Genomic DNA, 57,671 nt, shown 5'->3' on the forward strand with positions numbered 1-57,671 from the left:
AAGTCATAATTAATAATTGATGATTCAATTTCGTGTTCTCCTTTATAAGTTGTTAAAATGATTGTCGTAAATTTGTCTGAAATGTTTAGTTTATAAGAGGAAGCTACTTTAAAATCATCTTTTGTAGAATAATATGTGTATGGTGGTTTTCCATCTTTGTTGGTTGATTCATATTCAATTTCATTATCTATTTCAGGATAGATTTTTTTAATTTGCAATACTTTTAGTTGCTCGGCATTGTAAAAATCTGTAGATTTAAAATTATCGAAATTTGTTGAGTCAATTAACGGAACTTTTCTTTCTTTTATTTTGTTAATAATCTTTTTAAGAGAGTATACATTTTCTAATACAATTTTTTTTGGTTGATTATGGTCTGAATCAGTTTTTTTTTCAATTTTTTCAACTTTTCCATTCCAGCAACTAATTAATGTTAGTGTAATTAATAAAATTGTAATTTTCAATGTTTTCATCATTTTTTTTAGCTTGTTGCCAACGTGTTTGTATATGGCTCGTAGCGTGCAAATTAGCGATTACTTTTCGGTTAAGCACGAGCCGAATTTTTTAATTTTCTTATTACCTTTCTTTTCAATAAGCCAAATTAAAAAATTTGGCGGACTAGCAAATATGCCTTAACTTCGATTAAGTAACTATCTAGCTATGAGTTATATACGTTGTTGTGCAACGTATTATTTCGCTATATTTTTTTTCATTCGTTCATTAAATGTTCTGTACATACGCTTTGCATTATAGTCAATTTCATCAATAATACAAGTTCCACTACCCATTAGTAAAATTCGTACTTTTTTGTTGTTATATATTTTTTCTTCATCACTGAAAGTTGGACGATAACCAACAGAATGTTCTAAAAATATTAATTTATTTTTTTCATAAAACATATCAGCCATTTCAACCATCCGCATTAACAGCCTTGTTTGTTCTTCAATTTCAAAGTCGAGTGTTTCCGCATACTTATAATTCAATATTATTGATGCAAGAGTATTTAATTCAGAATTTGTTTTCTTTTTTAAATTATTCAGTATTTCATTTTCGGTCAAGTTTGAAACCTGATAGTTGAGAAGTTCATTAATTTGAATATTCGCAAGTTCACTTTCATATTCTGTATATTCAGCATCACGATTTTGCGCCAAAAGTGAATTCGAAATCAGAAGTAATAATATTATGAATATGGTTTTTTTCATATGTTGCACAACGGTCTTGTGTATGATTAGTTGCGTGGTTTGGCAACTAATTTAGCAAAAATTGACCGAACCCGAGAAAATTCCATCGGAATTTTCGCACGTAAGCTCAAAAAAGCAATTAATTATACACGGTGTTGTAAGTAGTTATTTTCTTTTATTCAATTCAGATGTCATTATTTTATATAATTCCTCAAATTTAATTTTCAACCCATTTGTTGATATTTGAATAGGTGAACCAAACTTTTTAAAATTAGTTTCAACGTTTTTTCTTGTTAGAATATTTTTTTGTTTGTCGATAAAATCATTCGGGTTATTCACAATTACTCGTATAAAATTTTGATTTACGACTTTACTTTTTTCAATACTTTCAATATTCTCCCATTTTATAAGTCCAGAATTTATGGAAGAAGAGTTGTCATATATTCCTTCATCATTAATTTTTATTCCGTATTTATTTTCAAAGAGTTTTTTTGTAATTAATATTCCCATTCCTCCAAAGAAGATTATGGAAAGAAATCCAATTGATTTTCGAAAAATATTATTATTTAGTATCTCAACATTAACAATTGGCGCATAATATGCAATCCATATTCCTAAAAATACGAAGATTAGAGATAGTCCAATTAATCCAATTATTTTAATTTTACTTATTTCTATTATTTTTTCTTCCATTTTCGTTTTTGGGTTTAATTACTTACAACGGTTTTGTATATGGCTCGTAGCGTGTAAATTAGAAAATTATTTTCGGCTGAGCACAAGCCAGATTTTTAAATTTTACTATTTTATCTTTTTTCTTGGAAATCGTCAAATTTAAAAATTTGGCGACTTTCCAAATATGCCCTAACATCGTTTAGGCAAATAATTAGCTATGAGCTATATACGGTGTTAGGGGTAGTTATTTCTGTGCTTTCTTTGAATTTATTAGCTCAATTAATTTAGTCAATGATGACTTAATTTTACTCGACTGACTTTTTTTTAGCATTAATTCCGCTTTATTTTTCATTCCGCTATAATTTGCGTTTGGATAAAGCTCAATCAATTCTGTAAAATAGGTGTCAATACCTTCTGCAAGTTTGGTTTTTCCTTCTTCGGTAAACGCATCTTCGTTATTAATTTCGTCTAAATAAATCAAATAGTTGCTTATTAACGTACCTACATTAGAGTTGATATTATTTTTAACTCTTGAAGAATTTGGGTCGTCTGCATTCTCTCTTATTTGGTCATTACCTAATTTAAAATACTTTAATTGTAACCCTAATCCAAATTTAAAAACTGCTAACATCTCTTTATCGTAAAGATATTTATCCTTGCGGTCAGTTGCATTGTAAATTTGGTTCATATCTTTCCATTCATTGAAAAAGGAAGTTGCAACTTCATTACGATGTTTAATTCCTAATTCTTCATCATCTAATACAACTTTATAATTTTGGTGATCCGTTAGCTTTTCTACTATTAATCTTGTTTCTGGGTTGTCAAAAGTTGGTTTCTTTTCATCGTCTTTGTAACCAAATCTCAATTCGAGAACTGCTTTGTCATAATCTGCTGTGTTCCAATATCTTTTGTCAAGTGGGAATTCGTGTTCTTCTGTCTTGCAATTTGTTAATGATAGGCAAATGATTGCTAAAAATGCGTACTTAATTAGTTTCATTAATTATAATTTTTGGATTTTCAAATTTGGTCAAAATATTTAGTAAACTGTCAACTTCCTTTTCGTAGCGTTTTTGTTCGCTCAATACATAACTATGAAAAGTGTTATAATCGTATTCTTTTTGATATGCTCTTTCTTCTCTTCTCGTATTATCAATTATTCCTTCAACTTTGTTTTCGTCAAAAGTATTAAGATTTGATAATTTTTCTTTGGCTTTTCTGGTAAAAAGCTCTGTTATCTTAAAATGGTATTTTTCGTGGCTCAAAAGTTCCTTGCTGTAAGTTTGTTTATTATAAACGAAAGAACGAGAAGGATGAAATAGTGATTTTACGGTTACTGAGTTATCATCAATTTCACTTTCAATAGTTGTATTTATATAGGCAAACCTCTCGTTTCCATATAATGATTTTTTGAAAAACTCCAAGCCTCTAAAATTCTCAAATGTAATTTGGTCATATTTATCAAAAGTCATAGGTTTTTCGTAATTCAGATAATTTGTGTGGCTGATTATTGCAAATCCAATCAAGCACAAAATTAAAATCGCAAAACTATATTTTATAAATTTCAAAAACTTCTTTAAAGGCAATCGGTTTCCTCTTTTATTTTCTTTAATTAAGAGAAATAATTGGTAAAATACTGGCGAGAAATAAAGCAATAAAATCAATATTGCCACTAAATTTTCATTCATTCACGGAATTTTTTTTTCTAATTACCCCTAACGTGTTTGTGTATGGTTAGTTGCGTGGTTTAGCGAGTAAGTTAACAAATAATCGCGACATAGAAAATCCGAAGGGATTTTCGTACGTAAGCTCTACAAAGCAATTAACTATACACGGTGTTAGCCACAGTATTTTTTTACATTGTCGTTTTTCCATCGTAATATATGTAATGTAAAGCTCTTAATGCATTTATACAATGATTTCCCCAATGAGAAGTAAATCCAAATTTCAATTGCCAAAGTCCGTCTTCAATAGATTCATCTGTTCTGATTTGGTCTATTTTATATAATTCTTCTTTTAAATCTGCATAAATGTCTCCAATATCATCTACAAGCCAACCTTGTGTCGGTTCATTTTCTTTTTCGTAAGTTGGGTCAAAAACTTCCCAATAAAAACAATCTTTTCCAAGTGAGGAAATCAAATTTGCGTTTTTCATTTCGATTCGCTTTTCAGTCGCAATTTTAAATTCCGTTTTTTCACTTGAGTGAATTAATTCGACCGATTTTAGAGAAATTCCAGCGTTATATAATTCAGTCAGTTTTTTGTGCAATTCAGGATAAAATTCTTTTTCCTTTATTTCTTTATTTTCTATTAATTCAATAAATCCACGAGCGACTTTTAGGAAATCTTGAGTTTCTTTTGATTCAAGTAATGATTGTATTTCTTTAGTCAAATTTTGCATTCGTGGCATATTGTGGCTAACGTGATTGTATATGGAAAGTAGCGTAAAAACAAGCACAATCTTTTCGGTTTGGAACAAGCCAAAACTTTTGCGTTTTGTTTTTAACTTTACTTTTCAAAAGCCAAATCAAAAGATTTGGCGACTTACCAAATATACCAAAATTATCAATTTAGAAATAACATAGCTATTTTTTATATACGTTGTTGGTTACTTTAGCGACACGTCTTGTTGAGAACGTTCTGCTTAGCGATCCCATTTTATCGTTCCTGCTTCAAACGGCAAACACGTTGGTAACAATAGCTCCGAAAACGAAATCAGAGTATTTTATCATCAAACTCACTGAAGCTTATACAACAAGAATTATAAAATTAAATTAGCCTGAAATATTACCTTTAAAACGAATTTTAATGCAGGTTAAATGCGTAACGATTCAGAAAAATAGAGTAGTGCTGAGAAATTTTTATCCGCAACAGTTTATCCATTTCAATTTATCCGCCTGAGTAAGTTTGTCAGTTAACTTTAAATTTCATTTAGAATTCTCAATTTTCTTTCCGCTCAGATTAGCCATCCAGATTATCGTTTCTGCTTTTGCCTGGTGTTTGATAAGCTTCAGTGAGTTTGATGATAAAATACTCTGATTTCGTTTTCGGAGCTATTGTTACCAACGTGTTTCTTTAGTTTGTATTAAATAACTTTATATAGAAAGAGAGGAGAACTATAACGTGTTTTAGATTAGTGATCCCTTACACGTACGAGTCCTCTCATTCTATAAAGTTGCAAAGAACCATTTGGAATACCAGGCGTATAAGATCCCGATAAAGGAAGTAGTTTTTGCAACCTATTTAATCACTCTAATTGTAAAAATATGAAAAATTACAAAGAAGTAGTCGGAATTGATGTATCAAAAAAAACAATAGATGCGTATTGCTACCATGGTCAAGTACACAAAGAGTTTGTGAATGATATTGTTGGTTATAAAAGCCTTATAAAATGGGTTTTTAAGGTTTGTAAAGAAGATACTGTTTTTTACTGTTTTGAGAATACAGGATATTATTCTTTAAAGTTAGCACTTTATTTATCTAGTCAAAACATCGTTTATGTAGAAGAGAGTCCGTTGAAAATTAAGCGTTCATCTGGGATAGTAAAAGAAAAAACAGATGTATTAGACGCTTGCTTAATCGCTCGTTATGCATGGTTATATCGCGAAGAATTAAAGCCAAGTACAGTAAAGAGTACGTCTCATTTAGAGTTAGGAAGATTGCTAGCCTTAAGAGATCAAATAGTGCGGAATAATGCAGGTCTAAAAGGAACATTAAAAGAGATGAAAGTCCTTTTGAGTAGTCCAACAACAGATGCTGGATGTATCAGTCTAAAACGAAGTATTGAATACCTAACAAAGCAAGTTACATGCATAGAAAAGCGGATAAAAGAGATTATGTCTGAAGACACTTCTATGCAGAAAAATTATGAATTACTAACCAGCCTTAAAGGTTTTGGTTTAGTCGTAGCAAGTCAGTTAATCTACCATACGGGAAACTTTACACGTTTCGATAATTGGCGAGCCTTTTCCAGTTATTGCGGAACGGCTCCCTTCGAGCATCGTTCAGGAACTAGTATTCATCGCAGAAAGCAATGTCATTATTTGGGAGACAGGAAAATGAAAAGCTTATTGAGTATGGCCAGTGTATCGGCAATCCAACACGATAGTGAATTACGGTTATATTATAACAAAAAATTAGCCGAAGGAAAAGATAAAATGTTAGCAGTAAATAATGTTAGAAATAAACTAATAGCTCGAGCATTTGCTGTAGTTAAGCGAGGGACACCTTATGTGGTTCTTCAGCAACACGCAGCATAATAAAAACTGGTTTTTATTAGGATTTGATCTTGGAATACGTATAAGATTAGTTGCGTTGTTTAAGCACCTAATTTAGCAAATACAAACTGAATAGAAAATCCGCAAGGATTTTCGTAAGTAGGCTTGCACTAGCAATTAATTTTATACGGTGTTGGCAAATCGTATTTTATATTCAATAGACAATTTCTGTTACGATTAACCGCTTTATGAAATAGTCATTTAAGTTAACTTTAGTTTCTAACATTCGGTCTGCAATAAGTCTTGGGTCAATTGTTCCAGCTGCATCTCGCATTTCAAGATATCCAGTTAAAAAACGAGATTTGTTCTCAATTGAATTCAATGCTCTAGTATAGCTTCCAACATAATTTATACCAATCCAATTTTTTCGAGATTCGATGATAGAATCTTCATAAATCGGTTCTCTGTATCGGAATGAAGATTCAGAAGTACTGTAGCCGAAAGTTCCGTCTGGCATTAAGTATTTACGTTTAATTTTTAACATTGGAACGTCGCTAAGACTCAAAGTCAGTTTTTCAGGGTCACGTTCAATCCAAATCGAGTCAGGAACGCTATAAATTTCCAATCTTAAATCACTATCTTTTAGATATTCTCGACTGCTTTTTGAAATCTTTTTCCAATATTCAGTTTCTCCTTTTGATAATTCGGTCAAAAATTGTTTGTAAGCGTTTTTCGTGTCCAAATTCGGATACAATCTTTTTAGAAAATCCGATTCAAAGTCGTTCACGAGATAGGTTAGAGTTTCGCTGTTTTCTTTTCCCAAAATTTTTTCAAATTCCGCTATATCTTTTTCGTTTGAACAACTAAAAGTCAGAAGTAAAATTATGGTTAGATAGATGAATTTCATTGTTCGGTTATATGTTTGCCAACTGGTTATATCAACTCAAATATAGTCGTTTATAACTATAATTTGCCGGATAACAACACTTTTTTGTTTTCATAACCGGATTCTTTTAATCTTAAAACCGCCATATCTAACGGACTTTTAATGCGCAGCAGATCTTTCTTGGTCACGTGCGTATAAATCATAGTTGTTTCAGGTTTACTGTGTCCCAATAATGTTTGGATATATCGTAAATCCACCCCATCTTCTAACATATGTGTTGCATACGAATGTCTTAAAGTGTGAGGCGTTACCCTTTTTAAAATTTGAGCTTGCTTGCAAGATTTCTTTAAAAAAGCTCTTATGCTAGTTGGGCTGTATTTTCCTGCTTCATTACCTTCTATTAAATAATAATCAGGTCGGTAAGTTTGTAAATAATTATAGAGTAGAGGCATAACACTTTCAGCTAACATCACAGTTCTATCTTTTCTTCCTTTTCCTGCCTTAATAAAAACTTGTTTTCTAAGTACATCAATATGTTTTACCTCCATATTTATTAGCTCTCCAATCCGCAAACCCGAAGAATAGATAATAGCCAAAATAAAACGATGTTTTAAATTTTTTGTTACCTGTAAAATTCTAATGACTTCCTCTTGCGCAAGGACCGTAGGTAATTGCCTACTTTTTTTAGGACGTAAATTTTCTAGCTCTTCGATACCCTCTATTGCAAAAAGTGCAGCAAAATGTTTTAATGCACCTATGCATTGCCGGTGTGAGCTTACTGAATAAGATTGTTTGGTAATTACATTTTCTAAAAAATGTTGAAAGTCAGCCTGACTTATATCTTGGATCTCTTTTCTGGTAAAAGCAACAAATTTTAATAAAAAACCGTAATAAGATTTTACCGTACTTTCACTAAATCTTTTTCCGCGTAAATAAGAAACATATTTTTTTAATATTTTTATTTGATAGGGGTTTAGATCCTTCTTACTGACCGAAATAAACTTTGATTTTTCTTTTCGCTTTTGCGGATTTAATTCTTTAACTCCTTTCAGTTTTTCGTAATCTACAAAATAACCACCTTCATTAAAATGCTTAAACAAGAAGAATTGATTGTCTCTAGAGTGGTCTACATAATATGATCTATGGGTAGAAGACCATCTTACCTTCGGAATTTTTTTAGTATGAGCTTTTAACCGTATATCAAAAACAGAAAACCTAATTCCTATTTTTAAAATATTATTGTGTATAAAAGTATCTAATATTATAAAAGCCATAATAATTTTGTTTAAAAAATAACCTTTCAATTTAACTAAAAAAAAGAACATAAACTAAAAAAGTGCTTCCTGAATTAGGAAGCACTTTTAAAAAATGGGTAGAGTAGGTATTATAAGTAAGACAACAATTTTAAAACTTTAAAGTTTAGAACTTGTTTTTTTAAGCTTATTTATCTTTTATTATTTGATCTTTTTTATACCAACCTAACGTTTCAACTTTAATCGAAGGGTTATTCGTCTCTACAATGTTTTTAAATTTTTTAATATCGCTCATTCCGTTTTTTCCACTATAGTGATAAGGATAAACTACTTTTGGTTTAAAGTCCAAAACCGCATCTGCAGCAGGCTCTACGGGCATCGTGTATGGTAAGTTCATACAAACGAAGGCTTTTGTGATTCCTTCTAAATTTCTCATTTCAGTAATATCCTCTGTATCTCCAGAAATGTAAATTTTTTCATCTTCCCAAGTAATTATATAGCCATTTCCTCTACCTTTAGGATGAAATTCTAAAGCTTCTTTTCTTAAATTATACATAGGCATAGCTTCAATAAGCAATCCGTTTATTTTCTTACTATCTCCATTTTCCATCACCATAAGGTTTGGTTGTAAAGCTTCAGGGAGTTGTACTGCTACAGCTTTAGGTGCGATGATTTTGGCCTTACCATTATATATTTCTTTTAAAGTAGTAAGATCAAAATGATCAGCGTGTATATCAGTAATCAATATATGAGTAGGGCTTTCTTGTCCTTTAAAAGCTTTAGCTCCTCCTACAGGATCAATAAACAAAACTTGTTCTCCCATAGTTAGTACCATAGTGGCATGAGAAATAGGTATTATTTTTAAACTCTCCTTAGCAGTTTCATTTACAGCCACTGGCTCACTAATTTCAATTTTTTCTTTTTTTTCCGCATCGTTTTTACAACTTAAAAATGTAAATACAAGACAGATCGATAGGGCATATATTTTTTTCATAAAGTCTAATTTTAATTGTTTTCTGTTCTAATAAAATCTGATACAAAATAAGATAAAGCTTTCGCTATAAGCGGATTTCTACTAGCGTCCGCTTCACAAATATGTAAATAATGTACATGTTGTTTTTTTGCTAGGTTGATAAAGCTTCTAATCTCATTTACAGAAAATCCTGACGGAGTTCTGGCGCTGCTATCAAAATCCTGAATGGCATCACAATCCAATTCAAAACCAAAGCTGTTCTTGACAAAATCTGTTGCTTTTTTGAATTTAATTAATTGATCTATAGTCGTTAAATGTAAATATTCTTCAAATAAACTATAGCTAATACTTTTATCATTATCCATTAAATCAAAAATATATTGCGGAGTGTAATTTTGGTGTAATCCCACAATAGCATAACGATCTAAGTACTCTTCTTGTTTAGCATAACTAAAACCATTTCCGCTATGACGGTAATTGGTTTCGCGTAAATCTGTATGCGCATCGATATTAATCACGTGTATTTTTTTATCTAAGGCTTTTGCGGTTCCCATAATATTCCCATAACTATTGTTATGGCCGCCACCAATGATAACCGGGATTTTATCTAAGGAAATGATTTTTTCTACCAAATGGGTAACCATAAGGTCAATTTCAGATACCAGAGATCCGAGTTGACTTGCTTCTTTTATTTGGGTTGCTTTATCGTGTAAAGCTTCTGTATCTAGACTTCCTAAAACGATACAATTATTATCATTAAATTGATTGTGCTGTATGTTTAAAAAAGCTTCTAAAAAGGGCTCCCAAGTTTTAGAAGTACCAGGTTGCCCAAGATTTGCTCGAACTCCAATATCTTCTGGAATACCAAAGATCACATATTTTTCAGAAAGATTTTCTAAATCCTCAAAAGAAGATACATACGTGATGCTTTCTCCCAATTTGGTTTCGCCTTCTCTGGAGTTGATATACGCTTTCGCGGAATTTTTGGTAAGAAAATTAAAAAATTTCATACTTAAGTTAGTTTAGGGGTTGTCCTTCTAAAAATACATTTTCAATATGATTACTACCAAATGAATAAGGTAAAAATCCGTAAGACGGAATTTCTTTGGTAAGGATCAAATTCGCTTTCTTTCCTTTGGTGATAGAACCGTGCGTTTCAGAAATTCCCATCGCATAGGCTGCATTTACCGTAGCGGCATTAATAGCTTCTTCTGGGGTCATTCTCATTTTAATACAAGCTAAAGAAACCACCAAGTTCATATTTCCGCTTGGTGTACTTCCTGGATTATAATCGGTTGCTAAAGCTAAAGGTAAACCAGCATCAATCATTTCTCTAGCCGGAGTGTATGGTATGCTTAAAAATAAAGAGCAGGAGGGAAGTGCTACTGGCATAGTTTCACTACCCTTCAATGCTTCAATATCTTCTGTATTCATCACTTCAAGGTGATCTACGCTTAACGCGGAATTTTCTACTCCAGCTTTTATACCGCCAATTGCATTAAATTGATTTACGTGTATTTTGGCAGGCATTCCGTATTTTTTACCAGCTTCCATCACACGAATGGTGTCTTCTACCGTAAAATAACCCTTTTCACAAAAGGCATCAACATAATCTGCCAATTGCTCTTCGGCTATTTTAGGAATCATCACATTGACAATTTCATCAATGTAAGCTTCTCTATTATCTTTATATTCTTTTGGTAAAGCGTGAGCTCCCAAAAAAGTAGCTTTTATGGTGATAGGAAATTCTTCTTTTAATCGCTTAATAACCCGAAGCATCTTTAATTCCGCTTCAAGCGTTAATCCGTACCCCGACTTAATTTCAATGGCTCCAGTTCCTAACTGAATAACCTCTTTTAAACGTTTTACCGTTTGTTCATACAAACTATCTTCCTCGGTTTGCTGCAATTTTTGAGCGCTATTTACTATTCCGCCACCTTTATTAGCAATTTCTTCATAAGTTAATCCGTTAATGCGATCTACAAACTCCTGTTCTCTATTTCCTGCATAGACTAAATGAGTATGAGAATCTACCCAGCTCGGCAAAATCATTTTTCCAGTAGCATCGATCTTAGAATCGACTTCGAGTGTAGGAAGAGAATCCATAGATCCAAAATCGGCTATGCATTCATTTTCAATTAATAACCAAGCATTTTTTATGCTAGGTAACTCTTTCATCTCTATTCCTTGTAATTTGCTAATAGTGTGTTCTCTAACTTGAACAAGTTCTTTTATATTGGTAATAAGTGTTTTCATACGATAAAGATATAAAAAGCTAATAAAAAATGATTTTAAATCTTTCGTATTCTCAATGAAACAAGGGTAAATAGTGTAAACTTATAGTGTTTTTAAATATGTATAGATTATATTTATTACAGTATAAAAAATTATAAGAAAAAATTAAATAAAAAATTGAACTAAGCCTGTATTTTTGTATCAGAAAAATTAATTAATCTATAAAAATTTAAAATATGTCTATTGTAGGAAAAAAATTCCCAAATTTAAAAGTAAACGCAATGAATGAAATGGGCGATACTTTTCAAATTAATGTTTTAGAAGAAGCTCAAAAGAATAACAAGAAAGTAATTCTTTTTTGGTACCCAAAAGACTTTACATACGTTTGTCCTACAGAGCTTCACGCTTTTCAAGAAGCTTTACCAGAATTCGAAAAAAAGAATACTATTGTAATTGGAGCATCTTGTGATACAGCAGAAGTACATTTTGCTTGGTTAAATACTTCTAAAGATAATGGAGGTATCGAAGGTGTAACTTACCCAATTTTAGCAGATTCTAATAGAAACTTAAGTTCTAGATTAGGTATTTTAGACGCAACAGATGAACGTTACGACGATGAGACTGGAGATATCACTATAGAAGGAGATAATGTATCTTACAGAGCTACTTACTTAATCGATGAAGAAGGAACTGTATTTCACGAAGGTGTAAACCATATGCCAGTAGGTAGAAATGTAAATGAATATTTAAGAATGATCGATGCTTACACTCACGTACAAAAGCACGGTGAAGTTTGTCCTGCAAACTGGGAAGAAGGAAAAGATGCTATGAAAGCAAATAGAGAAGGAGTAGCTTCTTATTTAGCTAACTAATCTTTCAATTATAAAGATTATATATATTGCAAAGAAAACCTGGCGGGTTCGCTCGTCAGGTTCATTAAAAAAAATCATTTTAGTATTTAGTTTTATATAACTAAATATTAAGTTCGCTAAAGCGGAATAAAAAAATTGCTATGTTAAAAGAATTAGAACAAGATAATTTAAGTGAAATAGTTTCAGATAACGATACAGTTATAGTACAATATATGGCTGGATGGTGTGGAAACTGTCGCTTAATGAAGCCTAAATTTAAAAAGTTAGCTTCTGAAAATGAAAATGCACTGTTTATTTTAGTAGATGCAGAGAAATTTCCTGAATCAAGAAAATTAGCAAACGTAGATAACTTACCTACATTCGCTACTTTTAAAGGAGGATCTTTTGTAAAACAAGTGCAAACAAATAAATTAGAATCATTAAAAGAGATTGTAGATGAAGTTACCAGTAATTAGACACCTGCAAAAAAATAACGAGCAAGAGAAACTAGAACACACCGTTGATGTTTTAGAATCTTTTACAGAACACCGCTCGGTAACCGATGAAGATATGGATGTTATTGGGGAATTAATCACCAATATTTGCGGAGCCATTGAAGTGCATAAAATGGTCGCCGATGGTGTACCAGAAAGAGATGCCGCTAACAACTTTGTCAAAAAAGTAATGGGATCTATCGATAAATAACAACTCTATAATTTAATATAGAATGTGAGGCTACTTTTATGTAGCCTTTTTTTGTAGATTTATTTTAAGGTCTTAAGATTATAGTTACTTTTAGCTTTTAGAAGTATGAAAAAGAAAAATAATTTTATCATTAGTAGACTCAAAGGAGGAGTTTATGCTGTAAAAGGTGCATTTTTATTATTAAAAACAGAACCTAGCGTGCAAGTGCAAGCAATAATCGCAATATGTATGATCTTTGCTGGCTGTTATTTTAATATCTCAAAAGAAGAATGGATACTACAAACTTTAGCTATAGGTTTGGTTATGAGTTTAGAAGGTGCAAATACAGCTATTGAAGAAATAGCTGATTTTATTCATCCCGATTTTCACCAAAAAATAGGTTTAATTAAAGATTTTGCCGCTGGAGCTGTTTTTTTTGCCGCTTTAGTAGCTGTAATTATTGGGATACTAATTTATTACCCTTACATTGTTAATATTAATCTATAAACCCTAATATTTACAGCCTAAAATTTAGAATCATATTTGTATTTTTGCGGCTTATTAAGAACATAAATGGCGAAGAAAAAAACAAAAGCAAAAAAAAATAAAAAAGCCCCTTCTAAGTTTCCAAAAGTAATTATTACAAGGAAGCACAAAGTACTTTTAGGTAGCTTTTTAATGCTTTTGGGTATAGCACTTACAATTGCGTTTATATCATTTCTTTTTAATTGGAAATATGACCAAGATACCATTGGATATTTTACCGATAGAAACATAGAAACTAAAAACTGGCTGAGTAAATTTGGAGCAGAAATAAGCCACTTTTTTATTTATAAAGGCTTTGGGATCGCTTCTTTTAGTCTTGCCATTCTCACTTCTCTCACAGGAATTTATTTATTTTTTAATCTCAATTCTAAGTCTCTTAAAAACTTTTGGTTTTGGGGAATTTTAGTGATGATATGGTTTTCAACGCTATTGGGTTTTTTCGCTACAAAAAATGCCTTGTTGGGCGGAGTTATAGGTTACGAAACAAATGACTTTTTACAAGATTACTTAGGATTTACAGGAACTCTTTTAGTGCTTATTTTTGTAATGATTGCTTATTTAGTAATTAGACTTAACATCACCCCAGAGTTGGTTGCCAGCTATTTTGAACGTACCAAAAAGGAAGTTTCTCAAGACTTTGAAGATTCTAAAGCCAAAGAAGAAGAAATACTTCAAGATTTTTTAAAGAAAGAACAAGAAGAGCAAACCCAACAAACCCATAACGTTCAAGATAACGCTTCCGCGGAAGCGAAAGATGTAAAAGCCGAAACAGAAGAAACTTTACAAGAATCAACGCCCGCGCCTAAACCTGAACCTAAATCAGAAAAAATAGTGATTGAAGGTAATGAAGAAGAAGGAGACGTTTCGATGGAAGTTGAAACCACGGTTGAAGAAGAAGAAGAGGTAGATACATTAAGTAAAAAATTGGTCAAAGATTTTGGAGAATTCGACCCTACTTTAGAACTTCAAAATTATAGATTCCCTACCATAGAATTATTAAAAGATTACAATGCAGGCGGCGGTGGGATCACCATTAATCAAGAAGAACTAGAAGAGAACAAAAATAATATTGTCAATACGCTTAAAAACTATAAGATTGAAATTGCTCAAATTAAAGCAACTGTAGGACCTACGGTTACCTTATATGAGATTGTACCAGAAGCAGGAGTTCGTATTTCTAAAATTAAAAACTTAGAAGATGATATTGCATTATCACTTTCGGCTTTAGGAATAAGGATTATTGCTCCAATTCCTGGAAAAGGAACTATTGGTATTGAGGTTCCTAATAAGAACTCTACGATTGTAAGTATGAGGTCGGTGGTGGCTTCAGCTAAATTTCAAAATGCCGAAATGCAACTTCCGGTGGCTTTAGGGAAAACCATTTCTAATGAAACTTATGTAGTTGATTTGGCTAAAATGCCTCACTTGTTAATGGCAGGAGCAACGGGTCAAGGAAAATCGGTTGGGTTAAATGCGGTATTAACATCATTACTGTACCAAAAACATCCTGCAGAGGTAAAGTTTGTATTGGTAGATCCTAAAAAAGTAGAACTTACCTTATTCAATAAAATTGAAAGACATTATTTAGCCAAACTTCCAAATTCTGAAGAGGCGATTATTACGGATAATACCAAAGTAATTAACACGCTTAACTCACTCTGTATTGAGATGGATAGCCGTTACGACTTGTTAAAAGACGCCATGGTTAGAAATATTAAAGAGTATAACGAGAAGTTTAAAGCTAGAAAATTAAATCCGGAAAACGGACATAAATATCTTCCATACATTGTATTAGTGGTGGATGAATTCGCCGATTTAATTATGACTGCAGGGAAAGAAGTAGAAACTCCTATTGCCAGATTGGCGCAGTTAGCACGTGCGATTGGAATTCACTTAATTATAGCTACACAGCGACCATCGGTAAATGTAATTACAGGTATGATTAAAGCCAACTTTCCTGCAAGAATCGCTTTTAGGGTAACCAGTAAAATAGATTCTAGAACTATATTAGATACGGGAGGAGCCGATCAATTAATTGGTAAAGGAGATATGTTGTACACACAAGGAAATAATTTGGTGCGTTTACAATGTGCTTTTGTAGATACTCCAGAGGTAGAAAAAATCGTAGATTTTATTGGTGCACAAAAAGCTTATCCAGATGCTCATTTACTGCCAGAATATGAAGGCGAAGAAAGTGGCACAGGACTTGATATAGATGTTAGCGAAAGAGATAAACTGTTTCGTGAAGCTGCCGAAATTTTGGTTACTGCTCAGCAAGGATCTGCTTCTTTATTACAAAGAAAATTGAAAGTAGGTTATAATAGAGCGGGTAGAATAATAGACCAGATGGAAGCTGCAGGAATTGTAGGTCCTTTTGAAGGAAGTAAAGCCAGACAAGTTTTAATAACCGATTTGGTTGCTTTAGATGAATTTTTAAATAACGAATAATAAGTATAATGAAAAAGATTGTTTTACTAGTTTTAGCCATAGGATTATCAGGTTTAGTGCAAGCTCAAAATTCTGCGAAAGCTGAAAAATTATTAACTGAAGTTTCTCAAAAAGTTAAATCTTACGATAATATTGTAGTGGATTTTAAATATGTTTTAGAAAACACGGCAGAAAATATTAAGCAAGAAACAAGAGGAGATGTAAGTCTTAAAGGAGAACTTTACCGCCTTAATTTGATGGGAATAACTCGTGTTTTCGATGGAAAAAAATTATATACAATCGTTCCCGAGGATGAAGAAATTACGATTTCTACTTACAACCCTAATGACGATCAAGGTATTACTCCATCAAAAATGCTAACCTTTTATGAAGATGGTTATACCTATAAATGGGATACTACACAAGATATAAAAGGTAGAAAAATACAGTATATAAAATTAAACCCAATTGATTCTGAAGCTGAGATAAAAGAAATTTTATTAGGAATAGATGTGCAGACTAAGCATATTTATAACTTAATTCAAAAACAAGATAACGGTACCAAAGTGACTATTAAAGTGAATAGTTTCAAAACCAACGAACCTCTTTCTAATAATTTATTTTCTTTTGATGAAAGTAAATATGCTGGATATTACATCAATAGACTCGACTAATTGAAAATAATAGATCGTTACATATTTAAGAGTTATCTAAAAACTTTCTTAGCAGTTTTTACGATTTTAATGTTCATTTTTTTACTCCAAACCATCTGGTTATACATATCAGAGCTTGCGGGTAAAGATTTGGACTTTTTAATTATAGCTCGCTTTCTGTTTTATTTTGCTCCCAATTTAATTCCATTAGTGTTACCATTAACTATTTTGGTAACTTCTATTATGACGTTTGGTAGCTTTGCAGAAAACTATGAGTTTGCAGCTATGAAATCTTCTGGGATTTCTTTACAGCGCGCTATGCGAAGTCTTATTATATTTATTTCTTTTTTAAGTATTACGGCTTTTTTCTTTGCAAACAACGTAATTCCGTGGGCAGAATTTAAATCTATTAATTTAAGAAAGAATATCTCTAAGTTAAAACCTGCAATGGCTATTGTAGAAGGAGCTTTTAATGAAATAGGAGATGTAAATATTAAAGTGAAGGACAAATCTGGTGATAATGATCAGTTTCTTAAGGATGTCATTATTCATAAGAAAAATCCTAATATGAGAGGGAATTTCACTGTCATTAAAGCCAAAGATGGTGAACTGGTAGGAGATAAAGATTCAGATATATTATCACTTATTCTTTTTGATGGTAATTATTATGATGAAGTTCAGCCTAATGACTATGAAGCCAGAAGAAAAAAACCTTTTGTAAAAAGTTACTTTGATGAATACAAGATCAATATAGATTTATCGAGCTTTAATGAAGTAGACTTGAGCGAAGAAAAATATAACTATTCTTACAAAATGTTAGATAGTAAAGAACTTCGTGTAGCGATAGATTCTTTGTCAGAAGACCTTAATCAAGATAAAAAAAGCTTTTCAGATAATATTTTAAATAGGAGTGGAGTTGAAAAAATTGGCATAGCTCCTAAAAAGTTGAACGATACTATAGCATCCAAAAAAATAGCTATAAAAAGTGTTCAAGGAGATAAACCTGAAAAGTACAATATTAAAAATTTAGAAGAATTATATGACTCTTACACATTTCTAGATCAACAACAACACTTAAATATTGCTATAGGATCTGTGCGAGGAACCTTATCAAATATTAAAGGAAAAAGATCTATACTTAGAAAAAAAGGAGAAACCATTAATAAAACCGAAATTCAATTACACAACAAGTATGCTTTAGCGCTCGCTTGCTTTATTTTATTTTTTGTGGGAGCACCTTTAGGAGCTATTATTCGTAAAGGAGGATTAGGTTTACCTATGGTTATTGCAATCTTATTATTTTTAACCTATCACTTTATTGGGATATTTGCTAAAAATAGTGCAGAAAATGGCGCTGTAAGTCCGTTTTTTGCTTCTTGGCTCTCGACATTTATTATGTTACCTTTAGGGGCATTTTTAACTTATAGAGCAACGACAGATCAAGGTTTCTTTAACCCAGACGTAATTATTTTACCCATTAAAAAATTCTTCAGAAAAATAGGATTAGCAAAGAAAGACAAAGAATAGATACTTAACTTTGCACAAAAGAAAAAGAAAATGACTCAAGATATCACACCTACCAAAATACAACTCAATACTGTAAAAGAAGCTATAGACGACATCCGTAAAGGAAAAATGGTAATCGTTGTAGATGATGAAGATAGAGAAAATGAAGGTGATTTTATCGCTGCCGCGGAAGCAGTAACACCAGAGATGATTAATTTTATGGCTAAACACGGCCGCGGATTAATATGTGCTCCACTTACTGAAGATCGTTGTGATGAGTTAGGCTTAAATATGATGGTAGATAATAATACCGTTTTGCACCATACCCAATTTACAGTATCGGTAGATTTGATAGGTCACGGTTGTACCACAGGAATTTCAGTGCACGATAGAGCAAAAACCATAAAATCTTTAGTTGAAAAAGAAACTAAACCTAGTGATTTGGGAAGACCTGGTCATATTTTTCCGCTTAAAGCGAAAAATGGGGGAGTTTTAAGAAGAACAGGTCATACAGAAGCTGCGGTAGATTTAGCTCGATTAGCAGGTTTTGAATCGGCTGGGATTTTAGTTGAAATTCTTAATGATGATGGGACTATGGCACGTTTACCACAACTGGTAGAAGTAGCTAAGAGATTTGATCTTAAATTAATCTCTATTGAAGATATGGTGGCTTATAGAATGCAGCACGACTCTTTAATAGAGAAAAAAGAAGATTTTGATATTGAAACTCGTTTTGGAAACTATAGAATTAGAGCTTACAAGCAAACCACCAACAATCAAGTTCATATTGCTTTAACCAAAGGAAACTGGAGTACAGAAGAACCAGTTTTAGTTAGAGTAAATTCTACTTTGGTAAATAATGACATTTTAGGTACGCTTACTAATAACGCCGACAAGAAACTAGACGAAATGTTTAAAGCGTTGAATAAAGAGGAGAGTGGAGCTATTGTATTTATTAATCAAGAAATGGCCAACCTTAATATTCTTACTCGTTTAGAAGAATTAAAAGAGTTGCAAAAGAATGGTGAAATAAAAGCACCAAGATTAGCCTTAGATAATAAAGATTTTGGTATTGGGGCGCAAATATTACACGATTTGGGAATTCATAAAATAAAACTACTATCAAACTCTAAACAAACGAAAAGAGTAGGGATGATAGGTTACGGATTAGAAATTACAGAGTACGTTAATTACTAATTTTAATTGCTTATCATAATCTCGATAGGAAAATTATACATTATGAAAAATACTTATTTTTCATAATGTATAATCGTATCTTCTAAAGTTTTTCTTACTTTTTTAAACTCAGCAAACATATCATCTTTTGCTCGATAACCAACGGGTAACAACAAAACGGGTTTTAATCGATACTTATCTAAACCTAAAATTTCTTCTACTTTTTTTGGCTGAAACCCTTCCATAGGACAAGCGTCAATTTTTTCAATGGCGCAAACCGTTAGTAAATTTCCCATCGTTAAATACAATTGGTTTTTTGCCCAAGTTTCAATTTTCTCTTTACTGCTTTTTTCAAAATCTTTAATAAGAAAATCTTTAAACGGATTTAAAATTTCGTCTGGCGTATTTCTTAGATCCTTTACTCTCTCGAAATAGTTGAGAATAAATTGCTCATCAATATTATCCTCAATGCATAGAACAAGTACGTGAGAAGCTGTACTTATTTGTTGCTGATTAAAACAAGGTTCTAAAAGTTGTTCTTGAACTTTTTTATTTTCAACGACGAGCATTTTTATAGGCTGCAATCCATAAGAGGTTGCCGTAAGTGAAAAAGCTTTTTCTAAGATTTCTATTTTATTTTGAGAAATCTTTTTTTCGGTGTCAAATTTTTTAACGGCATAACGCCATTCTAACGAATCTATAACATTCATTAACTTAAGGTTTGTTTATCTTTGCGGCAATTTACAAAGATTCGCACTCAATTACAGAAAATTAAATCTATAAATTATACTTTCGATTTCCACTTATGAATAACATATACATTATTGCTTTATTTTTAGGATTGAGTCTTCAAATGACTGCTCAAGACGACAGCTTACCTTCTCAAAACAATAACCGACACCAGATTGTAGCTTCTACAGATAACGATTTCTTTGCGGTATTTACTAATAAAGATAGATCATACTCCTTTGGCGTTTCAGCAGGTTATAGATTTATTCCAAACAAGGAAAACTTATTTACGCGTATTTTTTCAGATAAAAAGGACTTTCTTCATTTTATTAATTTAAAATTAGAAGCTTATACTCCAAATTATAATTTTAATACAGGTGAAACTACTGGAATTAGACCTTTTGCGGGTTGGTCATATGCTACATTAGGTACTACTTATGCGTTCGATAAAAGTATAATAACATTTAAAGCAGAAATTGGTGTTTTAGGTGAAATTTCTCAAGCACACGAGTTACAAGATTGGTTTCATTCACAAGTTTCCGGAGATGTAGTGCTAGAAGGTTGGGACAAGCAAGTACCCAATCAGCTAGGAGTAAATTTAAAAGCGAACTATACACGCTCTATTTTTACAAATAATAGTTTTAACGGTTTTGTAGAAGGAAATGCTTCTTTAGGAAACGTAAGAACTTTTGTGAACCCTCAGTTAGGAATACGTTTTGGTAGGTTTTTAGAAATTCAAAAATCTACAGCATTTCAAAACTCATTATTTAATTCTAATGATGAAGTAGAGTATTTTATAAAGTTGACAGGAGGATTTAAATTAAAAGCTTACGATGCCACTTTACAAGGTAATATGTTTGGATCTAACAAGAATGATTACATTTTAGAAGATATAGATCATACTACTTTTCATGCTAGTTTAGGAGGTTTTATTCATTATAGGGATTTAGATTTTTCTGCTATTTATTATATTAATAGTGGTGAAATAGACTCTATAAGAACACATAGTTATGGTGCTATAAGTATCGCCTACCAATTTTAAGTATTAACATTTAAGTTACTTTAGTCTTATTTGGTCATAGTATCTTTGCGAAAAATCATACATATGAAATCTATTTTTACCCTCTTTTTTTTATTTCTCACCTCATTAACGACTTATTCACAGTTGGTTATTAATGAATTAGATTCAGATAGCGATAGCATCGATGATCTAGAATTTGTCGAAATAAAATCTAACACTCCTAATTTTAACCTTAACGGATATGTACTCGTATTCTTTAATGCTTCCACCTCTGGAGGTAATTCTAGCTACTTAACCTTCGATTTGTCGGGCTATACTACAGATGTGAACGGACTTTTACTTATAGGAAGTAGTCAAGTTTCTCCAGTTCCGCAGTATATTATTTCTCCCAATTTAATTCAAAACGGTGCTGATGGAGTAGCAATTTATCAGGATAGTCCCTCGGCATTTCCTGAAGGAACTCTAGCGACACAAACCAATTTGATTGATGCTTTAGTTTACGATACAAGTGACGCCGATGCTACTGGTTTAATGGCTTTATTAGGCGAAACAGTACAGATTGATGAAGATGAAAATAATAATAAAGATTTTGAATCTATTCAGTTAAATAATGATGGAGTTACCTATACTGTGACTACGCCAACGCCAAGACAATTAAATGATGGTAGCGGTATTGTTTTAAACGGACTTACAATTTCGACCACCGCAACTCAGTATGATGAGGGAAATAATTTTGATATTACTTTCACCACAGAAAATGCAGTATCACAAGATGAAACCTTCAGCTTTAGCTTAAATAATGCAGGTTTTGATAATTCAGATTTTACAGGCTCTACTACATTGACGATCCTTAGCGGAAATAATTCCGTGACAACGAATATTCAATTGATAGATGATACTAGCGATGAGGGTGACGAAGTGGCTCTTATTCAGTTAACAAATTTACCTAGTGATTTTATTGCTCTAAATGATCAAATTGAATTACGTATTGTAGATAATGATTTTGTAGTTTCTCCTTGGGGAACACCTATAAATCCTACTTTTGGCACTGTTGCGAATACCAAACCAGCAGGATATTATAGTCCTATAGATGGTTTATCAGGTACTAATCTAACAGATGCTTTACAAGATATTATATCAGAAGAAGGCGTGGTTAGAGCGCAAACCTATGCAGACGTAATTGATATTTTAAAAGAAGCAGATCAAAACCCAGCAAATAGTAATGAAGTATGGTTGGTATACTTAGAGATTTCTAGACCAAAATTAGATTTTCAAACTACTTCAAATAATTTTGGAACTTGGAATAGAGAACATACTTATCCAAGATCTAGAGGAGGTTTTGCTAGTATCGAAGATGATGATATCGCCGATGGGAAGAATATCTTTTGGAACACCAATGCAGATTCCCTTCGTCATGGAAACTCAGACGCTCACGCTTTAAGAGCTGTAGACGGACCTGAAAACAGTTCTCGAAACAACCAACATTATGGGGAATATACAGGTCCGCAAAACACTCAGGGTAGCTTTAAAGGTGATGTAGCTAGAAGTGTATTATATATGGCGATTCGTTATAATAATTTAGCGATAGTAAATGGTTTTCCAGAGAATGGTCCTGGCGAATTAGGAGATCTAGCTACCTTGTTGACTTGGCATAGAAATGACCCTCCAGATGATTTTGAAATGAATAGAAATAATGTCGTATACGAATGGCAAAAGAATAGAAATCCATTTATTGATTATCCAGATTTAGTGGAATACATCTGGGGAAATCAAGTAGGAAATACGTGGAATAATCCTTTAAATGTTGATTCTTTAAGTGAAAATGAAATTAGTGTATATCCAAATCCGTCAAGCGGAAGTATTTTCGTGAATGGAGTAAATGGAAATTTCACATTATCTGTTTATAATGTTACAGGTCAAAAACTAAACACTTTTGAAGCTACTCATACGGAAGAGATTCAACTTAATTTATCTACGGGAGTTTATTTACTTCAAATTGATAAAAACCATCATAAATTCACTAAAAAGCTTATAGTGAAATAAGCTTTTATACTACTGAATATTAAAGCCTTACTTCTTAAAAAGTAAGGTTTTTTTTATGAAAAATTTTTATTTTTTCAATTGAATTTTAGTTTACATTAGCTCGGTTTTATAAAATTCAAATGAATAAATTTATAGTTGTAGATCAACCTAAATCTTGGCATTTTTTAGAAGAAAATGCCAAAATAATTTCTGCCAAAGATTACCTTACCAACCCTTCTTATGCATCTTTAAAAAATGCAAGGGTTTTTAATTTATGTAAGAACTTTTCTTATCAATCTAAAGGCTATTATGTTTCCCTGTTGGCAGAGGCAAGAGGTCACTCTCCATTACCTACAGTGAAAAACCTAGTAGACTTACGGGCTTTAAAACTGGTTAAGATCGTATCAGAAGAGTTTGATGATCTTATTCAGCAAAGCTTAAAGAATATAAAGTCTAGAGAGTTTGTGTTGAGTATCTATTTTGGTCAGAACGTAGCTCAAAAATACAAAGATTTAAGTGCGATGATTCATCGTCATTTTCAAATACCTTTTCTAAGAGTAAAATTTAATTATACTCATAAGTGGCATATTCAGCAAATAAAAGCTATTGGTGGATCAGATATTCCAGAAGATCATCAAGAAAGTTTAAAGTTGTTTGCTCAGCAATATTTTTCTAAAAAAAGATATGATACTGCACGCCCTTCAAAAGCGATGTACGATTTGGCTATTTTGGTAAAAGAGGGAGATGTAGCTCCGCCAAGTAATGCAAAAGCGATTAAGAAATTTATAGAAATTGCCGAAAAAATGCATTTTTATGTAGAGGTTGTTACACCTAAAGATCTATCTAGACTTTCTTCGTTTGATGCTTTGTTGATAAGACAAAGTACCGAGGTGATGAATGAAGCTTATGCATTTGCAAGAAAAGCACAACAAGAAAATATAGCCATTGTAGATGAACCCGATGCTATCTTAAAATGCTGTAATAAAGTATTTATGGCCGAAGCTCTAGAAATTGCAGGTATTGCTGCACCAAAAACTAAAATTGTTCATCAAGAAAATATTCAAGCTGTATTAGATTATATCCCATTACCTTGTGTGTTAAAATCTCCAGATTCTACCTTTTCTTTTGGAGTAAAGAAAGCTACAACAGTAGAGGAGTATCATAGCTTAGTAAAAGATATGCTCAAAACTTCAGAACTTATTATCGCGCAAGAATTTTGTCCGTCAGATTATGATTGGCGTATAGGTATGCTAGATGGAGTTCCATTTTATGCTTGTCGTTACTATATGGCAAAAGGACACTGGCAAATTTATAATTGGGATGCTAAAGATAAAGACGACCAAGACGGTAATGCCGATTGTTTACCCATAGAGAAAGTGCCTAAACCTATTTTAGAAGCTGCGATAAAAGCAACTAAAATTATGGGAAAAGGACTTTTTGGAATTGATATTAAAGAGATAAATGGTAAAGCTTTAGTTATTGAAATTAACGATAATCCTAATATAGATGCAGGAGTAGAAGATGCCTATTACGGAGACGAAATTTACATCAAAATCCTAGAAGCATTAATTAAACGTTTAAATGAAAAGTAAAAAGTATCATTTGTTCGAAGTGGTAGGGATAGAATTAGAGTATATGCTCGTTCAACAAGAGAGTTTAAAAATAGCCCCGAATGTAGATGAACTATTTATGCTTAAAAGCGGAAGTATTACTTCAGATATTGATAATGGTGCTATAAGTTGGAGCAATGAGTTGGTAGCTCACGTGGTGGAAATAAAAACAAATGGACCTGCTGCAGATATTAAAAAACTATCTCAGGATTTTTATAAAAACATTCAAGAGATCAACATCCTTCTAAAGCAGAAAGGATTGCAATTATTACCAACAGCTTCGCACCCTTTTATGAATCCGTTGACGGAAACTGTATTATGGAAACATAGCTATAGTGAAGTGTATGAGTTGTATAATCGAATTTTTGACTGTAAGGGTCACGGTTGGTCCAACGTGCAAAGTATGCATATTAACCTACCCTTTTACTACGATGAAGAATTTGAACAACTTCACGCCGCTATACGTATATTATTGCCTATTATTCCTGCGTTGACCGCTAGTTCTCCTATTTTAGAAGGAAAAACTACCGGTGTTTTAGATACACGTTTAGAGTACTATAAAAACAATCAACAGAAAATTCCTGTAATGACAGGGAAAGTGATTCCAGAGCAGGTTTTTTCTAAAGAGACTTATCATCAAAAAATTTTTCAGCCTATTCAAAAAGCGATTACTCCTTATGATAAGCATAAAATTTTAGATCATTTATTTTTAAACTCTAGAGGAGCTATAGCTCGGTTTGATAGAAATGCTATTGAAATTAGAGTGATCGACCTACAAGAATGCTCCAAAGCAGATCTCGCTGTCGCGGAATTAATTATAGAAACGCTAAAGTGGATGATTAAAAATTTAAATTTAGAAGAATTAAAATCGTGGCACGAAAATGATTTGTTGAAAATATTTGATCAAGCCATTACAAAAGGGAATGAAGTGATCTTGCCAGAAATCTTTATAGAACTTTTCTTATTCGAAAGAAGAGAGGTTTCCGTAAAACAATTGTGGAGTTATATTTTAGAGAATGTTTCTTTTCAACTTTCTAAGGAAGCTAAGGAAGCCATCCAAATTATTTTAAGTGAAGGTTCATTATCACAACGTATTTTAAAGGTTTTTTCTAAAGATAATTCTGAAAATAGTATTCGAGAAATCTATCAACAATTAGCAGGTTGTTTAGCTAAGAATCAATTGTTTCAACCTTGAAACTTATAATCACATGCGAGCATGGAGGAAACAAAATTCCTCTTGCTTACTCTTCATTATTTGGACAAAAAAATACACTTTTAGATGCTCATCAAGGTTGGGATCTAGGGATTTTAGAGGTGTTTGAGTTCGTGAAAATAGAAGCGGATTTTTATAAATCTTCTTCTATCTCTCGTTTGCTCATTGAAAAAAATAGATCATTACACCATCCAAATTTATTTTCAGAAATTACGCAATCATTGAAAATTTCCGCTAAGCAAAAAATTATTGAAAAGTATTATTTGCCTTATCGGAATGAGATAGAACAACAAATACATAATTTCGTAAGCAAAGGAGAGGAAGTTTTACATGTCTCTCTGCATTCTTTTACCCCTATATTAAACGGACAAAAACGTAATGCTGATCTAGGATTTTTATACGATCCAAAAAGAAACGCTGAGTTATTTTGGGTGAAAAAAATGATAGATTACTTGGATAAATCTACTAACTTAAAAATAAGAAGAAACTATCCTTATTTAGGAACGGCAGATGGTTTTACCACCTATTTAAGAAAACAATTTTCCGAAAATTATGGTGGAATTGAGATAGAAATTAATCAGTGTTTGTTGGTTAATAATCAATTCCCATTACCAATCCAAAAAAGTCTAAAGTCAATGATTCAAAAATTATGAAAATTTCTCTTCAACTTCTTGAGTAACTTCTATTACTTCTCCAGCATTTAACTCGTCAACTTTTATATTACCTACTCTTACTCTAACTAGTCTAAGTGTGGGAAAGCCAACTGCAGCAGTCATCTTTTTCACTTGTCTAAACTTCCCTTCCGTTAAGGTAATCGAAGCCCAACTGGTGGGGCCGTGTCTTTCATCTCTAATTTTTTTAGCTCTTTCTGGGAATGTGGGTTTTTCTTCAAGTAAAAAAGCATTACAAGGAAGTGTGGTGTATGGCTTCCCGTTGATACTAATCTCTAAACCTTTCTTAAGCTGTTCTATAGCTTCTAAAGTTATTTCTCCATCGACTTGAACATAGTATTCTTTCTCTACAGATTGAGACAAAATTTTATAGCTCATTTTTCCATCCGTAGTTAAAATAAGTAAACCTTCTGAATCTTCATCTAATCGGCCAACGGACATAGTTTCTTTTGGGAAATCATACAATTCCCCTAACATCTTTTTGTTTTTTCGTCTTTTATGCTGGTTTACAAACTGACTTAAATATCCGTAAGGTTTATAGATTTTAAAATGTTGATGCATTACTTAAAAGCTTTATTTAAAATGCTCATTACCCCTCTAATAAATGTTGCACTAGTTAACACTTTTAAAATATGATCTGATGCAGATTTGCCATTACTTCTCGTAGAACGACTCGTTTTTTTCTCTACAGTTTTACGTTGTTCTTTAGCTTTTTCTTTTTGGGTTTCTTCTTCAGCTTCTTTAATTTTCTTAGTAAGCATCTCATAAGCACTTTCGCGATCCACAGGTTGATTATACTTATCTATTAATTTTGAAGCTTTAAGCACTTCTTCAATTTCGCTAGAGGTAAGTATATCCATTCTGCTCATAGGAGCTCGTAACATAGTTGCAGCTAGGGGAGTAGGTCTTCCTTTTTCATCTAGCGCGGTTACTAAGGCTTCTCCTATACCTAATGAAGTTAATATTTCTTCGGTATCATAATAATCAGATAAAGGATAATTTTGTGCTGTAAGCTTAATAGCTTTTCGGTCTTTTGCAGTAAAAGCTCTTAAGGCATGCTGAATTTTAAGTCCGAGCTGACTTAACACTTCGCTTGGAATATCTGTAGGATTTTGGGTTACAAAATATATACCAACCCCTTTAGAACGAATAAGTTTAATAATGCTTTCAATTTGATCTAAGAGTGCATCTGAGGCTTCTTTAAAAATAAGATGTGCTTCATCAATAAACATGACCAATTCGGGTTGGTCACTATCTCCTTTTTCTGGAAAAGTGGAGTAAATTTCAGCTAAAAGACTTAATATAAATGTAGAAAATAATGCAGGCTTATCTTGAATATCGTTTAATCTAATAATATTTATAAATGCTTCGCCTAAATCATTTTTTTTTAGCAAATCTTTCACTTCAAATGAAGGTTCTCCAAAAAACCGATCTCCTCCTTGTTGCTCTAATGCAACAATTTTTCTTAAAATGGCACCTGTAGATGACTTTGAAACTCTTCCATATTTTTTTTCAAAATCATCTTCTCCTTCTTCAGTAATATAGCGAACTAATTTTTTTAAATCCTCTAGATCTAATAACGGCATGTGTTTATCATCACAATATTTAAAAATGATCGCTAGAATTCCCGTTTGAGTCGGACTCAAATCTAAAATACGAGACAGTAACACAGGACCAAATTCACTTACAGTAGCTCTCAATTTTACTCCATTTTGATTAGAAAGTGATAAAATTTCTACGGGAGAAGCTTTTGGAGTAAATTCAAACCCTATTTTTTCATGTCTACCAGCTAATTTGTCTGCTATTGGTGATGGTTTTGCTAATCCGCTTAAATCCCCTTTCATATCCATCAGTACAACAGGAATACCTTTTTGGGATAAGTTTTCTGCTAAAATTTGAAGCGTCTTTGTTTTTCCAGTACCTGTAGCTCCAGCAATTAAACCATGTCTATTTAACGTTTTTAAAGGAATCTTTACGGAAGCACAGGAGTGTGGAGCTCCTTCTTTCATGGCTGCACCTAGATAAATATAATCGGCTTTTGTTTGATAGCCTTCTTGTATATGTTTAATAAATTTTTCTTCTGTTCCCATAGTTAGATCAATAGCATAATTAAAAAAGCCCCATCAATTAAGATAGGGCTTTAAATATAAGAGATAAATTTAAAATTTACTCAATTATTAATTTCTTTACAGATTCTTGAGATCCGTTAGAAACTTTTAGAATATAAATTCCAGATTGAGGTTGATTTAAATCAATGTTTTTTGTTAAAGATTCTGAAGTAGAAATCATAGTATTACTAATCAATCTTCCTCTTAAATCGTAAACTTTTGCAGAATAATCTGCACCAGAAGCTTCATTAAAATTAATTGTAAAGTTTCCGTTGTTTGGATTAGGGTAAACTGAGTAAAGTTGTGATAACTCATTTGTATCAGCCGCTAATTGATTCGTAATTTGGAAAAGCTCAGAGTTTACTGCATAAAAAACATTTCCTCTTCCTTTTACTTTAATTCTACAAATAGAAGATGATGTACCTATTGGCAATTGAAAAGTAGATGAACCACTATTTTCATGACCTATTCCAACTAATTCAAAGCTTATTCCAGCATTATAAGATAAGTAAATATCTACATTAGAGGTGTTTATTCCGTTACTATTAGTTCCAGCAACATCCCAAGTAACAGTTATAGGTTCATTTTGATCATAACTAAGGCCTGGAGTATTTTGCGAAGTTACCACAAATGGTCCTGTATTAGCAACGGTAATGTTTAAATCTTCACGAGAGCTCTGTCCACCTAAGACATTATTATCTCTTACGGTTACTGCAAATTCATAGTCTCTAGGTCCGTCTGATATTACTTCCCATGTAGGAGCTAGGTTTCCTTGAAGAACACTATTAGCTTTAGGAAAAGAACGTGTTGGTGATGATACTGGAAGAAAAGATCTAAATACCGGTCCTTGTGTAGCACCTGGTGTAGGTGGTGCAGGAGTTATTTCTGTATCCATTTGTTCCCAGCAATAGGTTAAATCGTCTCCATCTACATCAGTCGCAGTTGCTGTTAATTCAAAAGCTGTTCCGTATGGAATAGTATAATCTGGAAGTGAATTAACTTGAGGAGCAGTATTATTTATATTTATCTCTTCGGCACAATTACCTCCTGTTGAGAAAGAAAGATTATTGTAAATTACATTAATACTTTCTGCGTGAAAATAAGGATCACTTGCGTCTTGAACATTTTCTGGAGAACAGATTCCAGCATATGCCATAATAGTTGTACCACTTCCTGGTTCTACTGCGGTTGCATTACTTCTATTTCCACCTGAACAGTTGCCTTCGTCACCATTAAAAGTATGTGGACTTCCAAACTGGTGACCAATTTCGTGAGCTACAAAATCTATGGCATAAGGGTCACCTATAGGTGTGGGTAAACCAGTAATACCACGTGCTTTAGCTGTATTAGAACAAACAGATGCCAATTGTGCTAAACCACCTCCACCAGTACTAAAAGTATGACCAATATCGTAATTTGCATTACCTATTAAACCATTTATTACTTGTTGACTTTGGTTTATTAATACTTGAGAGTTGTTATTGTTAAAAGGATCGGTACTACCATCTAAATATACAACCGTATCATTATTATCTACAAGAATAAATGTAGAGGCAAGATCTTGTTCATATATTTCATTTACCCTGTCTACAACAGCGACAATAGCATCCATTACTACTTGTTTCTTAACTGCATCAGAACTTCCATTGTTGCCAGTTAAGTTTACATGGTACTGAGAGTATTCTCCAGTCGTAGCAACAGCTAACCTGTATCTTCTTAATATTGATTCGTCTACATCTGCTAAATTAGAAGTGTTTTCACTTGACCTCTCACTACTCATTTCATCGGTAGATAAACAATAAAAATCAGAAGAGTTTTCTGTATTTTTTCTAAAAAATACTTGATATTGATTACCAGATAAAGTGTATGGGTTTATATACAAAGGACCATTTTCTGTTGATATAGATCCAAATAAACCTTGACTCGTTAAAGTAAGTCTGACCGTATTTTTTTTATCTTTAGAAATACCAACATAAGATGAAATTGCAGGAAATTTAGCTGCTAATTCATCACTCATAGTTTGAGCTTTGTATATTTTGAATTTTTGAAAAGCTTCATTACCTATAGGTAAAACCAAATCAACAGTACTATTAACTCCTTTAAATCTCAATGGAGCCTGTAAAATTTCATTTTTAAAACTTGATAAATTTAAATTATAAGTTTCGAATTTTTCAATAATTGTAGTACTTTGTCTAATGTCCTCTTGACTAATATTCGAAGCTTCAGTTTGTGTCCAAAAATTTCTATTTTGAGCAAAAGCTAAGGTAGGTAGCGCTATCACAATTAATAGCAAATTTGTAATTTTTTTGTTTTTCATAATCTAACTTTATTATTAAGCCATAAATATAAGACTGAAATCCTAACTTTTAAAGTTTATGATGTTTTTTTTACATATAAATGGAGAATTCTATACTAGTGTTTTGTATTTTTACCTTTATATAAATCCATATAATTTTTTAAATAAGTTATGAAAAAATTTACAATTTTATTCGTCTGTATTTTGTTAGCTAATCTTTCTTTTGCACAAATTCAAACGCCACAACCAAGTCCTAGTGCTAAAATGGAACAAATGGTAGGACTAACTACAATTAATGTAGAATACTCTAGACCTTCTATGAAAGGAAGAGAAATTTTTGGAAATCTAGTTCCTTTTGGAAAAATGTGGAGAATGGGTGCTAATAATAATACGACTATCTCATTTAGTGATGATGTAATGATTGGCGGTAAGAAGTTAGCTGCTGGAGATTATGCCCTTTTTGCAAATCCTACTAAAAATTCTTGGGAAATCGTATTTTATAATGATACTAACAACTGGGGACTTCCTCAAAAATGGGATGAAAGCAAAGTAGCTTTAAAAGCTAAAGCTGAAGTTCAAAAAATGCCAATGACAATGGAAACTTTTACTATTGTTATTGATGAGTTAAAAAACGATTCTGCAGCGATTAACTTTTTATGGGAGGATACGGTTGCTTATTTGACAGTAAACGTTCCTACGGAAGATAAAACTATGACCAGCATCAATAAAGTTTTAAATGGTCCTTCTGCTAATGATTATTATGCTGCAGCTAGCTATTTTCTTGAAGAAGGAAAAGATATCAATCAAGCTTTAAAATGGATCAACAAATCTGTTGAGATGCAAGAAAATGCTCCTTTCTATGTATTGAGAAAAAAATCTTTAATAGAAGCAAAAGCTGGAAAGAAAAAAGATGCTATTGCAACGGCTAAGAAATCTTTGGCTGCAGCTAAAAAAGCTGGAAACCAAGATTACGTAAAAATGAATGAAGACTCTCTAAAAGAGTGGGGAGCTAAATAAATCTTAGTTCTAATTCTAATCTTCAAATAAGGAAGTAGTTTTTTTACTTCCTTATTTTTTGTCAAAAAGTTGAAGTATCATCGCAATTCCCATTACCAAAGCACAACCAAATAGGTTGAGCCATAAATAAGGCATCCAATCGTTCCACCAACCTATAATTACAATTACTTGTGTAATTATTGCCGCTATAAATGTAGCATTGCTTTTTACATATTTTACGAAGAAAGCAAGTAAAAATATTCCTAATACATTTCCGTAGAAAATAGAGCCAATAATATTAACAAGCTGTATTAAATTGTCAAATAGGTTTGCCGTACAAGCGATAATGATGGCGAAAATTCCCCAGATCAAAGTGAAAACTCTCGATGCATTTAAGTAATGCTGGTCAGATTTTTCTGATTTGACGTTTCTTTTATACAAGTCTATAACCGTAGTAGAAGCTAATGAATTTAACTCTGAAGCAGTAGAAGACATTGCTGCCGATAATATCACAGCCAATAACAATCCAATTAGCCCAATTGGTAAATGATTTAGTATAAAATGAATAAAGACATAATCTTTATCGTTGGTTTGTATGGTCTCATCTGCTTGTTTAATTAAAACACTTGCTTCTTCTCGAAGTTGAAATTCTTGCTCTTGTAATTCATTTAATTCCGCTTTAGCGATATCAATCTCTTGCGTATTAGATAGAGCTACAAATGCAGTCGATTTTTCTGCTTTTTTTAGCTGAAGCTGATTTAGCTCCTCCTGTAATTCATGATATTCTTCTTGATAAGCAGAATTTTCAATCACTTGCGTGGAAACAGGATTAAAATTAAGCGGAGAAGGGTTGTATTGATAAAACACAAAGACCATAATCCCTACCAAAAGAATAAAAAATTGCATCGGAACTTTTAACAATCCATTAAAAATTAAACCCATCTGACTTTGCTTTAAACTCTTAGCCGAAAGGTATCGTTGCACCTGGCTTTGATCTGTGCCAAAGTAGGAGAGGGCTAAAAAAGTTCCACCAATGAGTCCGCTCCAAATGGTATATCTATTTTCAAAATCAAAAGAAAAGTCTAAAATTTCCATTCTTCCACTAGCGCCAGCAATATCTAATGCTTTAGTGAACGTAACTTCTTCTGGTAAATATTTAAGGACTAGAAAAAAAGCGATAAACATTCCGGTGAAGATAATCGCCATTTGTTGTTTTTGAGTAACGCTTACCGCTTTGGTTCCTCCAGATACGGTGTAGATAATTACTAAAATTCCGATAAGGATATTAAGAGTAAATAAATCCCAACCCAGTACTGCTGAAAGTACTATAGAAGGAGCAAAAATGGTTATTCCTGCAGCCAAACCTCGCTGAACTAAAAACAGTAATGCCGTAAGAGTTCTGGTCTTTAAATCGAAACGAGTTTCTAAATACTCATAAGCAGTATATACTTTTAAACGATGATAAATAGGAATAAAAACCATGCAAATGACAATCATCGCAATAGGAACACCAATATAAAATTGCACAAAACCCATCCCACTATGAAATGCTTGTCCTGGAGTAGATAAAAAGGTAATTGCACTGGCTTGTGTTGCCATAACCGATAAACCAATCGTCCACCAACGTGCTTCGTTACCTCCTTTTAAATAATCGCTTACGTTTTTGCTGCCGCGAGAATGATAATAACCATAGATGACAATAAACGCCAAGGTTGAAAATAAAATAATGAGATCAATATAATGCATGGCTTATTGAAAGAATTTCATAAGGATATAAAAAAAGAGAATATAGACTACATTCATTACTAATAGTAGAGTGTAGCTTTTTTTCCAGGTATATTTTTCGGGTTTTTCCATTATTTCCCTAATGAAATTAAATTGGCAAATAAACGGTAAGAACCTGACACACCTGCGGGAAATTCTCTAAAAAAACTAAGTCCTGTATAGATATAATTTCCTTTTCCGTAAGAAGCAACTAATAAGCTTCCGTCCATCCAAGATTCTCCTTTTTCTTTCAAAGATAAAATAGGGGTAAAGTGTTCTTTATCCCATTCGTTAGGAAAATACAATCCGCGTTCTTGTACCCAGTTTTCAAAATCACTTGATGTAATTTGGTTGGGTGAGTTGAGAATAGGGTGTTTTTTTGCTAAAAATTTTACCTCAGAAAATTCATCGGTAACACGATCTCTAGAAACGTGAAGAGCGTAGGGTGCTAAATTCTCGGTGATCAATCCACGATTGGTATTATATTGCACGATCATATTACCGCCTTGATTTACATATTCAAATAAAATAGATTGTTTAAAAGCTAAATCGTTAACCGTATTATAAGCTCTAATGCCTATCACCACAGCGTCAAATTCATTTAACTTTTTTAGAGTAATTTGTTTGGGTTGTAAAATAGTGACTTGGTAACCAATTTCTCTCAAACTCTCTGGAACAACATCTCCTGCACCTTCTATATAAGCAATTTTATCTCCTTTCTTTTTAATGTCTAACGCAATAAGTTTTGCCGTAGCAGCTTCTAATAAAATTTGCTTTGGGATATGCTCGTAATCTATTTCTACCACGTGTTGATCGTATTCTTTTTCTGATGTGATAAAACGAGCTTCTAATTGAGCTTCTGAGCCTTTATGTGGAGGAGTGACCGTAATATAAATTAATTTTTCTTCTCCTTTTTTACTGAATCGTATGTCTTCTTGAGTGTAATCAATCTTCCACTTCTTTGGAACATTTAATTTTAATTGACCAGAAATGTTATTAGAAAAAGATTTGATGGTAATCGGTAAAACTTTAGAATTTTCATTCCCGAAAATAAGAATGGGTTTTCCCATTTTTACTGAAATAGCAGGAACTATTTGAAAAGGTTCATATACTTCACCCTCCACCGGGTCATTGTATTTATAGACTAATTCTTTTTCAAAATTAAGTCTTTGGCCTTCAATTTCTAAAACAAAATTAGCTTTTAAAGTAGACGGCGTTTCTGGTAAACCAATATACGCTTTGTTACTTACCTCGTACATGCCTAATTCACTCGGTTTTTCTAACCAGTAAGGATTCGTATAAGGAGTTGTTGTAGGAATTGTAAACTTCTCTGTTAAAGAAATACGCTGATTGGAGTTTAAAGTTGTTGTGAACTTCTTTTTAAAGTTAGAGTTACTAATCGATATTTCTTTTAATACTCCATTTGCTTCTCTTTGTGTGGCTTCTATTTGTAAAGAAATAGTTTCTCCTGGCGTAGTTAAAGCCGATTGAGTTACAGCTTCTAAATACAATCCCGCACAGGCAGCAATTAGGTTTTTAGTTTCTTCTAATTTAATAGTTCTCCAATGATCATCGTCTAATTTTTCAATGAGTTGGTAAACCTTTATTAGATCCTTTAAACTTTTTGAAGGCGCAGTAAAATCATATTCTTTCTTAATTTTGGCTACCAATTTTCCAATCTTTTCTCCGCCTTTTATACGGCTCCATGTGGTATTAATACCTTCAAAAACATCATTATTTGTAGGTTTTTTTCCTTTTATAAGTTCAATATATTCCAATTGTTCACCTCTTACAGGGGTATTCCCGAAACCTTGAGATTTATGCTGACTTCTACTATGGGATGCGATTTCACTATTTGAAGTTCCGATAAGTGGGTTGTAAACCCCAGCGTCTATGGCTAACATTTTAGATTTATCTGCTTGTTCAAATTTTTCTTGGCTGCCGTAAAACCACCATGAAGTATTAAAAAATAATCTTTGTGGTTGCCAAGTACCTAAGGTTTTCGCTTCCGCGGAAGCAAAATTATCATCGGCTGCTTTATCAAAAGCTTCTAAACTCAATCTAGCCGAAGAAGTGTGATGCCCGTGGGTGTTTCCTTCAGTACGATGATCAAAGCGGTTGATAATTACATCGGGTTGAAATTTGCGAATGGTTTTTACCACATCTTTTAAAACCTCTTCTTTATTCCAAATTTCTAAAGTCTCTTGTGGGGTTTTAGAATATCCAAAATCGTTGGCACGAGAAAAAAATTGTTGACCGCCATCAATCTTCCTTGCCGCTAATAATTCTTGAGTTCGTATAAGTCCGAGTTTTTCTCTTAGCTCAGAGCCAATTAGATTTTGTCCTCCGTCACCACGAGTAAGCGATAAGTAAGCAGTATTAGCATGTATTTGATTAGAAAAATAAGAGATGAGTTTGGTGTTTTCATCATCGGGATGCGCTGCTACATATAAAACGGAACCTAGAAAATCTAATTTTTCTAGCTGCTGATAGATTTGAGAACTGTTGAGTTGAGATGGTTGTTGTGCGAATAAATTATAACTACCTAATAGAACGAGTAGAACTAAATAGTGTTTTTTCATTGGGATAAATTTGGGTGCTCCCAAATATAAGAACTTTCAAATCATCAAAAAGTTAATGTTATAAAGAATCTGACCCATCATCTACAAAAGCATCTTTTTTAACTAATGAGATGGCTTTTTGTAATACCAAATTGTTTGGGTAAGTGATTAATTCTCCTTCGTGTGTTCTTAAGTAAAGATGAAAAGCTTTAATATCTTCAATAATACCTTCTAACGGAGCATCTTTATCATGTATTTTTATCTCGTCCCCAATTTTATAAGGAAAAGAGAAAAACATAATCACACCAGAAGTGATGTTACTCAAAATAGACCATACAGCAAATAAACCAATCCCAATTACTGCAAATACTGATGAGAAAACAAGCGATAATTGTTCGGCTTTAACACCCCAAACAAACATTAATAAAAAAGTAGCGATAAAGACCATTAAAAAATTAATGTATCTTACCATAAGTCTTACCCGTGCTAAATTAATACCCTGTCTTTTACCTACTTTATTAGCTGTTGTAGTTAAAATAAGCCGAATTAGTAAAAGACCAATAATTACGCCCAGGGTATAAATACTATCTGAAGAATGATTTAAAATAAAATCACGCATAAGTTCTTAATTTATGTGCAAAATTACATAAATCGCATTCAATTTGTGATTTTTAAAAACGTAAAACTTAGTTAATTTCCTCTAAAATTTCATGAGGTTTTCATAGAGAAGATGAATAGGCATGCCCATAACTGTATAATAAGAACCTTCAATTTTGTTGATTCCTATTTGTCCTATCCATTCTTGTATGCCGTAGGCGCCAGCTTTATCGAAAGGTTGGTAATAATCCAGGTAATAATCAATTTCTAATTTGGTGAGCTCTTTAAAGTAAACCGTGGTATAATCTTTAAATACAGCTGTTTTATTTTTAGATTTTAAACAGACCGAAGAAATCACATCGTGTTTATTATTAGACAGAGTACTTATCATCTCATATGCCTCTTTACGATCTCTAGGTTTTCCTAAAACCTCACCTTCAAAACATACAATAGTATCTCCTGTAATTAGGATGTCGTCTTCGCCTAAATCATTTTTGAAAGGTTCAGCTTTTAATTCTGCTAAATATAAGGCAACCTCTGGAGTACTAAGATGGCTAGGGTAGGTTTCAATAACTTTTCTAATTTCTACCGAAAAAGAAAGACCTAATTCTTCTAAAATTTGTTTTCTCCTAGGAGAACCTGAAGCTAAAATTAAATTCTTATTTTTTAACTTCTCTTTTAAAGGGTTTACTTCCATAAAAAGGGATATAAGGCTATAGATATAATTCCGAAAATTAATATCAGTTTTAATAATCCGTTTAAAGTACTAAATTCTTTTTTATGTTTCGTAGAAATAATTTTAAACATAAACCACAATAGAGGTGCTAATACAAAAAGAACAGCATATACAAGTGCATATATATTATTGTATAAATAAGCATAAATGTAATATAGAATAGCTACCAGAGGTAAAATACTTATAACAAAAATGAGCTTATTTGTTCTTTCTTGTCCCAAAGAAATGGGAAGAGTATTTACTCCTGCTTTATGATCCCCTTGAATATCTTGTTGGTCTTTTACCATCTCTCTTAGCCAATTAATAAGAAAAGCAAAAATGGCATAATCTAATATAATGGAGAAAAAGGTTCGTTGTGTGGCTTGGTTTTGAGGTGTAATTGCAGGTAGTAAATCGTAAAGCGCAGGAAGAATAATCACTAAAGCGACCAGTGCGCTAATGATAATATTACCTACGACTAGATATGATTTTAAAGAAGTTGCATATAAATATAAGATTCCAGATACCATTATAAAGATACCACTAAAAATAGGTCTGCCAATCATATTAGAAAGGTAGAAACCTAATAAAACTCCAATTACGTTTAATCCAATAAATAAATTATAAGCTTTCTTTTCAGAAAGATGCTTACCTATAATCACTCTGTTGGGTTTATTAATAGAATCGGCTTGAACGTCGTTGATATCATTTATAATATTCCCGGCAGCAGCCAGACATACCGTAGCTATGATTAATAAAGAATAACCAAAGCCGTTGAGTGTAATTTCTACAGCAAAGGGTTCAAAAAAGCAATATTTAATGACTAGTTGTGTAGCAATAATCATTAATAAGTTAGGAAAGCGAACCAGTTGTAAATATTTCTTCATAGATATAAATTAGTCGTTAAGCCATTTACCCTGAACTTTTAATACTTGTTCGATAAGGTCACGAGCAGAACCTTTACCGCCATCTTTATGAGAAATGTATTTAGAGATAGCTTTAACTTCTGGTGCAGCATCTTGTGGACATGTAGGCAATCCTATAATCCTCATAGGGTAGAGGTCTGGAATGTCATCTCCCATATAGGCTACATTTTTAGCATCAATATGGTGAGTTTTAAAAAACTGATTTAAACACGTTACTTTATCTTCTACACCTAAGTGAATTTCTGTAATTCCTAATCCGCTTAAACGTTTTCTCACCGCTTCATTTTTACCGCCAGAAATGATACAAATCTTATAACCGCTAGATACGGCTTTTTTTAGCGCGTAACCATCTTTAATATTCATGCTACGTAATAATTCTCCTTCTACAGAAACGTGTACTGTACCGTCTGTAAGTACGCCGTCTACATCAAAAACAAAAGTGGTAATATCATTGAGAATTTCTTTATAATTTCTTTCCATAAGTGGTTTGTATCGATTGGGTGAGCAATTTATAAATTTCTGAATATTTTTCGTTGGTTAACTGATTTAAATGTGAAGCCAGAGTTTTTTCATCGTTTCTAATAGCAGGTCCTGTTTGCACATCTTTTGGAGAGTTTTCTGTAGCTTTTCTGGAAGTTTCGGTAATTAGAGCGTGTAAAATTTCAAATGGTACTTCATTTTGTTTACATAATTCTTCTCCTATTTGATATAAGTGATTGGTGAAATTACAAACAAATACAGCGGAGAGATGTAGCGATTTTCGTTGCTCACTTGAAATTGGAAACACTTTATCAGAAATTGTTGAAGCAAGCTTCTCCAGTACAGTATAACTTTCCTTATCGGAAGCTTCTAAACATAATGGAATAGTCTCAAAATCTACTGCGGTATCTTTAGAAAAAGTTTGCAAAGGATAAAAAACCCCATTTTTAGATGCCAAATTAGACATGGGCACACTCCCAGAAGTATGTGCAATAACCTCTTTTCGGTTTTTTAATTTTTCTATTATTCCATTAACGGCATCGTCTTTAATAGCAATAATGAGAACATCTACTTCTTCTAAATCCTCTAAACGACTACAGGTATTGGTCTTACCCTTAAAATGTTTAAGATTTTTATCATTGCGTGCGTAAACCTGAATAACCTTTACAGTATCACTTTCCGCGAAAGCCTTATAAAAATGTGTAGCTACATTTCCCGAACCTATAATAGAAACTTTAATCATATCAAATTACTTAAAAAATGAGTCGGTTAATTTTAACTAATAACTCCATATTTTACCGCTAAAATAAGAAGTATATCCCACAAAAATGGGTAAATTTGCAGCGTTTATAAAATCGCCCTTATGTTTCAAAAGAAGATTACCCAAATTCTTTTTTCAACCCGTACAATGGCTATGTTGTTTATTAGTTTTGCTGTAGCTATGGCAATCGGGACTTTTGTAGAAAATTCTTACAGTACAGCTACCGCCAGAGCGTGGATTTATAATGCTTGGTGGTTTGAAGCTATTATGATTTTATTTGCTTTAAATTTTTTAGGTAACATTAAAAGGTATAGGTTATTAAGAAAAGAAAAGCTAAATACATTAATCTTACACTTGTCTTTTTTACTGATAATTATTGGTGCAGGAGTTACACGATATATTGGATATGAAGGAATTATGCCAATTAGAGAAGGAGAAACTTCTAATATTATGTTATCTGAAAAAACTTACCTTTCTATATTAATAGACGGAGAGGTAAATGGGGAACCTTTAAGAAGATCCCAGGCATTGCCTTTAAATTTGGCGCCTAAAATTGATAATAATAAAACGCTTAGCACCGATTTTAAAGGTCAAGAAGTAACTTTTGAAGTGGTAGATTTTATCGCTGGAGCGGAAGAAGGATTAGTTGAAACTGAAGATGGTAAAAACTATTTTAAAATAGTTGAAGCCGGTGGCGGAAATAGACACGATCATTACTTAGAAGAGAACGAAGTTACCTCAATTCATAATATATTATTTGCATACAATAAACCAACTGAAGGAGCTATAAATATTAATCTTTCAGAAGAAGGATATACAATTTCGTCCCCATTTGAAGGAGATTATATGCGTATGGCCGATCAAAAAAAGGGAGAAGTGGTGGCAGATACGGTGCAACCCTTAATGATGCGCTCTTTATATAATATGGCAGGAATGCAATTTGTTTTTCCAGACCCTCCAGTAAAAGGAAAATATGATCTAATTGCTTCCGAGGAAAAAGAACAAGGACAACCAGATGGGGTAGTAGTAAATATTACCAGCAATGGTGAAACTAAGCAAGTAAAAATGTTGGGTGCAAAAGGTTATGTAAATGACTATAAGCAAGTAAATGTAGGCGGATTAGAAATATATTCTCGCTACGGAAGTAAAGAATATGAGCTTCCATTTTCGATAAAAGTGAATGATTTTATTGCTGAAAAATATCCTGGTACTGAAGATAATCCTATGCCAAGCTATTCTTCATTTAAAAGTAAAGTAGACTTAATTGATGGAGGAGAAGTGACCAAGCACGAAATTTATATGAACCATGTATTGGATCATAGAGGATACCGATTTTTTCAAGCTTCTTTTGACGCCGATGAAAAAGGAACCGTTCTATCTGTTAACCATGATTGGTGGGGTACCTGGATTACTTATATAGGTTACTTTTTGTTGTACATAGGGATGATGATTATCTTATTTGAAAGAGGATCTCGTTTTGGAGAGTTAACCAAAAGATTGGATAAATTAAAAGCTAAAAAAGCTTCATTAGGAATTATAGCAGCGCTGTTATTTAGTATTTCAGGTTTCGCTCAAGATAATCACGAAGGTCATAACCACGAAGCAGGAGATGTAGATCATGAGCATTCAAGTAGTTCTATGATTATGCCTAAAGCACAAGTAGATTCTACATTACAGGCTACGGCAATCGATAAGGAACATGCTTCAAAATTTGGTAGAATAATTATTCAAGATGCAGGAGGTAGAATGAAACCTGCAAATACCTATTCTTCAGAGTTGATTAGAAAATTAAGTAAAAGTGATCATTATGAAGGATTAAATAGTGATCAGGTCTTGATTTCTATGACAGAAAATCCTTCTCTATGGTATAATGTTCCGTTAATCTATGTAAAAGCTAAAAATGATAGTTTACATCACGTTATCGGGGCAAAAGAAGGGGAAAAGCATATTCCGTTAGCACAGTTTTTTGATAATCAAGGTAATTATAAACTATCTCCTTTTTTAGAAGAAGCTTACAGAACAGAAGTGAAGAATCAATTTCAAAAAGATTTCATTTCTGCCGATGAAAAAGTAAATTTACTTTACAATGCCTTGGAAGGAAAAGTATTAAAGATTTTTCCTATTCCCAATGCAGAAAATAATAAGTGGGTTTCATACCCAGAAGCTATCAAAGCTGAAGGTAAATTTAAAGGAGTAGATTCATTATATACAGTAAATGTATTGCCACTTTATATGCAAACCTTAAGAATGGCTCGCAGTAGTGGTGATTATTCTAAAGCTAATGATGTTTTAAATAGTATTGAAGGTTTTCAAAAAAAGTACGGAGAAGAAGTAATGCCTTCTCAAGAGAAAATAGATACCGAAATATTATATAATAAATATGATGTGTTTAAAAACTTGTTCTGGCAATATATGGCAGCAGGTTTATTAATGTTCATCTTTGTTATTATACAAATTTTTAAAGACAATAAAACTATACGAACTACCATTAAAGTTTTTCAAATAGCTATTCTAATATTATTTTTCGTTCATACAGCAGGTTTAATTGCTCGATGGTATATCTCTGGTCACGCTCCTTGGAGTGATGCCTACGAAAGTATGATTTACGTAGCTTGGGCCACGATGTTTTTTGGTTTAGCATTTGGTAGAAAAAGTGATTTCACTACCGCTTCAACCGCTTTTGTTACCGCAATGATCCTTATGATAGCTCATTGGAACTGGATGGATCCTTCTATAGCCAATTTAGTACCTGTATTAGACTCGTATTGGTTAATGATTCACGTAGCAGTTATCGTAGCTAGTTATGGTCCGTTTACTTTAGGAATGATTTTAGGCTTAGTTTCTCTTATTCTTATGATTCTTACTACAGAAAAGAATAAAAAGAAAATGAGTATTAATATTCAAGAATTAACCATTATTACTGAGCTGGCTTTAACGGTAGGTTTAGTTATGTTAACCATAGGTAACTTCTTAGGAGGACAATGGGCTAACGAAAGTTGGGGAAGATATTGGGGTTGGGACCCCAAAGAAACGTGGGCTTTAATTAGTATAATGGTATATGCTTTTGTTATTCATATGAGATTAGTGCCAGGCTTACGCGGAAGATTTGCCTTTAACTGGGCAGCGATTATAGCCTTTGCTTCTATATTAATGACTTATTTTGGAGTGAATTTTTACCTTACGGGCTTACATTCTTATGCAAGTGGTGATCAAATTATTAGCTACCAGTTTATTATAGGTGCTTTTGTAGCTTGGATAATATTAGGGTTTTTAGCACATAGAAAGTATAAGCAGTTTTATAAAAAATAAACAAAAGAATTTTTAATAAATTAAAAAGCTAAGTATAATTTACTTAGCTTTTTTTTGTGATAAAACTTTAGTGAAATTAACACTATAATGTAATTTAAAACGAGAATAGGAAACATAAGGATCAGATAAAAAACTAAAATTATCGATTAAGTAAAATTTTTTAAAATTTTATGAAGAAAACTCAATATATTTTCGTAATAGATATATGATTTTCAACTTTTTATATATCTTTCAAGTATAAATTAGATTTATGATATACTTTAAATGATTAGAAATACTACTCAAGAAATATATAATTTAGAGCGTTTTTTTAGTTTGAGTCCAGATATTATATGCGTTGCTGGTTTTGATGGTTATTTCAAAAAAATAAATCCTGCGCTCTCAAATTTACTTGGTTACTCCGAAGAAGAGCTGTTGGAAAAACCAATACAATATTTTATACATAAAGAAGATATTTTGCCTACCACTATATCTTTACAGTCTTTATTAAATAACACTCCTCTTGTAAATTTTCAAAATAGATACATTACAAAGAGTGGCGAAACAGTATGGCTATCTTGGAGTTCAATTCTTGAAGATAGAGAAAATGTAGTTTACGCTATCGCAAAAAATATTACTCATTTAAAAACAGTAGAAAATGAACGTAATAATCTTTTAAAGAATCTTACAAGTTTAAATTCGAGCCTTAAAAAGTTTTCGTATATGGTATCTCACGATTTAAGATCACCCGTATCTAATATCATTTCTATTTTTGAATTATTAGATCTTTCTCAAGTTAACGATCAAGATACTAGAGAAAATATTGAATATATAAATGAAGCTAATTTAGAGATAAAAAAAACCTTGAATAAATATGTAGATGTTATAAAAAGTAATAAAAATATTAACACAGATGTAGAATTTCTAAATATTGCAAGAGTATTTTCAAAAGTCAAAAATTCTATTGAAGAATTATCAAAAAATACAAACGCTAAATTTGATGTAGATTTTACAGAATTACCTTATATTAATTTTAATAAATTATACTTGCAGAGTATTTTTCTGAATTTAATTACTAATTCATTAAAATTCAATAACCCCAAAAACCCATTAATTATTACAATTAAATCGAAATTGAATAATGATATCCCCCAACTTATCTTTTCTGATAATGGTAGAGGATTTGATGAAAATACAATAGGTAAGAATATTTTCAAATTAAAGAATAGTCATGAGAGTTCTGAAGAAAGTAAAGGTATAGGTCTATATCTCGTTAAAAGTTATATGGACTGTTTTAATGGTGAAATACAAGTTTCTAGTAAATTGAATGTTGGAACAACTTTTACTCTAACATTTTCAACCTAATTTAAATAGATTTGAAATTAGCAACTAATCCTATATAATGCGCTAAATACAGGGAGAGTTAAAAAAATTCCGCTAAGGGAAATAACCAATAGCGGAATTAATTTAATCTAATATATAACTTATTTTATCTCACCAACCATATCTTCTGGTTTTACCCAATCATCAAACTCTTCTGCAGTAGTATAACCTAAATTTACAGCTTCTTCTTTTAAAGTAGTACCGTTTTTATGTGCAGTATTTGCAATTTCAGCAGCTTTGTAATAACCAATTTTGGTATTCAAAGCGGTAACCAACATTAAGCTATTCTGTAGCAACTCATTAATACGTTCTTGATTTGGTTCAATTCCGTTAGCACAGTGTTCTTCAAAAGAAGCACAAGCATCCCCAATAAGCTGAGCACTTTGTAATAAATTAGCCGCCATTACAGGTTTAAATACGTTCAGTTCAAATTGACCTTGCATACCACCAACGCTAATAGCTACGTCATTACCCATTACTTGAGCACAAACCATAGTTAAAGCTTCACATTGTGTTGGATTTACTTTCCCTGGCATAATTGAAGATCCTGGTTCGTTTGCAGGAATAATAATTTCTCCAATTCCACTACGAGGACCAGAAGCTAACATTCTAATGTCATTTCCTATTTTATTTAAAGAAACAGCTAATTGCTTTAAAGCTCCGTGGCTTTCAACTAAGGCATCGTGAGCCGCTAATGCTTCAAATTTATTTTCTGCAGAAGTAAAAGGAAGTTCTGTAAAGTCGGCGATAAATTTAGCAACGTTTACCGCGTATCCTTTAGGAGTATTTAATCCTGTTCCTACCGCTGTTCCCCCTAGTGCTAATTCCGCTAAATGCGGAAGTGTTGCTTTTAAGGCTTTTAAACCGTGATCTAATTGAGAAACGTAACCTCCAAATTCTTGTCCTAAAGTTAAAGGTGTAGCATCCATAAAGTGAGTACGACCTATTTTTACTACATTTTTAAAATCTTCAGATTTTTTTTGAAGCGTATCTCTTAACTGTTTTACTCCTGGAATAGTAACTTCTACAATTTTCTTATAGGTCGCAATATGCATTCCTGTAGGGAAAGTATCATTAGAAGATTGAGATTTGTTAACATCATCGTTAGGTAAAAGAGTTTTTTCTCCTTCACCAATAGTTTTTCCTGCTATTTGATGCGCACGATTTGCTATAACTTCATTTACATTCATATTACTTTGAGTACCAGATCCTGTCTGCCAAATCACTAATGGAAACTGATCGTCATGTTTACCTTCTAAAATCTCATCACAAGCTTTGGCAATAAAATCCCTTTTTTCTGTAGAAAGTACACCAGCAGCTTCATTCGTATAAGCTGCAGCTTTCTTTAAATAAGCAAAACCGTACACTATTTCTAGCGGCATAGATGCAGCTGGACCTATTTTAAAGTTATTTCTTGAGCGTTCGGTTTGGGCACCCCAAAGTTTATCGGCAGGTACTTTTACCTCACCCATAGTATCTTTTTCAATTCTATATTCCATGAAATGTAAGTTTTTTATAAGAAGCTACAAATTTAATGATTTCCGATAGGATAGCGTAAAAACTTTTCACATTTAGTTTTCATTTTTAAGATATGAATCTTATGCTACGTATGTGTTTAAATAATTATGTTTTTTAAACTCTACGAATTAATTATAAAGTTAACTGAAAAGTAGTACAACTTGCTTGTAAGTTTACAGATCCACTCCAAGTATATCCTTGACAACTTGCAGAATAACTGTAAGTTCCTGGATCTAAGCCTGAAAAGTAACCGCCATAATCTGTGGAATTACAATTTGGACCTCCACTAAAATAACCCGAAAGCTGACTACTTCCCACACCATTTAAGCTTACGCTTATATGACCATAATTGTAATCTTGATTTGTCCAAAATTTAATTGCAACAGTCTCATTTTCATTACCTCCATCATCATTTCCATTACAGGGGAAACTACTTGAAACTGAATAATTAGCAGGATCATGTGTTTGTTGAACTTCTGGATCGTACGGAGCAAGGATAAGTCCGTTTCCATTTTTTCTAATTTCAAAATTTACTACGTCTCCAGCATTAGTAAGTGTAAAATATCCCACATTGGTACTATGCCAATCAACTTGAGAATATGTTCCGCCAACGATCTCTCCATTGGCACAAAATACAGGTCTTGAAGAAGTCAAATCTAAATATGTTCCTGCATTATCACGTTTCCAATAGTCTTTAGCCCAAGCGGTAGAACCCGAATTATTGCCTGAATCTTGACCACTAGGATCTTCAGTATAAGGATCTAAATAAGAATCATCTTCTTCTTCGCAACTTGTGATTAGTAAAGCAATACTAAACATCAAAATAAATTTAAAATTTCTCATGACTTAATAATTTAGGTTATAGAAAATAAATTTATTGATAAAATTCATGAAGGGAAATACCCATAATTAGGTATTTATTGATCTAATTGCTTTTAATTCAGTTAACTAAACCTAATTTTTAAATATGGGGAATACAATGAACGGGAATAGATTGGTTGATTTTTGTCTTTATTTAGAATTTAAAAAAGTAATTAAACTTTAAATAGAAAGGTTATTTAGAAAGTCCTCAACGAGAGATTTTCAACAAAAAGTAGAAAAAGGTTAATATCTAGTTAATAAAATAGAATTTTGATTTGGTAAAATTCCTAGGAATATTATATCTTTGTCGGAGTTAAAAGAAAAAACTATGTTTGAATTTGATCAGTACCTTGGCTTTTTAGCATTTTTAACCATCCTAACGATTGGATTTTGGTTAATGATTTTTTTATTAACTTTTGCAGTTCCTTATTGGATAGGCGGTTCTCTGCTAGAAATGTATAAAGAAAAGAAAGAAGAAAGACGTAAGAAAAAGGAAGCTTTAAAATAAGCATTCTATATATTATAAATAAAAAAAGGAAGCTAAATTTTAGCTTCCTTTTTTTGTTCTCATTATTTATTAAGGAGAAATTTTGAAGGTATTAACCTTCAAAATCTCCACCTTCGTCCATTCCTGCGCCTCCCTCATTACCTCTTCTGCCACTTTTCGCATTTCTAGGTTGGTTAAACCTATAGATTAGACCTAAAGTAATTTGTCTTTCTCTCCACTGAAATTCACTATCTGAAGTAAAATAATTTAAATCGTTAGCACCATCTCTATTATCTGTAAAAGATCTTCTTTTTCTAGAATTTAATAAATCACTTACGTTAAGAGAAATTGTAGCAACATCTTTAATTAAATCTTTACTAAACGCAAGGTTCATAGAAAATATACCATCACTTTCTGTAGTTGCATTTTTATTTGGTCCTCTATAAAAACCTGTAGTTTGCCATTGTATTTCACTAGGTAAAGTAATTTTAGAACTAAAACGAGCAAACCAACTGGTGTTATTTGTACCGTAATCTACGCCGTTAAAATTACCTTCAGTTTGTGAATTAAAAATATTGAAACTTCCGTTAAAACGTAACCATTTTTCTGGGTTATAGATAATACCGAACTCACCTCCAAAACGATCATTGGTTGCTAGGTTAATAGGTATAGAACGTATAATGCTTTCTCCGTCTATAGTTGTATTTCCTGTATCTTCTTGTATACGTTCAAACGATTCAGTTTCGTGTTGGTAGTATAGTGAAGAAGTTAAAGTTAATTTATCCCATTGTTTTAAATATCCAATATCAAATGCATCAGAATAGGCAGGATCTAAATCTGGGTTACCTTGAAAAATATTCGTTCTACTAGATCTTGACGGAAAAGGATTGATGTACCAACCACGCGGACGGTTAATTCTTCGGTTATAACCTAAAGAGATATTTTCTTCTTCACCTAATTCATAAATTAAGTTTACAGTAGGGAAGAGACCTAAGTAATTTTTATCGAAGTTAATGTCTACATCTGTTCCTAGTTCTTGCTCTAAAGCTTCTTGATTATCAAATTCTGAACTTATTTTTCCTTTTAGCTGTGTTTGTTCTAAACGTAATCCTAATAAGAAAGAGAATTTGCCTATTTTATTTCCGTATTGAGTATAAACAGCATTTACATTCTCATTATAGGTAAATTTGTTTGTTAGTAAAGAATCTATTACAAACTGATTTGTTCCTAAATCTAAACTCTCCAAAGTATAATCAGTAACTTCTTCCTCAAAATTACCTCGGTAACCGGCTTCAAATTGCGCATCACCCATTGGAAGAACATAATCTGCTTGTATTAAGAATTCATTCTTTTTTTTACTTTCAAAAATGCGATCTTCTCCTTGTAAAGTTTCTGTAGGGAAAGTGAAATTCTCTACAATAGAGGTAGGTTTATCTTCATTATCATATGAATATTGAAAATCTGCAGTTAGCTTATGCCCTTCATCATTAAATTTATTTTCATAATTTAACGCATATTGGTAGCTTTCATCTTCTTCTTTTTCAATTTCAGTACGTGTAGTTTTATTGATTAAGTTGTTGTTTAAGAAACGAGATGTATTGTTTTCGCTAATGTCTTTATCGTCACCAAAACGCATAAATACACTACCTGTAATAGAAGAATTATCGTTAAGGAAATACTGCATTCCTAGGTTGGTATTAATTCCTTGACGCCTACGATCGTATTCTCTATCTTCTAACGATTGATCTACAGAAATGTCATCTCCATAATAACGGTTATCGAAAGAAGCGTTTCCTGGAGATTTTCTATAATAAACACCAGTAGTATTAAAAATATTGAATTTATCGGTTCTTAAGTTTAAGTTAGCCGAAATAGAGCTGTTGGTAGGGTATCCTAAGTTGGCAGAAACCGAACCGTTTAAACCTAGAGTCTTTTCTTTTCTTAAAATAATATTTAAGATACCGGCTGTACCTTCAGCATCATAACGAGCGGAAGGGGAAGTGATCACCTCAACACGTTCAATTGCATCTGCGGGAAGTTGCTGAAAAACGTCGGTATCGCCAAAACCTGCCATTGCAGAAGGCTTGCCGTTAATTAATATTCTTACGTTTTCATTTCCGCGTAAGCTAATAGCTCCTTCTACATCTACGGTAACCGAAGGAACATTACTTAAAGCATCACTTATAGTAGCGCCTTGGGTGGTTAAATCTTTACCAATATTGTATATTTTTTTATCTAAGCGCACATCTACTTGTGTGGTTTCAGACCTTATCACTACTTCATCTAAGCTATCTGCGTTAAGCCCTAGAGCAACGGTGCCTAAATTTATATTAGAACCAATGGTTCTGTTATTGTATTTTTTAGGTTCAAAAGAAATATATTCAACTACAATATTGTATTTACCTTCTTTTACTTCAATAGAAAAATTTCCGTCAAAATCGGTAACACCTCCTTGCGGAGATAACTGACCAGTGACATCATTAAAAGTGATGGTTGCATACTCTAAAGGGATTCCAGCATCTTTATCTACTACTTTCCCTGAAACGGTATAATCGTTTTGAGAAAAACTTACTAAAGAAAGGAACATAAATAATTTTAAGGGTATAAAATTACGTAGGTATTGTTTTATTGTCATTTGGGATGTTTTTGTTGTAAGACCAAATTTACTTTGCAAGGTTTAACTGCATTTTGTTAAAATTTGGTTAATAAAAAATCCGCTCTATTAAGCTAAAGCGGATTTTATCTATAATTCTAATATTTTTTTATTTTTCTAACATTTCAGCCCTATTGGTTTTTCTCTTTTCTTTGGTAAGTTTTACATATTTATCGTGCTGAGGACCACTTAAGATATCTCTCATCTCGTTAATTTTATTAATGTTTAATGCTGAAATTTGTTTTTGTTTTTCATCTATGGTCATATTAGACCTTATAAGTTGTTTCTCTTTCATGGCAAACTCAGTCAACTTGAGTTTAGTTAATTTTTGTTGCTTACCGGTTAGTGCAAGTTCTTGTGTTAAGTATTTGAGCTCATCATCAACTTGCTCATTGACTTCTGATGTAGGTCTGCCTTGTGTTAAATCTTGTGCATTTAGGTGTATTGAACCTAAACTAAATAAAGATATGAATAAAATAAAAACTAGCTTTTTCATGATTTTTTATTTTAATATAATAAAAATTAATACTTTAATCAGTTAATAGCTCGTTAAATGTATAAGAACAAAAAGCATCAAAATGAATAATTTTGATGCTTTTTAAAAATTTTATTTATTCTTCTCTTAGTTAAATAACCTCTTTTATTTTTTCTGGAGGTCTCCCTATAATTGCTTTGTTTTCATTTACTACAATTGGTCTTTCGATGAGTTTTGGATGCTCTTGCATCGCCTCTAGAATATCTTCTTCAGATAGATCTTTACCTTTATAGTTTTCTTTCCAGACTTTCTCATTTTTTCTGATTAATTCTTCTGCAGAAATATCTAATAATTCTAATACTTTTTTTATTTCCTCCTTTTTCATAGGAATGTCTAAATATTTTACAATGAGAAAATCTTTTCCAGATTCTTCTAAAATTTTAAGACCTTCTCTTGATTTTGAACATCTAGGATTGTGATATATTTTAATCATAGTTTTATATTTTTAGAATGAAAGTTAATAAGTTAAAGATAAAAAGTAGAAATATTTGGAAAGTTTTTACTTTTCAAATCAGAAAAATCTTCAATTTCGTTAATTGCTAACTCTCGTCTTTTTGGCCCATCATCATTAAATATGCTTTCAAGAAAGCGTCTATATTTCCGTCCATAACGGCATCTACATTTCCAGTTTCTTCAGCAGTTCTCACATCTTTCACTAATTTATAAGGATGCATAACGTAATTTCTAATTTGAGAACCCCATTCGATTTTCATTTTACCCGCTTCAATATCTTCCCGCTGTGCAAGTTGTTTTTGAAGCTCAATCTCATACAATTGAGAGCGTAACATTTGCATAGCACGCTGTCTATTATCTTGCTGAGATCGCGTTTCTGAACATGAAATATGAATACCACTAGGGTGGTGTACCAATTGTACTTTAGTTTCTACTTTATTTACATTTTGCCCCCCAGCACCACTAGAACGAGCCGTGGTAATTTCAATATCTGCGGGATTAATTTCAATTTCAATAGAATCATCTACTAACGGATATACGTAAACGGAAGCAAATGAAGTATGTCTTTTTGCATTACTATCAAACGGAGAAATACGTACCAAACGATGTACACCATTTTCTCCTTTTAACCAACCAAAAGCATAGTCTCCTTCAATTTCTAGAGTCACGGTCTTTATACCAGCCACATCACCCTCTTGGTAGTTAAGCTCTTTAATTTTAAAACCTTGTTTTTCTGCCCACATTAAATACATTCTCATGAGCATTTGTGCCCAATCACAACTCTCTGTTCCTCCAGCACCGGCAGTAATTTGCAAAACAGCAGAAAGATCATCTCCTTCTTCTGAAAGCATATTTTTAAACTCTAAATCTTCTAAAAGGTCTTTTAATTTTTCGTATCGCTGAATTAAATCACTTTCTGAAGCATCTCCTTCTTTATAGAATTCAAAAATAACTTCTAGATCTTCATAATAGGTGAGGGCAGTTTCATAATCTTCTACCCATTTTTTTTCTTGATTAAGAGCGCGAACTATTTTTTGGGCTTCTTGAGGATTGTCCCAAAAATCTGGAGCAAAGGTTTTCTCTTCCTCATTAGCAATCTCAATACGTTTGGCATCTATGTCAAAGATATTGTTTTAGGGCGGTGACACGTTCTGCGAAGTCTTTCAAGTTATCTTGGGTAATCGTCATTTTAAGAAGTTTTTTATTCTAATAAACAAAAATAGAAGTTCGGCACACTCAAAAAAAAGATTTAAGCATTTATTTCTTATTCAATTTTATTTTATAATGAGGATGCAACACTTGGCAATAACTAGGTTCGACTTTGATAGCTCACTTCCTAGTCTTTAATAAAAGCAAAAGAGAGTCCAATTATGTGATATAATCCTTTGCGCAAAACTTTACACTTCGATCATTTCTTGTAAATTTGGTTTCTTTACAAAAATATAGATAGAATGATAGATTTAAAAAGTGATACGGTTACAAAGCCTACTCCCGCAATGTTAGAAGCTATTATGAAAGCGGAAGTTGGTGATGACGTATATAAAGAAGATCCAACTGTAAATTTGTTAGAAGAGCGTTTAGCAAAGCTATTTGGAAAAGAAAAAGCCTTGTTTTTTCCTACTGGAAGTATGGCTAATCAAGCTGCCATAAAATTACATACTCAACCTAGCGAACAACTTATTTGTGATAAATGGGCCCATGTATATAATTATGAAGGTGGAGGTGTTTCCTTCAACAGTGGCGTTTCTTGTAAACTTATAGATGGTCACCGTGGAATGATTACTGCCGAGCAGGTTTTAGATTCTATCAATCCGCCAGATTTTTATCACAGTCCGCTAACCAGTTTAGTCTGTTTAGAAAATACTACTAATAAAGGCGGCGGTGCTTGCTACGATTTTGAAGAGATTAAAAAAATTAGAAAAGTATGTGATGATCATGGTTTAGGCTTACACTTAGATGGTGCACGTTTATTTAATGCTTTAGTAGCGAAAAACGAAAGTCCAAAACAATATGGAGAAGTATTTGATACTATATCTATTTGTCTATCAAAAGGTTTAGGCACTCCCTTAGGATCTGTTTTAATAGGAGGTGAGCAAATTATGAAAAATGCTATGAGAGTAAGAAAAGTATTGGGTGGCGGAATGCGACAAATTGGTTTTATGGCTGCCGCTGGACTTTATGCTTTAGAAAATAATATCGAACGATTGGCAGATGATCATACTCGTGCCCAAGAACTAAGTGAAATTTTAAAGAAACAATCTTACGTAAAAGAAGTTGAAAAAGTAGAAACGAATATAATTATCTTTTATTTAAATGAGAAGATTCAAGAAACTGATTTCTTGAAGCACTTAATAGATAATGGTATTATCATTAGTTCGATGGGTGAGGGGAAGCTAAGAATAGTTACTCATTTAGATTATACCCAAGCAATGCACGAAGAATTTATGGAGGTTTTGCAAAGTTTACACTAAGCTAACCTTAACAATACCTTACCAGTATTTTAAGAGAAGCAGAGATTTTCTTTTATAAATTTACAAAAAAAGGAAAACATGAAAAATTTTAAACCAAGACAAGAAGTTCCAGAATTAGTAGTTAATACCGTAAACGGGATGGATTGGAACCTAAGAGAGACTGAACCAGAAAACTTCAATTTGATCATATTTTATAGAGGTCTTCATTGTCCTGTTTGTAAGTCTTATTTGGAAGAATTAAACGGATTAATAAGTGATTATAGTGAACGTGGAGTAAATGTGATTGCTATAAGTTCTAATAATAAAGAACTTGCTGAAAAGACAGTAAAAAACTGGGATATAGAAAATGTAACTATTGGATACGATATGCCTATAGAAGAGGCGAGAAAATGGGATTTATATATTTCTGAAGGTATAAATGATAAAGAACCAAACGAGTTTATTGAGCCAGCTTTATTTTTAATCCGACCAGATCAAACCTTATATGCATCTTCTATACAGTCTATGCCATTTGCAAGACCCAAATTAAAAGAACTTTTAAAATCTATAGATTTTGTTTTAGATAAAGATTATCCCGCAAGAGGAGAGAAATAAAATAAAAAAGCCTTTCAAATTAATTTGAAAGGCTTTTTTTTGTCTATTCTTCTTCGTTATCGTCATCATCTTCCTCGTCGTCCTCTATATCTTCATTCAGTAATTTTTTATCATTAGAGCTTATTTCTTCTATAGGTTCATTAAAATCATCTTCATCGTAATCGTCCTCTTCATAATTTGCCATGGTATTCTCTAAACGTGTACTTACTTTTACTAAGTATATAGAGTCTTCAGTTCTTACCTCTACAGCTTCTATGGTTTCGTTCTTTGCATTTTTAAATGTGATCACGTGATCGTCATCGTAGCCATCAGGGTATTTTTCCACCAATAAGCTTAGAATTTCAGGGGTAAGTTTTTTGTAATCAACTATTACTCTTTTCATAAATACAACTCTTTTTTGTTTTGCAATTTTATCGACAATAATAATTAAAAGAATAAATATTTAATCACTTTTGAAAATATTTTTACCTTAATCTTTCTTAAAATTTATTTGCTGAATAGTGGCTTGGTTTTCACAGTTTTCTATTCTTAAGATTAGGTTTTTATTATCTACTTCTCCTTCAACAACGTAAATTTTACAAGAATCAAGTGTCGTGTTGCTATTTGAAAAATCAACATCACCAGAATTTAAAATATTTCTTACTACAGAAGTATCTAATTGATTCTCTTTTAAGAATAAAAGAACACTAGGGTCATAAGATTTGCTTTTAATTCTAATATTTTTTAGAACTCTTGCATCTGGACCGTAATCACACGAGGTTTTTTTTCCGCTAAGGAAAAACATAAGAATCATAATGCCTATAAAAAAACCCACTGAGTAGTAGGCAAGTCTTGCTGCTAGCTTCATAGTTATTTAAAAAATAAGCAGATTAATGTCTCTATACGAGAGATTAAACCAATCTGCTACGGATTTGTTGGTTAAAATACCGTGGTAAAAATACAATCCATTTCTTAAACCACGATCAAATCTTAATGTATTTTCTAAGCCTCCAGATTCTGCTATATGCAATAAAGAAGGAGTAAATATGTTACTGATTGAAATAGAGGAGGTTCTTGAGTATTTTGAAGGGATATTGGGTACTCCGTAATGAATTACATTGTGTTTAATTTGTGTAGGCTCATCATGCGAGGTTACTTCTGAAGTTTCAAAACAACCTCCCATATCGATACTTACATCAATGATTACCGATCCTTTTTTCATAGATTGAACCATATCTTCAGTCACAATAATAGGGGAGCGGTCATTACCTCTTACAGCACCTATTACGACATCTGCTCGTTTAAGAGCTTTGGTTAAATTTTTAGGTTGCAAGGTAGAAGTGTAGAGCGGTCTGCCTAAATTGGTTTGAATATTTCTTAGTTTTGTAAGTGAATTATCAAATACTTTTACATTTGCTCCCAACCCAATAGCCGATCTTCCTGCAAACTCTCCAACAGTACCCGCGCCAATAATAACGACTTCTACTGGAGGTACACCACTTATATTTCCAAACATAAGGCCGCTACCTAAAGGGTTTGCTAAAAGTTCAGAAGCGATTAAAATAGAAGCTGTTCCTGCAATTTCACTTAATGCTCTTACTGCGGGATAACTACCATCTTCATCTTTAATAAATTCAAAAGCTAAGGCAGTAATACGTTTTTCTGCTAGTTTTTGGAAGTAATCTTTACATTGTGTCTTTAACTGAAGAGCAGAAATTAAAATAGTTTGAGGGTTCATAAGGTTTAGCTCCTCAAATGATGGAGGCTCAACCTTAAGTATAATGGGACAAGAGAAGACTTTCGCAGTATCTTTAGTAATTTTAGCTCCAGCTTCGCTATAATCTTTATCTGAAAAATTAGCATCTATGCCTGCATTACTTTCGATAAGCACTCGATGACCGTGAGCTGTAATTGCCGCAACGGCATCTGGGGTTAAGCATACTCTTTTTTCTTGGTAAGAAGTTTCTTTTGGTAAACCAATATATAGTTTTCCTTTTGTTTTTTGTATTTCTAAGGTTTCCTCTTGTGGAATTAATTCAGCTTGACTGAATGGAGTAGATGGCTTGCCCATAGATATTCGCGTTTATATAAAGAAAGAAAAAAAAGAAGAAACCTACAAGTGTTTGAAGAAGTACAGTTAAAAAAGATCCTTTATTTGACCAAAAAAGCCTTTTTGTTTTAACAACTCTTCTTCTATATCATCAAGATCATTTCTATGAATACTGGCGAAAAGTTTAGCTCTAATTAAATAGACCACAGGTACAATTACCGCCATTATGGGTATTAAGAACCAGATTTCAACAACGTCAAAATATGTTATATCATCATTAATAACACTAACCAGTTGAAATAAATACATTCCTATAGGTATAAGTATCACATGATACCACCAGTGCTTACATGTTGTAAACCAAATTATAAGCAGTAAGATAGGGACAAATTTCCCCATAATTGTCCATACGCTTACACTTACGTTTTCGTAAAAATTACTTTGAAAAGTAAATAAAAAAGTTTCCCAGCTATCTGTGCTTGGGAAACTTTTGTAAATATAAAATATATAAGGTGTTGCCGCTATAACTAGCGCAATTAAACTACCCGTTAGTAGGGATTTTGACGTCTTTCTTTTCGATCGATTTGATGTTGTCTTGCGTTGTGTGTTCATCAATGGCTTGTGGGCTACAAGATGTTGCTAAAAATCCTAAAGTTGCAATAGCGAAGATAAAGTTTTTTGTATTCATGGTGTTTGTTTTTTTGATTATTTATGATACAAACCTATGAACAAAATAGTTAAAAATGTTAATTATCTTTGCCGTACCTTTGCAAATTTTTTAAACAAAAAACCATTGATTTACAGTTATTTACAGCGCTTTACTTCAACTAAAGTATTCAGTAAATATACGTTAATTCTTAAAATTTAGTTTTCTTTTTAATTCACTCAATTTAGAGATGTAAATTTCATGTTTGTCTAATGGTAATAAATTTCCCACATTTTGCGGCCATTCTATTAAGCACCAATTTTGTGACTCTAGATACTCTTCAAATCCTATATCGTAAGCTTCATCTTCATTCTCTATTCTGTGAAAGTCAAAGTGAAAAATAGGATTATTTATTCCTTTGTATTCATTCACTAAAGAAAAGGTTGGGCTGCTTACTTTATCAAGAGATCCTAATTGTTTTACAATTTCTTTGATAAGAGTGGTTTTTCCTGCTCCCATTTCTCCATAAAATAAAAGTGTCTTGCTAGAAGACACTTTTATAATTTTTTTTGCAACATCAGAAATTTCTGATAAGTTATATTCTATTTGCATTACTTCTCAATTTATCTAGGTTTGAGTACTGAAAAAGGAATAATCATTTCTTCTAAAGAAACCCCACCGTGTTGATAAGTGTTTCTATAATAACTCACATAGTGATTGTAGTTATTAGGGTAAGCAAAGAAAAGATCTCCTTTTGCAAAGATAAAAGAACTGCTCATATTTATACTTGGCAAGTGAAAGTCTTTGGGGTTTTTAGCTGCAATTACGTCTTTATCTTCATATGTGAGACTTTTTCCTGTTTTGTAGCGTAAATTAAGACTCGTGTTTTTGTCACCGATGACTTTAGAAGGATTCTTAGCATTAATAGTTCCGTGGTCTGTTGTGATAATTAATTTAAATCCTAATTGTTGTGCTTGCTGTATAATCTCTAGTAAAGGTGAATTTTTAAACCAGCTTTCGGTTAACGAAC

General features: G+C 32.3%; 55 protein-coding genes (1 of these 55 running past the window's edge). 20 read left to right on the top strand and 35 right to left on the bottom strand.

The genetic code is table 11. The features are described 5' to 3' along the window. The 6 genes from LX95_RS03205 to LX95_RS03230 all read right to left on the bottom strand — a co-directional run. A partial coding sequence (locus LX95_RS03205) for a hypothetical protein (protein WP_170116573.1) occupies positions 1-470 on the bottom strand: 470 nt, incomplete at its 3' end. A 216-nt stretch (positions 471-686) separates the two neighbouring features. Beyond that, complete coding sequence (locus LX95_RS03210) at positions 687-1,199, bottom strand: hypothetical protein (RefSeq protein WP_111539999.1); 513 nt, start codon at positions 1,197-1,199, stop codon at positions 687-689. 144 nt (positions 1,200-1,343) lie between these two features. Continuing rightward, complete coding sequence (locus tag LX95_RS03215) at positions 1,344-1,871, bottom strand: STM3941 family protein (protein ID WP_111540000.1); 528 nt, start codon at positions 1,869-1,871, stop codon at positions 1,344-1,346. A 223-nt stretch (positions 1,872-2,094) separates the two neighbouring features. Beyond that, a complete protein-coding gene (locus LX95_RS03220) occupies positions 2,095-2,847 on the bottom strand; it encodes a hypothetical protein (protein ID WP_111540001.1) in 753 nt (250 codons plus the stop codon). Further along, positions 2,834-3,535, bottom strand: coding sequence for a hypothetical protein (locus LX95_RS03225; RefSeq protein WP_111540002.1), 702 nt, complete (start codon positions 3,533-3,535; stop codon positions 2,834-2,836). Before LX95_RS03225 ends, LX95_RS03220 begins: the two co-directional genes overlap by 14 nt. A 167-nt stretch (positions 3,536-3,702) precedes the next feature. After that, entirely contained in the window at positions 3,703-4,248 is a 546-nt protein-coding gene (locus LX95_RS03230; RefSeq protein ID WP_111540003.1) for a DUF5063 domain-containing protein, read from the bottom strand. 865 nt (positions 4,249-5,113) lie between these two features. Here LX95_RS03230 and LX95_RS03235 point away from each other — a divergent pair. After that, positions 5,114-6,106 (top strand): IS110 family RNA-guided transposase, encoded by a 993-nt coding sequence (locus LX95_RS03235; protein ID WP_111540004.1) that lies wholly within the window; start codon positions 5,114-5,116, stop codon positions 6,104-6,106. 172 nt (positions 6,107-6,278) lie between these two features. Here LX95_RS03235 and LX95_RS03240 read toward each other — a convergent pair whose 3' ends face one another. The 5 genes from LX95_RS03240 to hutI all read right to left on the bottom strand — a co-directional run bounded on the left by LX95_RS03240 (position 6,279) and on the right by hutI (position 11,432). Next, entirely contained in the window at positions 6,279-6,971 is a 693-nt protein-coding gene (locus LX95_RS03240) for a hypothetical protein (RefSeq protein WP_111540005.1), read from the bottom strand. A 56-nt stretch (positions 6,972-7,027) separates the two neighbouring features. Beyond that, a complete protein-coding gene (locus tag LX95_RS03245; RefSeq protein ID WP_111540386.1) occupies positions 7,028-8,224 on the bottom strand; it encodes a tyrosine-type recombinase/integrase in 1,197 nt (398 codons plus the stop codon). Positions 8,225-8,390: 166 nt separating this feature from the next. Further along, positions 8,391-9,197: an MBL fold metallo-hydrolase gene (locus LX95_RS03250; RefSeq protein ID WP_111540006.1), complete on the bottom strand. Its 807-nt coding sequence runs from the start codon at positions 9,195-9,197 to the stop codon at positions 8,391-8,393. Positions 9,198-9,208: 11 nt separating this feature from the next. Continuing rightward, positions 9,209-10,186, bottom strand: a complete 978-nt coding sequence (locus LX95_RS03255) for a formimidoylglutamase (protein WP_111540007.1) — start codon at positions 10,184-10,186, stop codon at positions 9,209-9,211. Positions 10,187-10,193: 7 nt separating this feature from the next. Then, complete coding sequence (gene hutI / locus LX95_RS03260; RefSeq protein ID WP_111540008.1) at positions 10,194-11,432, bottom strand: imidazolonepropionase; 1,239 nt, start codon at positions 11,430-11,432, stop codon at positions 10,194-10,196. A 215-nt stretch (positions 11,433-11,647) separates the two neighbouring features. Between hutI and LX95_RS03265 the strand changes: the two genes are divergently transcribed. The 8 genes from LX95_RS03265 (at position 11,648) to ribB (ending at position 19,275) form a co-directional block, all read left to right on the top strand. Further along, on the top strand, positions 11,648-12,283 hold the full coding sequence (locus tag LX95_RS03265; RefSeq protein WP_111540009.1) for a peroxiredoxin: 636 nt from the start codon (positions 11,648-11,650) through the stop codon (positions 12,281-12,283). 140 nt (positions 12,284-12,423) lie between these two features. Beyond that, on the top strand, positions 12,424-12,738 hold the full coding sequence (locus LX95_RS03270; protein WP_111540010.1) for a thioredoxin family protein: 315 nt from the start codon (positions 12,424-12,426) through the stop codon (positions 12,736-12,738). Beyond that, a complete protein-coding gene (locus tag LX95_RS03275) occupies positions 12,719-12,967 on the top strand; it encodes a DUF6952 family protein (RefSeq protein ID WP_111540011.1) in 249 nt (82 codons plus the stop codon). The genes LX95_RS03270 and LX95_RS03275 overlap by 20 nt, the downstream gene beginning before the upstream one ends. A gap of 105 nt (positions 12,968-13,072) precedes the next feature. Beyond that, entirely contained in the window at positions 13,073-13,453 is a 381-nt protein-coding gene (locus LX95_RS03280) for a diacylglycerol kinase (RefSeq protein ID WP_111540012.1), read from the top strand. Between the two features lie 66 nt (positions 13,454-13,519). Beyond that, complete coding sequence (locus tag LX95_RS03285) at positions 13,520-15,940, top strand: DNA translocase FtsK (RefSeq protein ID WP_111540013.1); 2,421 nt, start codon at positions 13,520-13,522, stop codon at positions 15,938-15,940. An 8-nt stretch (positions 15,941-15,948) separates the two neighbouring features. Then, on the top strand, positions 15,949-16,593 hold the full coding sequence (locus tag LX95_RS03290; RefSeq protein WP_111540014.1) for a LolA family protein: 645 nt from the start codon (positions 15,949-15,951) through the stop codon (positions 16,591-16,593). Further along, positions 16,594-18,099 (top strand): LptF/LptG family permease, encoded by a 1,506-nt coding sequence (locus LX95_RS03295; RefSeq protein ID WP_111540015.1) that lies wholly within the window; start codon positions 16,594-16,596, stop codon positions 18,097-18,099. It abuts the gene before it with no gap. Positions 18,100-18,129: 30 nt separating this feature from the next. Continuing rightward, positions 18,130-19,275, top strand: coding sequence for a 3,4-dihydroxy-2-butanone-4-phosphate synthase (gene ribB, locus LX95_RS03300; protein WP_111540016.1), 1,146 nt, complete (start codon positions 18,130-18,132; stop codon positions 19,273-19,275). A gap of 53 nt (positions 19,276-19,328) precedes the next feature. Here ribB and LX95_RS03305 read toward each other — a convergent pair whose 3' ends face one another. Then, positions 19,329-19,964 carry an NAD(P)H-dependent oxidoreductase gene (locus LX95_RS03305; RefSeq protein WP_111540017.1) on the bottom strand — a complete coding sequence of 212 codons (636 nt, stop codon included), beginning with the start codon at positions 19,962-19,964 and terminating at the stop codon, positions 19,329-19,331. A gap of 95 nt (positions 19,965-20,059) precedes the next feature. Here LX95_RS03305 and LX95_RS03310 point away from each other — a divergent pair, with 95 nt between their 5' ends. The 5 genes from LX95_RS03310 (at position 20,060) to LX95_RS03330 (ending at position 26,502) form a co-directional block, all read left to right on the top strand. Further along, the gene (locus LX95_RS03310; RefSeq protein ID WP_111540018.1) at positions 20,060-21,025 is read left to right on the top strand and encodes a lipid A-modifier LpxR family protein; all 966 of its coding nucleotides are present in this window, start codon (positions 20,060-20,062) and stop codon (positions 21,023-21,025) included. A 63-nt stretch (positions 21,026-21,088) separates the two neighbouring features. Further along, a complete protein-coding gene (locus LX95_RS03315) occupies positions 21,089-23,047 on the top strand; it encodes an endonuclease (RefSeq protein ID WP_111540019.1) in 1,959 nt (652 codons plus the stop codon). A 119-nt stretch (positions 23,048-23,166) separates the two neighbouring features. Next, positions 23,167-24,618: a RimK family protein gene (locus LX95_RS03320; RefSeq protein WP_111540020.1), complete on the top strand. Its 1,452-nt coding sequence runs from the start codon at positions 23,167-23,169 to the stop codon at positions 24,616-24,618. Next, positions 24,608-25,831, top strand: a complete 1,224-nt coding sequence (locus LX95_RS03325) for a glutamate-cysteine ligase family protein (protein ID WP_111540021.1) — start codon at positions 24,608-24,610, stop codon at positions 25,829-25,831. Before LX95_RS03320 ends, LX95_RS03325 begins: the two co-directional genes overlap by 11 nt. Next, positions 25,828-26,502, top strand: a complete 675-nt coding sequence (locus LX95_RS03330; RefSeq protein ID WP_170116574.1) for an N-formylglutamate amidohydrolase — start codon at positions 25,828-25,830, stop codon at positions 26,500-26,502. Before LX95_RS03325 ends, LX95_RS03330 begins: the two co-directional genes overlap by 4 nt. Here LX95_RS03330 and LX95_RS03335 read toward each other — a convergent pair. The 3 genes from LX95_RS03335 to LX95_RS03345 all read right to left on the bottom strand — a co-directional run bounded on the left by LX95_RS03335 (position 26,497) and on the right by LX95_RS03345 (position 30,945). After that, positions 26,497-27,081: a pseudouridine synthase gene (locus tag LX95_RS03335; RefSeq protein WP_111540023.1), complete on the bottom strand. Its 585-nt coding sequence runs from the start codon at positions 27,079-27,081 to the stop codon at positions 26,497-26,499. The two genes, LX95_RS03330 and LX95_RS03335, sit on opposite strands and share 6 nt — an antisense overlap. Further along, a complete protein-coding gene (locus tag LX95_RS03340) occupies positions 27,081-28,610 on the bottom strand; it encodes a helicase HerA-like domain-containing protein (protein WP_111540024.1) in 1,530 nt (509 codons plus the stop codon). Before LX95_RS03340 ends, LX95_RS03335 begins: the two co-directional genes overlap by 1 nt. A gap of 76 nt (positions 28,611-28,686) precedes the next feature. Beyond that, positions 28,687-30,945, bottom strand: coding sequence for a reprolysin-like metallopeptidase (locus tag LX95_RS03345; protein ID WP_111540025.1), 2,259 nt, complete (start codon positions 30,943-30,945; stop codon positions 28,687-28,689). Between the two features lie 150 nt (positions 30,946-31,095). On the opposite strand from LX95_RS03345, the gene LX95_RS03350 reads away from it, so the two are divergent. Continuing rightward, entirely contained in the window at positions 31,096-31,941 is an 846-nt protein-coding gene (locus LX95_RS03350) for a DUF2911 domain-containing protein (RefSeq protein ID WP_111540026.1), read from the top strand. Positions 31,942-31,992: 51 nt separating this feature from the next. Here LX95_RS03350 and LX95_RS03355 read toward each other — a convergent pair whose 3' ends face one another. From LX95_RS03355 to LX95_RS03385, 7 genes are all read right to left on the bottom strand, one after another. Then, a complete protein-coding gene (locus LX95_RS03355) occupies positions 31,993-33,666 on the bottom strand; it encodes a sodium:solute symporter family transporter (protein WP_111540027.1) in 1,674 nt (557 codons plus the stop codon). Positions 33,667-33,776: 110 nt separating this feature from the next. Further along, on the bottom strand, positions 33,777-36,266 hold the full coding sequence (locus LX95_RS03360) for a PIG-L family deacetylase (protein WP_111540028.1): 2,490 nt from the start codon (positions 36,264-36,266) through the stop codon (positions 33,777-33,779). A gap of 58 nt (positions 36,267-36,324) precedes the next feature. Beyond that, a complete protein-coding gene (locus LX95_RS03365) occupies positions 36,325-36,864 on the bottom strand; it encodes a mechanosensitive ion channel domain-containing protein (protein WP_111540029.1) in 540 nt (179 codons plus the stop codon). Between the two features lie 81 nt (positions 36,865-36,945). Next, positions 36,946-37,539, bottom strand: a complete 594-nt coding sequence (locus tag LX95_RS03370) for a Maf family nucleotide pyrophosphatase (RefSeq protein WP_111540030.1) — start codon at positions 37,537-37,539, stop codon at positions 36,946-36,948. Further along, positions 37,530-38,444: a geranylgeranylglycerol-phosphate geranylgeranyltransferase gene (locus LX95_RS03375; protein ID WP_111540031.1), complete on the bottom strand. Its 915-nt coding sequence runs from the start codon at positions 38,442-38,444 to the stop codon at positions 37,530-37,532. Before LX95_RS03375 ends, LX95_RS03370 begins: the two co-directional genes overlap by 10 nt. A 9-nt stretch (positions 38,445-38,453) precedes the next feature. Beyond that, positions 38,454-38,963 carry a KdsC family phosphatase gene (locus LX95_RS03380; RefSeq protein WP_111540032.1) on the bottom strand — a complete coding sequence of 170 codons (510 nt, stop codon included), beginning with the start codon at positions 38,961-38,963 and terminating at the stop codon, positions 38,454-38,456. Next, a complete protein-coding gene (locus tag LX95_RS03385) occupies positions 38,947-39,705 on the bottom strand; it encodes a Rossmann-like and DUF2520 domain-containing protein (protein ID WP_111540033.1) in 759 nt (252 codons plus the stop codon). The genes LX95_RS03380 and LX95_RS03385 overlap by 17 nt, the downstream gene beginning before the upstream one ends. Before the next feature lie 120 nt (positions 39,706-39,825). Between LX95_RS03385 and ccsA the strand changes: the two genes are divergently transcribed. Together ccsA and LX95_RS03395 are read left to right on the top strand one after the other, a co-directional pair. Continuing rightward, entirely contained in the window at positions 39,826-43,032 is a 3,207-nt protein-coding gene (gene ccsA / locus LX95_RS03390; protein WP_245924717.1) for a cytochrome c biogenesis protein CcsA, read from the top strand. A gap of 264 nt (positions 43,033-43,296) precedes the next feature. Further along, on the top strand, positions 43,297-44,376 hold the full coding sequence (locus tag LX95_RS03395; RefSeq protein WP_111540035.1) for a PAS domain-containing sensor histidine kinase: 1,080 nt from the start codon (positions 43,297-43,299) through the stop codon (positions 44,374-44,376). A 119-nt stretch (positions 44,377-44,495) separates the two neighbouring features. On the opposite strand, the gene fumC is transcribed toward LX95_RS03395, so the two are convergent. Together fumC and LX95_RS03405 are read right to left on the bottom strand one after the other, a co-directional pair. After that, the gene (gene fumC / locus LX95_RS03400) at positions 44,496-45,893 is read right to left on the bottom strand and encodes a class II fumarate hydratase (RefSeq protein ID WP_111540036.1); all 1,398 of its coding nucleotides are present in this window, start codon (positions 45,891-45,893) and stop codon (positions 44,496-44,498) included. Positions 45,894-46,044: 151 nt separating this feature from the next. Further along, on the bottom strand, positions 46,045-46,755 hold the full coding sequence (locus LX95_RS03405) for a hypothetical protein (RefSeq protein WP_111540037.1): 711 nt from the start codon (positions 46,753-46,755) through the stop codon (positions 46,045-46,047). A 346-nt stretch (positions 46,756-47,101) separates the two neighbouring features. Here LX95_RS03405 and LX95_RS03410 point away from each other — a divergent pair, with 346 nt between their 5' ends. After that, on the top strand, positions 47,102-47,281 hold the full coding sequence (locus tag LX95_RS03410; RefSeq protein WP_111540038.1) for a hypothetical protein: 180 nt from the start codon (positions 47,102-47,104) through the stop codon (positions 47,279-47,281). Positions 47,282-47,372: 91 nt separating this feature from the next. Here the strand turns inward: LX95_RS03410 and LX95_RS03415 are convergent, their stop codons facing one another. The 4 genes from LX95_RS03415 to prfB all read right to left on the bottom strand — a co-directional run bounded on the left by LX95_RS03415 (position 47,373) and on the right by prfB (position 52,089). Next, a complete protein-coding gene (locus LX95_RS03415) occupies positions 47,373-49,895 on the bottom strand; it encodes a TonB-dependent receptor domain-containing protein (protein WP_111540039.1) in 2,523 nt (840 codons plus the stop codon). A gap of 127 nt (positions 49,896-50,022) precedes the next feature. After that, the gene (locus tag LX95_RS03420) at positions 50,023-50,409 is read right to left on the bottom strand and encodes a hypothetical protein (RefSeq protein WP_111540040.1); all 387 of its coding nucleotides are present in this window, start codon (positions 50,407-50,409) and stop codon (positions 50,023-50,025) included. A 130-nt stretch (positions 50,410-50,539) separates the two neighbouring features. Then, on the bottom strand, positions 50,540-50,881 hold the full coding sequence (arsC, locus tag LX95_RS03425; protein ID WP_111540041.1) for an arsenate reductase (glutaredoxin): 342 nt from the start codon (positions 50,879-50,881) through the stop codon (positions 50,540-50,542). Positions 50,882-50,987: 106 nt separating this feature from the next. Further along, positions 50,988-52,089, bottom strand: a protein-coding gene (gene prfB, locus LX95_RS03430) for a peptide chain release factor 2 (RefSeq protein WP_111540042.1) whose coding sequence is annotated in 2 segments (ribosomal slippage) — positions 50,988-52,022 and positions 52,024-52,089 — 1,101 coding nt in all. Because the reading frame shifts where the segments join, the coding sequence is not laid out codon by codon here. A gap of 263 nt (positions 52,090-52,352) precedes the next feature. Between prfB and LX95_RS03435 the strand changes: the two genes are divergently transcribed. Together LX95_RS03435 and LX95_RS03440 are read left to right on the top strand one after the other, a co-directional pair. After that, on the top strand, positions 52,353-53,372 hold the full coding sequence (locus LX95_RS03435; RefSeq protein WP_111540043.1) for a threonine aldolase family protein: 1,020 nt from the start codon (positions 52,353-52,355) through the stop codon (positions 53,370-53,372). Between the two features lie 78 nt (positions 53,373-53,450). After that, positions 53,451-53,966 carry a redoxin domain-containing protein gene (locus LX95_RS03440; RefSeq protein ID WP_111540044.1) on the top strand — a complete coding sequence of 172 codons (516 nt, stop codon included), beginning with the start codon at positions 53,451-53,453 and terminating at the stop codon, positions 53,964-53,966. Positions 53,967-54,009: 43 nt separating this feature from the next. On the opposite strand, the gene LX95_RS03445 is transcribed toward LX95_RS03440, so the two are convergent. The 7 genes from LX95_RS03445 to porX form a co-directional block, all read right to left on the bottom strand. Beyond that, on the bottom strand, positions 54,010-54,348 hold the full coding sequence (locus LX95_RS03445; RefSeq protein WP_111540045.1) for a hypothetical protein: 339 nt from the start codon (positions 54,346-54,348) through the stop codon (positions 54,010-54,012). Positions 54,349-54,435: 87 nt separating this feature from the next. Further along, positions 54,436-54,813, bottom strand: a complete 378-nt coding sequence (locus LX95_RS03450; RefSeq protein WP_111540046.1) for a DUF4258 domain-containing protein — start codon at positions 54,811-54,813, stop codon at positions 54,436-54,438. 6 nt (positions 54,814-54,819) lie between these two features. Further along, a complete protein-coding gene (locus LX95_RS03455; RefSeq protein WP_111540047.1) occupies positions 54,820-56,016 on the bottom strand; it encodes an alanine dehydrogenase in 1,197 nt (398 codons plus the stop codon). A gap of 66 nt (positions 56,017-56,082) precedes the next feature. Further along, entirely contained in the window at positions 56,083-56,394 is a 312-nt protein-coding gene (locus LX95_RS14715) for a hypothetical protein (protein ID WP_245924718.1), read from the bottom strand. A 142-nt stretch (positions 56,395-56,536) separates the two neighbouring features. Beyond that, on the bottom strand, positions 56,537-56,683 hold the full coding sequence (locus LX95_RS14675) for a hypothetical protein (RefSeq protein WP_187248547.1): 147 nt from the start codon (positions 56,681-56,683) through the stop codon (positions 56,537-56,539). Positions 56,684-56,845: 162 nt separating this feature from the next. After that, positions 56,846-57,253: a tRNA (adenosine(37)-N6)-threonylcarbamoyltransferase complex ATPase subunit type 1 TsaE gene (gene tsaE / locus LX95_RS03465; protein WP_111540049.1), complete on the bottom strand. Its 408-nt coding sequence runs from the start codon at positions 57,251-57,253 to the stop codon at positions 56,846-56,848. An 11-nt stretch (positions 57,254-57,264) separates the two neighbouring features. Further along, positions 57,265-57,671 carry the final stretch of a T9SS response regulator signal transducer PorX gene (porX, locus tag LX95_RS03470; RefSeq protein WP_111540050.1) on the bottom strand. Its footprint extends 1,141 nt past the window's final position, so only the last 407 of its 1,548 coding nucleotides appear in the window; its start codon lies off the right edge, out of view; its stop codon occupies positions 57,265-57,267.

Origin of the sequence: Mesonia algae (assembly GCF_003253545.1) — a bacterium.
Lineage (GTDB): Bacteria > Bacteroidota > Bacteroidia > Flavobacteriales > Flavobacteriaceae > Mesonia > Mesonia algae.

Coding starts and splice junctions, on each gene's coding strand:
- LX95_RS03210 (WP_111539999.1), bottom strand. CDS start 1,199: ATGAAAAAAACCATATTCATAATATTATTACTTCTGATTTCGAATTCA.
- LX95_RS03215 (WP_111540000.1), bottom strand. CDS start 1,871: ATGGAAGAAAAAATAATAGAAATAAGTAAAATTAAAATAATTGGATTA.
- LX95_RS03220 (WP_111540001.1), bottom strand. CDS start 2,847: ATGAAACTAATTAAGTACGCATTTTTAGCAATCATTTGCCTATCATTA.
- LX95_RS03225 (WP_111540002.1), bottom strand. CDS start 3,535: ATGAATGAAAATTTAGTGGCAATATTGATTTTATTGCTTTATTTCTCG.
- LX95_RS03230 (WP_111540003.1), bottom strand. CDS start 4,248: ATGCAAAATTTGACTAAAGAAATACAATCATTACTTGAATCAAAAGAA.
- LX95_RS03235 (WP_111540004.1), top strand. CDS start 5,114: ATGAAAAATTACAAAGAAGTAGTCGGAATTGATGTATCAAAAAAAACA.
- LX95_RS03240 (WP_111540005.1), bottom strand. CDS start 6,971: ATGAAATTCATCTATCTAACCATAATTTTACTTCTGACTTTTAGTTGT.
- LX95_RS03245 (WP_111540386.1), bottom strand. CDS start 8,224: ATGGCTTTTATAATATTAGATACTTTTATACACAATAATATTTTAAAA.
- LX95_RS03250 (WP_111540006.1), bottom strand. CDS start 9,197: ATGAAAAAAATATATGCCCTATCGATCTGTCTTGTATTTACATTTTTA.
- LX95_RS03255 (WP_111540007.1), bottom strand. CDS start 10,186: ATGAAATTTTTTAATTTTCTTACCAAAAATTCCGCGAAAGCGTATATC.
- hutI (WP_111540008.1), bottom strand. CDS start 11,432: ATGAAAACACTTATTACCAATATAAAAGAACTTGTTCAAGTTAGAGAA.
- LX95_RS03265 (WP_111540009.1), top strand. CDS start 11,648: ATGTCTATTGTAGGAAAAAAATTCCCAAATTTAAAAGTAAACGCAATG.
- LX95_RS03270 (WP_111540010.1), top strand. CDS start 12,424: ATGTTAAAAGAATTAGAACAAGATAATTTAAGTGAAATAGTTTCAGAT.
- LX95_RS03275 (WP_111540011.1), top strand. CDS start 12,719: ATGAAGTTACCAGTAATTAGACACCTGCAAAAAAATAACGAGCAAGAG.
- LX95_RS03280 (WP_111540012.1), top strand. CDS start 13,073: ATGAAAAAGAAAAATAATTTTATCATTAGTAGACTCAAAGGAGGAGTT.
- LX95_RS03285 (WP_111540013.1), top strand. CDS start 13,520: ATGGCGAAGAAAAAAACAAAAGCAAAAAAAAATAAAAAAGCCCCTTCT.
- LX95_RS03290 (WP_111540014.1), top strand. CDS start 15,949: ATGAAAAAGATTGTTTTACTAGTTTTAGCCATAGGATTATCAGGTTTA.
- ribB (WP_111540016.1), top strand. CDS start 18,130: ATGACTCAAGATATCACACCTACCAAAATACAACTCAATACTGTAAAA.
- LX95_RS03305 (WP_111540017.1), bottom strand. CDS start 19,964: ATGAATGTTATAGATTCGTTAGAATGGCGTTATGCCGTTAAAAAATTT.
- LX95_RS03310 (WP_111540018.1), top strand. CDS start 20,060: ATGAATAACATATACATTATTGCTTTATTTTTAGGATTGAGTCTTCAA.
- LX95_RS03315 (WP_111540019.1), top strand. CDS start 21,089: ATGAAATCTATTTTTACCCTCTTTTTTTTATTTCTCACCTCATTAACG.
- LX95_RS03320 (WP_111540020.1), top strand. CDS start 23,167: ATGAATAAATTTATAGTTGTAGATCAACCTAAATCTTGGCATTTTTTA.
- LX95_RS03325 (WP_111540021.1), top strand. CDS start 24,608: ATGAAAAGTAAAAAGTATCATTTGTTCGAAGTGGTAGGGATAGAATTA.
- LX95_RS03335 (WP_111540023.1), bottom strand. CDS start 27,081: ATGCATCAACATTTTAAAATCTATAAACCTTACGGATATTTAAGTCAG.
- LX95_RS03340 (WP_111540024.1), bottom strand. CDS start 28,610: ATGGGAACAGAAGAAAAATTTATTAAACATATACAAGAAGGCTATCAA.
- LX95_RS03345 (WP_111540025.1), bottom strand. CDS start 30,945: ATGAAAAACAAAAAAATTACAAATTTGCTATTAATTGTGATAGCGCTA.
- LX95_RS03350 (WP_111540026.1), top strand. CDS start 31,096: ATGAAAAAATTTACAATTTTATTCGTCTGTATTTTGTTAGCTAATCTT.
- LX95_RS03355 (WP_111540027.1), bottom strand. CDS start 33,666: ATGCATTATATTGATCTCATTATTTTATTTTCAACCTTGGCGTTTATT.
- LX95_RS03360 (WP_111540028.1), bottom strand. CDS start 36,266: ATGAAAAAACACTATTTAGTTCTACTCGTTCTATTAGGTAGTTATAAT.
- LX95_RS03365 (WP_111540029.1), bottom strand. CDS start 36,864: ATGCGTGATTTTATTTTAAATCATTCTTCAGATAGTATTTATACCCTG.
- LX95_RS03370 (WP_111540030.1), bottom strand. CDS start 37,539: ATGGAAGTAAACCCTTTAAAAGAGAAGTTAAAAAATAAGAATTTAATT.
- LX95_RS03375 (WP_111540031.1), bottom strand. CDS start 38,444: ATGAAGAAATATTTACAACTGGTTCGCTTTCCTAACTTATTAATGATT.
- LX95_RS03380 (WP_111540032.1), bottom strand. CDS start 38,963: ATGGAAAGAAATTATAAAGAAATTCTCAATGATATTACCACTTTTGTT.
- LX95_RS03385 (WP_111540033.1), bottom strand. CDS start 39,705: ATGATTAAAGTTTCTATTATAGGTTCGGGAAATGTAGCTACACATTTT.
- ccsA (WP_245924717.1), top strand. CDS start 39,826: ATGTTTCAAAAGAAGATTACCCAAATTCTTTTTTCAACCCGTACAATG.
- LX95_RS03395 (WP_111540035.1), top strand. CDS start 43,297: ATGATTAGAAATACTACTCAAGAAATATATAATTTAGAGCGTTTTTTT.
- fumC (WP_111540036.1), bottom strand. CDS start 45,893: ATGGAATATAGAATTGAAAAAGATACTATGGGTGAGGTAAAAGTACCT.
- LX95_RS03405 (WP_111540037.1), bottom strand. CDS start 46,755: ATGAGAAATTTTAAATTTATTTTGATGTTTAGTATTGCTTTACTAATC.
- LX95_RS03410 (WP_111540038.1), top strand. CDS start 47,102: ATGTTTGAATTTGATCAGTACCTTGGCTTTTTAGCATTTTTAACCATC.
- LX95_RS03415 (WP_111540039.1), bottom strand. CDS start 49,895: ATGACAATAAAACAATACCTACGTAATTTTATACCCTTAAAATTATTT.
- LX95_RS03420 (WP_111540040.1), bottom strand. CDS start 50,409: ATGAAAAAGCTAGTTTTTATTTTATTCATATCTTTATTTAGTTTAGGT.
- arsC (WP_111540041.1), bottom strand. CDS start 50,881: ATGATTAAAATATATCACAATCCTAGATGTTCAAAATCAAGAGAAGGT.
- LX95_RS03435 (WP_111540043.1), top strand. CDS start 52,353: ATGATAGATTTAAAAAGTGATACGGTTACAAAGCCTACTCCCGCAATG.
- LX95_RS03440 (WP_111540044.1), top strand. CDS start 53,451: ATGAAAAATTTTAAACCAAGACAAGAAGTTCCAGAATTAGTAGTTAAT.
- LX95_RS03445 (WP_111540045.1), bottom strand. CDS start 54,348: ATGAAAAGAGTAATAGTTGATTACAAAAAACTTACCCCTGAAATTCTA.
- LX95_RS03450 (WP_111540046.1), bottom strand. CDS start 54,813: ATGAAGCTAGCAGCAAGACTTGCCTACTACTCAGTGGGTTTTTTTATA.
- LX95_RS03455 (WP_111540047.1), bottom strand. CDS start 56,016: ATGGGCAAGCCATCTACTCCATTCAGTCAAGCTGAATTAATTCCACAA.
- LX95_RS14715 (WP_245924718.1), bottom strand. CDS start 56,394: ATGGGGAAATTTGTCCCTATCTTACTGCTTATAATTTGGTTTACAACA.
- LX95_RS14675 (WP_187248547.1), bottom strand. CDS start 56,683: ATGAATACAAAAAACTTTATCTTCGCTATTGCAACTTTAGGATTTTTA.
- tsaE (WP_111540049.1), bottom strand. CDS start 57,253: ATGCAAATAGAATATAACTTATCAGAAATTTCTGATGTTGCAAAAAAA.